This is a genomic window from Lachnobacterium bovis, from assembly GCF_900111325.1.
In the GTDB taxonomy this organism is placed as follows: Bacteria; Bacillota; Clostridia; order Lachnospirales; family Lachnospiraceae; genus Roseburia; species Roseburia bovis_A.
In genome coordinates, this window is record NZ_FOGW01000005.1 from 230,687 (window position 1) to 288,357 (window position 57,671).

Consider the following 57,671-nt stretch of genomic DNA (forward strand, 5'->3'; position numbering starts at 1 on the left):
ATTTGTTTCTTCAACTTTATTATTTTCTTGCTCGCCTTCAACATTTGTATTGAATTTATCTGCTAATTCTTTTAACTCTACTAATTTTTCAATTACAGACTTATCAACAAACGTTCTAGCATACATACTCATTGAATCATACATTTTATACACATCATTTATGGTATTTTTATATGATGGAGTAAGATTTTCCTTTGATGGGAGCGAAGCAACTTTCTGAGTTAATGCATCTGCTAAACATGTTGCCTCATAATATGTTGAATCAATTACTTCTTTCACCTTGTCTATTTCATAAAGCTTATTTTCAACAGATACATATGCTTTTCCATCAATGTATTTAACGTAATCAACTACACCTTCTACAAGCTTGCCTAAATCTTCATCTTCCACATCAACAATCTTTCCTACTAAAGAATTAGCCATGTTTGTTGTCGTTGTATCTTGCATTGATAGCATCGCCTCTAACTGTGAGAACGTAGCTAATTGAGCAACATATTCTGTATTACTTGTAGGCTCTAATGGGTCTTGATATTGCATTTCAGCACACAAAAGCTTCAAAAAAGCATCATAACCTAATTTATTTTGTGTTACTTCTTTTGACTTAGATGATGTAATTTTGCTTTCAGGTCCATTTTTACTATTTACAACTACACCATTTTTAATCTCTGCTGTTGGCATTCCATCACTCCTTATCCTTTTAGATAGTATTCAATTTTGAACTTAAAAAGTACTATAAAATCTATGCTGTCAAATCAACTGAATTACCGTTATCTTTCATAATCTGTGCAACTAATTGTTCTTCCTCTGTCATAATCCCTGCTAAAGAATCAAGACTATCTAGTTTTATATTTCTTCTAAGAACCTTTAGATTTCCTTGTAATATATTTGCATTTTCTTCATCTCGTTTATTATTTTGCTCTAAATTTTGTTCAAAATTATGTGACGCAACAGTAACATCAATTGCTTCTACTTTTACTCCAGAACTCTTTAAATTTTCTTCTAAAGCGACTATCTGATTAGCAAGAATATTCTTTATTGCTTCATTTTGAGCTGATATTTGTGCATGTACTGCACCATCTTTTGCTGTTACCTGAAGATATAGTTTACCTAGATTTTCTGGTTCAAGTTGCATTTCCATTGTTGTTGCATGCTCTTGTATAACAACTTTAATATTATTTGTTATTTTCTCAATCAAAACTAAAGTTTTATCACCTTGCATATACGAAACAACATTCATTTGAGGTGAATTTGATGCTTCAACTTTGTTTGGATTAAAATTAGCATTTACACCAACATTTTCATGTGGCCTATTTAAAATATTATTTTTTGTTTTTTCAAAAGTATTGTCTTTTTCTTTATCAGCTTTTTCATCTTCTGGCTCTATTACCTGATTCTTGTTTAAATTTTTATCTAAATCTGAATCCTTGTAATTATCATCTTCTTTTATGACTTCAATATTTAGCCCATTTTCATCAATACTATTATTTAGCCCATTATCATTAACAACACTTTCTTTATTATTTCCCTTTTCATCTGTAATTTTGGTTCCTTCACTCGAAAGAGTAGAAACAGCTTTTCCCATAACATTTTCACTCTGTTTTAGAATTTCTTGACTATCCTCTAGATTTTCCTGCGTAAATTCTTTTGGTATAATTTCAACTTCTTTTGCACTTTCATCTGATAATACTTCTGAAGCAATTTGATTAACTTCGTCTGATGTAATTCCAATTATCTCTTGCATCTGTTTTGAGATATCTTTTATTACACCTAAAATGTCTCTAAAATCTTGCCCTAACAATAAATTTGTAACATCTGCCTCATTTGAAATATTTGCAACAAAATCAGCTAAATTTTTAGGATCTAATAGATTTAATACATTAAAACCTAAATTTGAAAGTGCCTCATCAATTTCTTCATCAGATACATCAAACTGTTCTTTTACTATGTCTTTTAATATGCCCTCAATGTTATTTAAAATATCTTTTGTAGAATTTAATTTCATCTTGTCTTCTAGACTATTAATCTTGCCCTCTTTTATTGTCGGCACACGTTTGTTATTAATTCCTAAGTTCTTTTCACTTTTGATAGATAATACATCATTTGCTACATCTTTCTTTTTACTAGAAAAGCTTTGGTGCATATACTTCTTAAATTGTTCAGATACACCAAAGCTTTTTTTTGTCTCACTTATATTTGCGGTAGATTGTGCTATAATTGCATCTACGCCAAGCCCTTTTGATGCAGCTGTAACTTTTGCATCTGCCAATAGGTCAGCCTCCCTTCTATCACAATACTACTCAACAGCGAGATAACTTCACATTATTTAGATTTTGGTTCCATAATCTCCGTCAATGCTGCAGCGTTCTTTGAATTCATCTTTCCTAAGATATCTGCCCTAGATTGTGCATCCATATTATTTAATATTTCTGCAACTAAATCATAGTCATTTGTCATTGTATCAAAAATTGCTGCGGCTTCTTTTGGTTTCATAGATGAGTATGTCTTTGCATACTCTTTAACCTTTTCACTAGCCTGAAGTTGTTCTACAACCTGCTTATACAAGTTCTCTGCATTCTCTGCGTCGATACTTTCGTAGTATTTTTTATATTCCTCTATATCGGGCGCATTATCAGTATAAACAACCTCTTTATAAAAATTTTCCTTTTCTTTAGCAAATTGATCCTGTTGATCTTTATACTTTTTTAATTCATTTATTTGTGATTGTAAATTTGCTATTGTTTCATCTTTTTTCTTTATTTGTTCCGCTTTTTCATCATCAGCTTTTTCTAATTCTCTGATTCTTTGAACAGCAGCGTCTAACGATTCAAATTGATGTGCTGTATCAACCTGAGTACCTTTATTAACCTGTTCTGGCAAAATTTTTTCTGCATAAGGTAAATCTTTGATAAGTGGCCTTAAAATCTGTGATCCAAAACCACCTACATCAGCCTTTATTAGTATTCCTATAATTCCTAACCAAATAGTAATAATTAGAATAGTAATAAAAAAGATTAAAATTTTACTCGAAAATTTTTCTTCGCCTTCTTCTTCATCACCCTCATTATTTTTTGCTTTTTTCTCTTCTTTCTTTTTTGCCTTTTCTTCTTTCTTTTTTTCTTTTTCAGTTAATTCTTCATTTTCCATTGCATCTGTATCTGCCATAAAAACCCCCTATCATACATCCTTAATTTTCATTGTTACTAGAATAAGTATAACTTATAAGTCCATCTACTTCTTTTGCTTCTTCCTTCATTAACTCTCTCTTAAATTCTTCAAATGCTTTTTCTTTTAATACCTCATGTGTCTTTCTTTCTTTCATTTTTTCTTGTAAAGCAAAACGATACTCATCACGTATCTTTTTTGCTTTGTTAACTTCTATAATTTGATATTGAATCATTTTTTTTACAACATTTATATTATTTCTATATTTCGATAATTTTTCTAAATCTAGTTTTCCATCTTCATGTAAATAATCTCTAAGAATTCGGTCGTATTCAGCCTTTTTTAAAAACAATTCCTTAAGCTTGTTGTCTTCTTCGACATATTTACTATTAGCTTGTGCAAACGAAATTTTGGCCTGATTTTCAAGTTTTTGTTTAATATTCAAAATATTATCCATAGAATAGACAAATTTTGCCATAGGCTATCACCAACCTTTTATCTTTCATAAATCCTTAAATTTCTTCTTGTATATTTGGCTCGTCAATAAAATCAGATGCTTCAGTAGCATCTATATCATCATCTACATTACTATCTACATTATCATCTACATTATCAATTGAAGCTGTATTCAAATTGTTATTTACCTCATACTCTTCGTCAAAAACACCTGCTAATAAATTTAATTCATTCTCAAACGAAAATTTTTCTGTTGTTTTTTGACAAAGGAACTCATTTACCTCTTTTATTTTTTTTATTGAATAATCTATATCCTTATTTGATCCTTCTTTGTATGCACCAATATTTATTAAATCTTCTGCCTCGTTATATGTGGCCATAACCGTTTTTAGCCTACCAGCCAACTCTTTATGGCGTTCAGATGTTATAGCACCCATTACTCTTGAAATACTTTGTAAAATATCAATTGCAGGATAATGATTCTTGTGACTTAATCTTCTATTTAGCATAATATGACCATCTAAAATACTTCTCGCTGTATCCGTAATAGGTTCATTAAAATCATCACCATCAACTAAAACGGTATATAAGCCTGTTATCGAACCCTTATCCGATGTTCCAGCTCTTTCAAGAATTTTAGGCATTTCTGAATAAACTGAAGGTGGATATCCTCTTGTAACAGGAGGTTCACCAGATGCTAATCCCATCTCACGTTGTGCCATAGAAAATCTTGTCAACGAATCCATCATCAACAACACATCTTTTCCCTGATCTCTAAAATACTCTGCTATCGCAGTTGCCGTCTTTGCTGCTTTATTTCTTATAAGTGCTGGCTTATCTGAGGTTGCGACTACAACAACAGAACGTTTCATACCCTCTTCACCTAAATCTCGTTCTATAAATTCTCTAACTTCACGTCCACGTTCTCCAATAAGTGCCACAACATTTACATCCGCTCTTGTATTACGAGCAAACATTCCTAATAATGTACTTTTTCCAACACCTGAACCTGCAAAAATCCCTATACGTTGTCCTTTCCCAACCGTTATTAAACCATCAACTGCTTTAACTCCTAATGGAAGAACATCATGTATAATTGACCTTCTCATAGGATCTGGTGGAAGTGCGTCAACAGGATACTCCTTTAAATCATCATATTCAACAACATCATCTGTTGGCCTTCCTATTCCATCAACAGTATGTCCTAATAAACTGTCTCCAACCTTTACCATAAGAGGCTTTCCTGTGTTTTTTACAACACACCCTACAGATATACCTTCTGTATTATCAAAAGGCATCAAAATAAGTCGCATATCTCTAAATCCAACAACTTCTGCCATAACATACTCCGCATTATTGCCACTATCGTCTAAATATATACGACAAAGATCATTTAGTTTTGCCTCAGGTCCAACTGATTCAATTGTAAGTCCAACAACTTTTGCAACTTTCCCATAACAGTCATAATATTGTCTGTTTAAAAGCTGTAAATATTTTTTTGTTTCATTTAACATGAATCAACCCCCAAGCCTCTTTTATTTACTTACTTTACGCTAAAGATTTTATGTCCTTAATCAAATTAGATAATTGTGTATCAATTCCACAATCAAATACTCCAGTGTTTGTTTCAATCAAGCATTGTGAATCATTTAAACTTGCATCATTAAGTATTTCAAGATTAACACCATTTCCTACTTTATCTTGAATTTCAGAAAGATGTTCTTCAAAATATGTTCTATATGCAGTTGATACCCTTATTCTAAATTCTTTATCTGGTTCGACATTTAAAATCGTATTTTTTACCAAATAAAGAAGAATATCTTTCTTATCTGAAAATTGTATCCTAAATACTTTTTCAAAAATCTGAGCCACAACATCTACAATTTCCTTTTCCATTCTTTCTTCTTTTTCCATGTATTTTTGTTCTAACTCATTATTTTTTGAAATATATTCTTCTTCTAGTTCTTCTCTTCTTTTTTCAATTTCTTCTTTTAACTCTTTAGCTCCATCTTCATAACCTAGTCTCTTGTTTTCTTGATATATACTTATAGACTCTTCTTTTGCCTTTGCTATTATGATTTTTGATTCGTTCTTAGCATTTTTTACTAAATCTGCAGCTAATTCTTTTGCATCCGAAATAATTGAATCTTTTTCTTCTTTGAGTCGTTCTCTTTGTTCTTTTGAAGAAGAGCTACCACTACTAGCGGTAGCCCTTTCATTCTCTCCAGAAGATACCATTAAATCTCCATATTTTTCTTTTAAATTCTTATCAGAATCTATGACTTTTATGTCACTAGGTTGATTGACGATAAAACCATATTTTACAATATTAGACAACTATATCGTCTCCTCCTCCTCTTGAAATAACAATTTCTCCAGCATCCTCTAGCTTTCTTATAATATTTACTATCTTCTGCTGTGCTTCTTCAACATCCTTCATACGTACAGGACCCATAAATTCAATATCTTCTTTAATCATAGATGCAAGACGTTTAGATAAGTTCTTGAAAATAACATTCTGGACTTCTTCGTTTGAACTCTTAAGTGCAAGTTCAAGATCAGCATTTTCAACATCACGAAGTACTCTTTGAATTGCACGATCATCAAGCAACAAGATATCTTCGAATACGAACATTTTCTTTCTGATTTCGTCTGCTAATTCTGGTTCTTCGATTTCTAATGTTTCCATAATATGCTTCTCTGTAGCACGATCTACTGTGTTCAAGATATTTACTGTAGCATCTACACCACCAACAATTGTGTAATCTTGATTTACCAAAGAAGCTAGTTTCTTTTCTAGCACTTTTTCAACTTCCTTAATTACATCTGGAGATGTTCTATCCATCAAAGCAATACGTCTCGCTACATCTGCTTGTTTCTCAGGTGGCAATGCGCCTAAAACCAGTGCAGCCTGAGATGGCGTCAAATAAGATAAAATCATCGCAATTGTTTGTGGATGCTCGTCCTGTATAAAGTTTAATAACTGACTTGGATCCGTCTTCCTAACAAATTCAAATGGGCGAACTTGCAATGAAGCGGTAAGCTTAGAAATAACATCCTGAGCTTTATCATCTCCAAGTGCTTTTTCAAGGAGTTCTTTAGCGTAACCAATACCACCTTCTGCAATATATTGCTGTGCCAAACATACTTGATAAAATTCGTTTAATACGCTTTCTTTTGTATCAGCTGCGACACTCCTTGTATTTGCTATTTCTAGAGTTAATTCCTCTATTTCCTCTTCTTTTAAATGTTGGAAAATGGCTGCTGATTTTTCTGGACCTAATGCAATTAACAAAATAGCAGCTTTTTGTACTCCTGTTAATGATTCATCCATAATATTCTACTCCCAGTCCTCATTCAACCAATTACGTAGCAACAATGCTACAGCCTCAGGGTTATTATCTACAAACTCTTCAATAAGTACTCTTGTTTCTGATTTTTCTTGATATCCAATATTTTCAAGATTTTCTTTCTCTGCCTCTTCAGTTTGTTGTAACAAATTCTCAACAGATACTTCAGGTTCAACTTCTTCTGCTTCTTTTGCTTTTCTAGTGCTTCTAAATACAACGTAGCCTAATAATGCGAAAATTAATACCGCTAAAACAATCTGTAAAATATCAGTGACACTAATACTTGAATCATCATAAACAAATTCAGGTTGTTGTAAAACTTGAATTTCGATATTTGCTTCTTCTAAACCAGTCGCTTTTGCAATTAAAGTTTTCATATTGTTGCTTACTTTAACTGTCTTAGGTTTCGAATTTTTTGAAACAAATTCATCAAATGATTGTCCTTTCAATTCTCCAGATGATTTCATTTTTTTCTCATCATACACAATATACTGCGTTGCTTTGATAGATGCAGTAGACTCTGAATACTGTATAGAACCACCTGAGTTCTTTTTGGTTACTATTTGTTCATTATTTTGATAATTTGTTGTTTTATCACTTATCGTTGATGATGTGACATTACCATCTTGTGTTTGATATGTTGTATCATCATTCGATCCTGTTCCCGGCTCTGCTGCTGGTCCTCCTGTTGACTCAGAACTATATTCACTTACCGAACCTACCATACCATTTGTCTGACCTTCAGGTGCGGAGAACGAATGTGTAACTGATTCTGTATTATCAAAATCAACTTTTAACCCCAATGAAACTTCAACATTAGAATATGTTTTTGATTTAACCAGTAAATCTTTTATATCCTTTTTGATTTTTGCTTCTTGCTTCTGTTGATACGATAATTTAGAACTAGCTGCCCCAACTTGATTTTCTGAATCTGTTCCAGCATACAAAACGTTAGCCTTCGTATCAATAATCATGACATTAGAAGTATCCTCATTTCCTAACTCAGTTGCTACAAATTGAGCTATTCCATATGCCTGATCTTCATCAAGATCCTTCGATAAATCTAAAACTATCGATGCATAGCCTTGTTCTTTTTTAGAACTTATAGTTCCATCATCACTAGGTAATTTTAAATCAACCTTTGCATCTTTTACATGTTTAATAGTTTTTAAATGTTCAGCAAACTTTTTTTCCAAATATAATTGGTATTTTTTTTGCTTATCAGCTTCTGTTGTAGAAAAATTTCCACTAGTTACATTTTCAATGCTATATCCATCTGATGGAATTTCATTCTTTCCCAACAAAATTGTAGCATCAGCTTCATCTTCCTTAACAACTTTAAAGGTTAAACCATCCTCTGATACTTTATATTTTATTCCTCCATCTTTATCAAATAATTCTTTAACCTCGCTAGCTTTTTTTGTATCCTCGCAAGTTACTATCGTTACATACGATGGCCTTGATACCACAACTCCTAATATTACCAAAGCAAGGACTATAACCGCTATTATGCTGATAAGAAGAGCTTTTTGTTTGGTTTCAAACTTCTTCCACCATTCAAGAAACCGGTCTATTATTTTTTTTACTTGTTCTGGCATTTACATTACCCCTTTATTAAATTTGCATTTGCATGATATGATTATATGCTTCTAAAATTTTATCCCTTACTTCTACTGTATATTGTAATGCTACAGCTGCCTTTGTTTCTGCAACCATCAAATCGTGTGTATTTTCGGCTTTTCCAAGAGCAAATCTAATTTCTTCAGATTCTGCTCTATTCTGCAAAAGATTAACTTCATTAACATGTTCTAGTGCAGAATCCAATACAGACTGAAATGATTGCGTACCTAATAAGTTATTTTCCTTAGCATACTGAATAATATAATCTGATGTCACACCAGTTATTGCTCCAATATTCATCATTTTTCTTACCCTTTCTATTTATTATTTATTTAATCCTTAAAAATTTTATTATTAATCTAATCCACAAAAATTCTCTTCTAACGTCCTCCAACTTGTAATCCCGCCTGAGCCATTGATTTTGAAGCCTGAAATGCAGTCACATTGGCCTCGTAAGCGCGAGTTGCATCAATAAGATTTGTCATCTCTGTTACCGTATTAACATTAGGATAATAAACATAACCATTTTCATCTGCATCAGGATGAGAAGGATCATATTTAAGCACCAAATCTGTTGTACGATCTTCTTGAACGGATGTAACTTTTACACCATTACCTATTAGTTTATTCCTTGATGTTGAATAGTATTCGCTAAAAGGTGTAACTGATTTTTCCTGGAATGTTACAATCTTTCTTCTATACGGTACATTTTTTTCATTTCGAGTAGTATTTATATTAGCTATATTTTCTGCTATGACATCAGTTCTAAATCTTTGGGCTGTCATACCAGAAGCACTAATATTAAATGACTGAAATAACCCCATACAATACCTCCTTTAAATAGTTTCGGATTTTTTTATATATTCTTAACCAAAATTTTATGATTTACCCATCGCATATCGCAATCTATTAAACTCAGAACTCATACTCTGAGTTAATGTTTGATATTTAATCTGTTCAGATGCTAATTCAACGTTTTCTGTATCAATGTCTACGTTATTACCATCTAATCTATACGAAAACTGTGAACGATCTGTATAAACTACTGGATTTAATTTATATAATCTTGTGTTTTTTATCTTACTATCTAATGATGTATATTTAAAATTTCCTATCTCTCTTTTCAAAACACTCTCGAAATCTAAATCTTTTCTCTTGAAACCCGGAGTACTTACATTCGCTAAATTATTAGAAATAATATCTTTACGTCTGTAACTTGCATCTGCTGCTTTTGACAAAACATTTATATAATTAAATGATGTTGAATCAAACACTCACAATCCCTCCTTTTTTCACTCTACTATAGATACTCTATCGGTAAAAAATATATAAATAATAATATATATTTTTTTATGCTTTTAATAAAAAAATCCTATACCAATCACAAAAATAAGACTTTAATTCTAAAGTTCATAAATTTGTATTAATATAGGATTTATATAATTATTTATATATTAAATTTCAAGTCACAAAAATTAGCTATAAATTTTCTTTTTATCGTCATCGCCTCTGCTTAATTCTTCAAAAATTGCATCATTAATAACTTTAATGTATGTACCTTTCATTCCTGAAGATCTAGATTCGATTACTCCTGCACTTTCGAATTTACGAAGTGCATTAACGATTACTGAACGAGTAATTCCAACTTCATCAGCAATTCTACTTGCTACAAGAATTCCTTCTGTTCCATCTAAAGCCTTGAAAATTTGGACAATAGCTTCTTTTTCAGAGTAAGATAATGTACTCATAGCAGATTTAACAATTTGAACTTTTCTTTCTTCTTCTGCATGTTCTTCATTAACTGAGCGTAACATCTCAAGTCCAACTACAGTTGCACCATACTCTGTTAAAATGATATCATCAATGTCATACTCTCTATCACTACGATATTCAAATAAAGTTCCTAAACGCTCTCCAGCGATATCAATAGGAGTAATTATTGCTTGATATCTCTTGCTTTCTTCTCCAAATCCAAGAGTCTCTAAATTAACGTTTTCCTTTGTTGAAAGAATTCCGAGAAGACGTTCATTCAATGCTGGATCAATATATCCTCCAACTTCATCAACAATTAATTCCTTAATTTCGTCAACACCGTTACATACACTTGATCCCAAGACTTTTCCTTTTTTACTAATTACTAAAATGTCAGACTCCAACACTCCTGTAAGTACATCACAAATGTCATTAAATACAACCTTAGAAGAGCTGTTATTGTGAAGTAATTTGTTAATCTTTCTTGTTTTGTCTAATAATTGAACGCTCATATATCCCGTTCCTTTCTGTATTTCTTATTCTTCTTGTGGTTTTTCCATTATGAAACCGCACTGTGGATCCTGACACGCAATTTTTTTGCCTTTTACGACCATATAACCACCGCAATTTGGGCACTTCTCATTTACAGGTTGTCCCCAACTCATAAAATCGCACTCTGGATTATCAATACAGCCATAATATTTTCTACCTTTTTTTGTTTTTTTGATGACAACGTCCTTTCCACATTTTGGACATGAAACACCAATTTTTTCAAAATACGTCTTCGTGTTCCTACACTCTGGGAAGCCTGGACACGCTAAAAATTTACCATGTGGTCCATATTTAACAACCATATTTCGTCCACACTCTTCACATATTACATCGGTAACTTCATCTTCAATCGTAACCTTTTCGAGTTGTTCTTCTGCTTCATCTACTGCTTTTTTTAAATCTGGATAAAAATTCTCTATAACCGTCTTCCATGCAATTTTACCTACTGCAACATTATCTAACAATGCTTCCATATTTGCTGTAAATCTTTCATCAACAATTGAAGAAAATGATTCCTTCATAATTGCATTTACAACTTCACCGATCTCTGTTACATATAAATTTTTCTGTTCTTTTGTTATATAATGTCTTGCAATAATAGTTGTAATTGTAGGAGAATATGTACTTGGTCTTCCAATACCTAATTCTTCTAGTGTCTTAACTAATGATGCTTCAGTATAATGTGCTGGTGGTTGAGTAAAGTGCTGAGTTGGCTCAAATTCATTCAATGAAAGCTTGGAATTCTCATCAAGTGATTTAAGCATAACATTATTCTTTACTTTTTCTTCATCAGCTTCAACATAAGCTGACATAAATCCGTCAAATGCAACTTTAGATGCAGATACTCTAAATCGATATTCGCCAATGCCTATAGTAACAGTTGTTGTTTCATATTTTGCATTAGCCATTCTGCTAGCTGTATAACGTTTCCAAATTAAATTGTATAAACGAAATTGATCTCTCGATAGAGAGTCCTTAATTTCTGATGGTACTCGACTAATATCTGATGGTCTTATAGCCTCGTGAGCATCTTGTATATTTACTTTTGAAGATTTTTTTATTTCTCCAGCTGACAAATAATTTTCTCCATAGTTTTCTAATATAAATGCTCTTGCAGTTTCTTGTGCTTCCTCAGAAATACGAGTAGAATCTGTTCTTAAATATGTGATAAGACCAACTGTACCCTGACCCTTTACATCAATACCTTCGTACAATTGCTGTGCTATTCTCATAGTCTTTTGAATAGGAAAATTAAGCGCTTTAGACGCTTCTTGTTGCATTGTACTAGTTGTAAATGGGAGTGGAGCTTTTTTAATCCTTTCACCTTTTTTTACATTAAGGATTTCTACCTTCTTCCCTTCCATATCTTTTAATACCTGGTCCATTTCGTCCTTGGAAGAAATATTAATTTTCTCATCATTCTTGCCAAAAAGTTTTGCTACTAAAGGCTTTTTTTCACCTTCAACAGATATATTAGCTTCTAAGTTCCAATATTCTGTTGGGATAAATGCATTTATTTCCTCTTCTCTATCACAAACAATTCTAAGCGCAACAGATTGAACTCTACCTGCACTTAAACCTCTTTTTACCTTTGCCCAAAGAAGAGGTGATATTTTATAACCCACTATACGATCTAAAATTCTTCTTGCTTGCTGTGCATCTACTAAGTCAGTATCAATTTCTCTAGGATTTTTAAATGCCGCTTTAACAGCAGTTTTAGTAATCTCATTAAAACTTATTCTATAAACTTCTTTTCCTTCTAGTTTTAACGCTTGGGTAAGATGCCATGAAATAGCTTCTCCCTCGCGGTCGGGGTCAGTTGCGAGATATATTTTGTCAGCTTTTTTAACCTCTCTACGAAGCTTAGCTAAAATTTCACCCTTTCCACGAATTGTTATATATTTTGGCTCAAAATCATTTTCAACATCAACTCCAAGCTGGCTTTTAGGTAAATCTCTAACATGCCCATTTGATGCCATAACTTCATAATTTTTTCCAAGAAATTTTTTAATTGTCTTAACCTTTGCAGGCGACTCAACTATTACCAGATATTTAGCCATACCCATATACTCCTAACTCATAAATTCAAGTACATCTTAACAAAAAAAAATCAAATACAACGAACAAAATGATTTGACATAATCTCTTTTATATAACCTTTTTGTTTAAGATGTTCTAAAATCTCTAGAATTTCTAAGAGATTCATAGATGATTTTTCAATAATTGTTCCCAAATTAGTTGGGGTAAAATCTAGTAAACTATACACCAACAATTCATCTTTTTCAAGTAATTTTTCATAAAAATTTATTTGAGAGCATAAATTTTCATAAAAACTATTGAATTCATTAAGAAAATCCTCGGGACTTACTATAACACCTGCGCCCTGTTTTATCAAGTAATTACAACCAAAACTTAATTCATCTGTTACCCTTCCAGGAAGTGCATAAACATCTTTTCCTTGTTCCATTGCATAATCGGCTGTTATAAGTGATCCACTTTTTTGTCTTGCTTCAATTACAACTGTACAATCACTGATTCCAGCAATAATCCTGTTTCTTGATGGAAATAACGTTTTTAACGGCTTTGTATCTGGCCAATATTCCGAAATAATTCCACCGCCTTGAGAAATAATTTTATCATAAATGTATTGATTTTGCTTTGGATAACAAATATTTATTCCACAACCTAATATTGCAAAAGTTCTACCGTCTTTTCCGGACGAAAGTGCTCCTAGATGTGCATCTGCATCAATTCCTCTTGCTAATCCACTAATAACGTTAATATCTGAATCTGCTAAAAGTCTCGCTAACCTTGCTGCAACTTGACTTCCATATTGACTTCTTGTCCTTGCTCCAACTATTGCAACCGATTTATTTTCTTCTTGTGGTAAATTTCCTTTATAATAGAGGCTATAAGGAGCATTAATAATATTTCTAAGATTTTTAGGATATTCTTCTTGTTCTACAGATACAAAAGAAATTCCAGACTCAAATAATTGATATAGCTTTGATTCTAAATTCCAATTGTCCTTGCTTGATAATATATTACAAACGTCTTTTTCGGTAATTCCCTTTATTTTTATTAACTCATCTCTTGTAAGATTATATATTGTTTCTGCATTTTTGTAAATTTCTCTTAAAATTTTTATTTTTCCATTAGAAATTCCTTTTATATTTGACAACCATAATGCATACTTCACTACATCGTTCCTCCTTCATAATAATCTTTTGTAAGCCCCTTATAGCACAATGCTTCTAAAATATACTCTGTTTTTATAACTTCTGAATTATCTAAATCAGCAATTGTTCTAATCACTCTTAATAATTTATGAAATGTTCGTGCCGTTAAATTATATTTTTCATAAACATTATTCAAATACTCTAATTGCTCATCATTTAGAGGAACGTATTGTCCTAATTTTCCTGCTGGAATTTGTGAATTATGGAAAAAAGATTCGTTTTTATATCGTTCATATTGTATTTGTTGACAACGAATTACACGCTTTCTAATTTCTGCCGAAGTTTCATTTTTTTGTTTTTTTATCAATTCATTAAATTTAACTTCTGGTGCAAAAACAGTAATATCAATTCTATCTAATAGTGGTTGAGAAAGTTTATTTAAATATCTTTTTAATGTACTTGGTGTACATCTACACTTTTGCATATTAGGATAATATCCACAATTACATGGATTCATTGATGCTAATAATAAAAAATCAGCTGGATATGTAACATTATAATTCATTCTTGTAAGATTTATTTTTTTATCTTCTAGAGGTTGCCTTAAAATTTCAACGGTGGATTTTTGAAATTCTGTAAATTCATCTAAAAATAATACTCCTTGATGTGCTAACGAAATTTCTCCTGGTATCGGTGATATACCCCCACCTGCTAAAGCCGCTTTTGTAATTGTATGATGTGGATTTCTAAATGGTCGTTCTTCTAAAAGTTTCTTTTTATTTTTTAATAATCCACACACACTATAAACTTTAGATACTTCTAATTTTTCTTCATTATTTAACGGTGGCATAATAGTCGACATTCTTTCTGAAATCATTGTCTTTCCTGTTCCAGGAGGGCCTACTATCAGCATATTATGCATCCCACTTGCTGCAATCTCACAAGCTCTTTTTAATATTTTTTGACCATTAATATCACTAAAATCTAGTTTTGATATATTTAAATTTTCTTCATTTTCATTGTCTTTTTTGAGTGTTTTTTCTTCATTTGATAAAAATATAGCCTGACTTTCTTTTGATATAGTTTCCATTTTTTTGTTATTATCAGAATTTTCTTTATTTTTTAAAGTTTCTTTCCTTTTAAACTCCTTCGCAGTTGCAGCATCGACATTAAAATATTGTATAATTTCTATTAAATTATTAAATGATAATATTTTTGCTTCTGGAATCAATTTTGCTTCATTTTCGTTCCCTTTTGGCACAACAAATGTTTTTTGACTATCAAGGGACTCTACAATCATAGGCAATATGCCATTTATTGGCATTAAATCGCCATTTAAACTGAGTTCGCCAACAAATATATGTCTTTCGATTTTTTCTTTGTCTAAAAAGCCCAAAGAGACTAAAAGTGCAACAGCAATCGGCAAATCAAAACTAGTTGACGATTTCTTTATATTAGCTGGTGACAAATTTATTGTAATTCTCTTAGGTGGTAATACCACTTTACAATTGTGAAGTGCTGTTTTTACTCTTTCTTTTGCCTCCTTTACTTCTGAACTCAAATATCCTACCATATCAATCATTGGCATTCCATTTGAAATATCTACTTCTACATAAACTTTCATCGTTTTAATTCCACGTAGCATAGAACTTTCTACTTTACTGTACATAAGATTATTCCTACTCCTTTGTATAAAATTGTTTAAATTTACTATTATTGGGAAATCAAATAAGAATTTATTTGATAAAAGACTGTGATAGTATATCATATTTTTTTTAAAATTATAACCCTAAAATTTTATTTTCGTATTTTATTATATTTTTTCTTTAAAACAGTAACTTATGTTGTTATAATATATATACTTTTTACTCAAAAAAATATACAGAATTATTAAATATACAATTAATTGTTATCTAGGAGGATAATATGCAACGTATTTTAAAATATACAATAACTGAACCATATATTAATTATACAATTGAAAAATTTTTACTTGAACAAGGCTATACTCGAAAAATAATCACTCATTTAAAAAAATACGAAAATAGTATAACTCTAAACGATAAATGGGCTTATGTAAAAAATAAACTTTCCTTAAATGATATTCTTGTTGTCACTTTAACTGAACCCATAGAAAATAATATTGTTCCAGTCAAACTAGATTTTAAAATAATTTATGAAGATGAAGATATACTAATTGTTAATAAACCTGCATTTATGCCTATACATCCGTCTTTAAATAATTACGACAATACGCTAGCTAATGCTTTAACCTACTATTTTCAATCAAAAAAAGAATCTGTTGTATTTAGATGTATAACTCGCTTAGACAGAGATACAACTGGACTATGTATTATTGCCAAAAATAAACTTTCTGCCTCCATTCTTAATGCTCAAACTAAAAATAGACAAATACACAAAACTTATATTGCTATTTGTGAGGGTGAAGTAAACGACTGTGGCGAAATAGAAGCTCCTATTTCTCGTAAAGAAGAATCAGTTATAACTAGATGTGTTGACTTTGAAAAAGGCGATTATTCTAAGACTTTATATAAAAAATTAAGGTACAACAAAAAAGCTGACGTCTCACTCGTTCAGCTTAAATTACTTACAGGAAGAACTCATCAAATACGAGTACACATGAAATATATAAATCACCCTTTAATTGGAGATTTTTTATATAATCCAAATAATACTCTTATGAATAGACAAGCTCTTCACTCATATAAACTATCTTTTATTCATCCTATTTCCCATGAAAAAATGGATTTTATGGCACCAATACCAAATGATATGCAAACACTTTTATAATAAAACTATAATTTAGACTTTAGTTCATCTAAAGTCTTTTTATTATACTCTATCTTACCTGTTAAAATATTATGTTTTATATATTTAAAAGTATATTGTTCGCCTTTTTTATAATTCATATATAACATGAATTCTAACAAACTTGCTGTATCTTCATTTATTAAATAATGTGATTTACCACGTTCATAGTAATCTAACGCACTCTTATCATTATATTTATCTTTTAAATAATTTTTTGATGCAGAAATTCTATCTACGAACATTTCCACTACATATTTAACTGGCATTTTCATTCCTACCATTTTACCTTCTCTTGGATCTTTTGAAACGTTATAGTCAATCCAATATTCTAAATGGTGTTTATTTCGCCCTTTATGATGCAACCAAGCAGATGAATAGCCCTTATCTAATCTTTCAGCATTATTAGGGCTCATATAGCCCTTATAATACTTTGCGCCAACCATAAACTCTGTCAATCCATATTTAGACAAATCATGTAATAATCCTTGTTTTATTAGTCCTAATTTGAAGCACCCCTTCATAACTAGTATTTTATGTTTTGTAATCGTTTTAAAATGTTTTATAATGTTCATTATTATTTTCCTATTAGTATTTTAATAGATTGTGCATTAATCGTAAGCTTTTGTTGATTTTTTAATTTAACAGCTTCTTTTAAAAATGGTTTCTTTTCTAAAGAAGTATCCATTAATAAGTGCCATTGTTTATTCTCTGGTAACGATGGTAACGCAAGTGTACTTACACCAGAAAAGAAATTATATGCTACGTAAATGCTTTCTTTGGTATTATTGCTATCATATTCACCATAATACATCTCTCCTAATGCCATCATCTGTTTATCAATTCCGGCAACCCATGCTGATTCACCATGAAATGACACATCTGGCATTCCTTTTGTTAAACAATCATTAAAATAATATGGATTAGTATTAGAAATCATAGGATGATCATTTCTAAATTTTATAATATTTTTTACAAATTCAATATCACTATCCTGTGATTTTCCTTTTTTCCAGTTAACCCAACCAATTTTATTATCCTGACAATATGCATTATTGTTACCTTTTTGTGAATTTTGAATTTCATCTCCAGATAAAATTAACGGAACACCTTGAGCCATAAACAACATAACTAAAGCATTACGCCACTGTTTTTGACGCATAAATTTAATATATTTTTTCTGCGAAAATCCCTCGAAACCACAGTTATTGCTAAAATTCCAAGCGTTTCCATCTGAATTATTTTCTCCATTTGCTTCATTATGTCTATCATTAAACATAAATACATCAGCCAAAGTAAAACCGTTATTACTAGCCACATAATTAACAAAACCATATTTGGAATTTTGCTTTTTCTGCTGATTAATAAATTCACTCATATCACCATTTATATGATTTAAAATTTTTCTTGCTTGATATAGATATTCATCTTTATACAAATATAAATGCTTATATGTTTTTTGATTATCTAGAACATCTCCTGGAATATCATCATAGAAAATTTTTGTTCTACTTAACATTACATTTTGCGCAATAGCTGTTATCGGTAAATTATTTCCTAAAAGGTGAAAACCATCAACATGAAATTCTCTAACCCAATATCTTAAAGAATCTAAAATCAAATTATGATTTAAATTGCCTCCAAAAAACATTTCCATTACACATTCCATATTATTTTTATGTAATTCATGAACTAATTCTTTAAATTCTATTGAAGCCCTATCTTTTTTATACGCATATGATGTTTTAACCGCAAAATAATTACCAGGAACATATCCCCAATAATTAACTCCAACTGTCTTTTTTTCTTTCTTTGGAGCAACAATTACATCATCTGATTTATTAGTCCATTTAACGTAATCTGGCAATTTAGCAAGATTAGTTCCTTTAATTTTCATTTCTTCAAATTCATAAATTGGCATTAATTCAATTGTCGTAATTCCTAAACTTTTTAAAAATGGAATTTTATCTTTAATAGCAGAGAATGTACCTGCATCTTCCTTTTTAGTATCCATTGAAAAACCACGAACATGCAATTTATACATAATCATTTTATCTTTAGGAATTTCTGGTTGTTTATCATTCTTCCAATTAAAATCATGTTTATCAGTTGACGAATAAATTTCATATGAATTGTTTTTACGAGATAAATTATTCCATTTTTCTCTTCCAACAATCTTTCTAGAATATGGATCAATTCGTTTTTGTCCATTTATTTCAAAATAATAATCATATTCATTTATATTAATATTATCAATTTCAATAGAACGTAATGAACCTAACACATATTCATCTGGAACTTCAATTATTTCTTTCTCTTTGGTTTGATGATTTAAAAGTACAACCTTACACTGTTCTTCTTTTTCACCTTCAAAAGTTATATATACTTTATTTTCTTCCTGAATAACGCCCATTATAGCGTAATTTCCTTCTTTTACAGTTAACAAATTATTTCACCTGCTTATATTTTTTTATAACCTATTTAATCTTATTATTAGCATGGAATTATTCGATACTCTTGTATAGAACAATTTATTTAATATTCTATAAGGTCACACGATTTTATTATAGCTTTTTTTAAAAATATTGTACACCCTTTTTGATATTTATATATTACTATTTTAATTATTTTCGGTCTAGGAGGAAGAACTATGAATATCATACCTGTATCAAATCTAGAATTAAATATGATAGTTGCCGATGATGTTTTTTCAAAAACTCATCAATTACTTGTTCCTAAAGGTTCAATTGTAACAAAACAAATCATATCGCAACTACGTTTCTATAATATTGATTCTATTAGAATTATCGAAGGTGATTTGCCTCAATCTGTAAAAGATGCCATTATGCATAAAGAGCATATTGAAAATACACATATTGAAAAATTAATTAATTCTAAGGAATTTCAAGTATTTCAGGCAAAATATTCTGATGCTATTGATGTTGTAAAAACAGAGTTGAATGATATAATTTTAAAAAATGGTCCAGTAAACCAAGAATTATTGTTAAATGAAGTTGTAACTTTATTTAATCTTAACCAAACAGCATACGATTTACTTGGCACATTACATTCTACACATAAAATCGATGATTCAACCTATGCGCATAGTTTAAATGTTGCTATGATTTCTAGACTTCTTGGATCTTGGCTAGGCATTAAAGAAAACGATTTAAATATTTTAACTTTAGCTGGACTATTACACGATATTGGAAAATGTAAAATTCCATCTGGAATTTTATTAAAGCCTGGTAAACTAACGGATAATGAATTTGAAATAATTAAACAACATCCTATTTTTGGATATGAGGCTTTATCTACTAAAAAATTAGATTCTAGAATTGTTAATGCCGCTCTAATGCATCACGAACGTTATGATGGTTCAGGATATCCTTCTAAACTAAAAGGAAAGGAAATAGACGAATTTGCCTCCATTATCTCAATTGCTGACGTATATGATGCAATGACACAAAATCGTGTATATCGAAGCGGTATGTGCCCATTTGAAGTAATAGCGAATTTTGAAGAACATGGACTTCAAAAATATAATACTAAATTTATTCTAGTATTCTTAGAACGAATTGCCAATTCATATATTAACTGTGAAGTTTTATTAAGTAACAATGAAATTGGTCGCATTATTTACTTAAATCAGAATTTAACAAGACCTATTATACAGCTAACAGACGGTTCTATTTTAAATCTTGAGGACCATTTAGATCTATATATTCATGCTATTGTATAATTTATCTAGATTTTTAATGATTTTTTTGATACAATAATAAACATTACAATATACGAAAGATGAGGAATATATATGTCAGAAAATGAAAAAGTAACACCAGTAACTGAAGACGAAATCGATAATATTCGTGTAACAATCGGAACCGACGATGGTGATATCGAATGTAAAATTTTAACAATATTTGAAATGGGAAAGCAAGATTACATTGCATTAATCCCACTTGATAAAGATGGTAATGAAAATGCTGAAGGGATTTTCTATATCTATAGATATGCAGAAGATGAAAATGGAATTCCTTCTATTGAAAATGTTGAAACTGACGAAGAATACATGGAAGCATTGAAACATTTAGATTCTCTTGAAGGTGAGATGCTTCTTGGTGATGAATAATTATATAAAAGTATCCTTTTATAACTAAAAATTGTTTTCAAAAGGATATAACAATATTATATTCTCATTTAAAAATTCCCAATACTAGCTTTAAGTCACATTAACTTATCGCTATTATTGGGATTATTTTTCTTTTGAAATATATTTTTTTTTCGTTTCTTTTATAAATCTAGAAATATCATTGTTATTTTTACTAAAACACTTTACAGAACTAAGATATAAATCATATTTTGCTCTTGTCATTCCAACATAAAACATTCTTCGCTCTTCTTCTATTTCCTGAGGTAGAACAGCTTTTTTAAATGGCATAACTCCTTCATTAACATCTATTATAAATACAATATCAAATTCAAGTCCTTTTGATGAATGAAGCGTTGCAAGTGTTATTGCATTTTCAACTTGATTTTTTTTATTAGAAACTTCCTTAATTTGCTTGGTGTATTCTTCTATATACTCATTCCACTCATTATATGTTTCAAACTCTTTTGATGCCTGATGCAACTCTTCTAACGTCTCAAACAAATCATCTTCATTAATTTTTCTGTATTGTGCATATTCTTTAATAAATTCATCATAGCCAATACCGTTTCGAATATAATTTATAGCAGCATATGGTTTCATCATTTGAAGCATTTTTAAATCATATTCTAATTTATCTATTCGTTCAGCAATCCACTCTTTATCATTATAAAAAGCTTTCCATCTTCCAAAATCTATTACTTTACTAAGCACTGAATCACGACTTATATAACGCTTAGGTCTGTTCATTATTTGGAAAAAATCTGCTCTTTCTCTACTTCCATGAGCTAACCTTATGTATGTAAATATATCTCTAGCTATCCAATGGTTATAAAGATTAGGAACGTTATCTTTTGTTCTAAATGGAATATTATATTCCATTAATTTTCCCATTAGCATTCGTGGTTGCGTATTAGTCCTAAATAAAATAGCTATGTCATCATATGATTTTCCCTTTTTAATATAGTCATTTATGATGTTAATTATGTTTTTACTCTCATCCGCTTGGTTCTCATAAATAGCATAATTAACTTTAGTTGTTTCTGCATTATGAGCAAATATTTTCTTTTGAAAACGTTCTTTATTATAGCTTATCAAATTTAAAGATGCATCCACTATTGCCTTTTGACAACGATAATTTGTATCTAAAAGAACTCTTTTTGAATTATTAAATTCTTTAGGAAAATTCAACATTATCTCCGGCTTAGACCCTCTGAATCGATAAATAGATTGATCATCATCTCCCACAATAAACAAATTATTTTCTGGCAAAGCAAGCATTTTTAAAATATCATATTGAATTTGATTTATATCTTGAAATTCATCCACCAAAATATATTGATATTTTGATTGCCACGCCGCTAGAATATCTTTTCTCTGATCTAATAATTCAAAAGTAATTGATAACATATCATCAAAATCAATTTTTTTATTGGTTTGTAATATATTCTGATATGTTGAAAAAATTTCTCTAAAAATTTCTTCTCCACAGATCTTTGAATAATAATGATTTACATCTAATCTAGAGTTTTTGATTTCTCCAATCTCACTATATATATCCTTTATAAATTCATTAATATCGTCATATTCTAGGGAATTATAATTTGAGATTATGCGTTTCATAACATTATACCTTTCCTCTTCCGTTATAATGTTTGACGCTCTATAATGATATGCATACTTTAAAATAGTAAAATAAACTGCATGAAACGTTCCGAAAGTAACATTAGCAACAACATCACCCATTAATTTTTGGAATCTAGCTTTCATTTCTAATGCAGCAGCTTTAGTAAATGTAATAACTAGTATTTTAGATGGATCAATTCCATAATCTGTAACTAATTTTTTAGTTCTTTGTGTTATAACTGTTGTCTTGCCTGAACCAGGTCCAGCAAGAACAAGCATAGGGCCATCCTTATGCAGAATGGCCTTTTGCTGAGAAGCGTTTTCTTTCATGAATAAACCTCTTGTTCTCAAATATTATTTTGAAAGCATTTCAATACCTTTTTTGATTCTTCTGATTGATTCTTCTTTACCAAATACTTCCATAAGTTGTGTAGCACCACCTGGTGTCATCTGTTTACCAGAAACAGCTGTACGGATTGGCCACATTACAAATCCTGTCTTTAATTCGTTATCTTTAGCATATTTAAGTAATACTTCATATAATGCATCATTACTATAATCTTCCTGTGCTTCAAGAACTGGAAGAATATTTTGTAATAATTCTAATGAATTTTCAGAATTTGTTTTCATTTTTTTATGAGTGTACATTGCAACATCATATTCAGGTAATTCTTCAAAGAAATCAATATGATCCTTGATATCTGGGAAAATTTCAATTCTTGTCTGAACCATCTTAGCAATTTTTCTTAAATCATAATCTTTTGTAATAACTTCTTTAATATATGGTAATGCCATCTCATAGAATTTTTCAAAATCAAGCTTTTTAATATACTCACCGTTCATCCATTTTAGCTTTGTATAGTCAAATACAGCTGGCGATTTATTAATATGACGATAGTCAAATTTTTCAACTAATTCTTCTAATGACATAATCTCTTGGTTATCTGAAGGGCTCCATCCTAATAATGCAACAAAGTTAACAACAGCTTCTGTTAAGAATCCCTGATCAATTAAATCTTCAAAAGAAGAGTGTCCAGATCTTTTTGATAATTTATGATGATTTTCATCTGTAATTAATGGACAGTGCACATAAACTGGAACTTCCCAACCAAATGCTTCATATAATCTATTATATTTAGGTGATGAAGATAAGTACTCATTACCTCTAACAACATGTGTGATTCCCATTAAATGATCATCAACAACATTAGCAAAGTTATATGTTGGATATCCGTCTGATTTAATTAAGACCATATCATCTAATTCTGAATTGTCTACTGTGATATCACCATAGATTTCATCTTGGAATGTAGTTGTACCTGTAGTAGGATTATTCTGACGAATAACATATGGAACACCTGCATCTAATTTAGCCTGAACTTCTTCAGGTGTTAAATGTAAACAGTGTTTATCATATACCATAATGTCTTTTCCGGCTACATTTTGCTTTAAGCTTTCAAGACGTTCTTTAGTACAAAAACAATAATACGCCTCACCTTTTTCGATAAGTTTCTTAGCATATTCTAAATAAATACCTTTTTCGTGTCTTTCACTTTGAACGTATGGTCCACAACCACCATCAAGATCAGGACCTTCATCATGAATTAAACCTGTCTTTTTCATTGTTCTATAAATAATGTCGACTGCACCTTCAACATAACGCTCTTGATCAGTATCCTCAATTCTTAAAATATAATCTCCGCCTTCATGTTTACTAATCAAATATGCATAGAGAGCAGTACGAAGGTTACCTACATGCATTCTACCTGTTGGACTAGGTGCAAATCTAGTACGAACTTTACTCATTTTGAAATCTCCTTATCTTTATACTAAAAAGTATTTTTATCTCTTATATACTTGTATTTTATCATTTTCTAAAATACACGCACTTTCTAGTATATACCATGAAAATGAAATTTTCAACACAAATTATCGGGGATTTAATCAGTATTTCTTCTTCGATCTTGTAAATGATGTTCTATTTTTTGACGATACATACGCTCATCAATTTCCATAATAAATTCTTTTTCGCTTTCATGACGAGTTGGTTCATAAATACCATATCCACAGCTTACTGATATTTCAATTTCTCCTTTAATTGACTTGACCCTATCGTGAATTTGAGATACTTTTTTTATTAAAACATCTTTATCCTCAGCATATATTATAATGCAAAATTCATCTCCACCATATCTTCCAATTATTCCTTCATTCTTAATTACAATTCTAAGTATTTTAGCCACTTCCTTTAAGACTCTATCTCCCTCTAAATGACCATAATTATCATTTATGCTCTTAAAGTGATCTATATCAATCATAATTGCAGAAAATTTAATTTTTTTATTCCAATATTGGTTTATCGCTTCTGCTAATTCCATATCAATTCCACGTCTATTTAATACGCCTGTTAAATAATCCATATTAATATCTTTGCCTTGTAAATAAAAGAAAACATTAAGGCATCCAATCGTTATCATAACGTATGTTAAATCTAGATTCATAAAGAAAATTTGTCCAATTGCGCCAAACAATGACAAAACTGGCAACAATAATATAGCTGTTCTATAGAAACTGTTTATTCTTTTCCTATAAATAAAACCGTACAAATCTAATAAGACACAATAAAACATAACAAATGCGCCTCGTACATAAAAAAAATTTCCTCTAAAATATTGTTGATTTTTAAAATAATAAAACCAACGAGTGTTAAAAATTGTTGAAATACTAACTAAAATAATATTTCCGTAAACAAAAACTTCAAAAGCTTTCTTAAATATAATACATCCAATAGTGTCACTTTTTTCCATCCATTTATTAACATAATCAATTGCTACAAGATATTCTAAAGGATCGAGTAAAAATATTATAAAATACCCTATCTTTGTAAGCACAAAAAAACTAGAAGGATACATTTCTCCAATTCTGCCAAGCGTTTCAGACACTAAAAGAACTAATGTAAGTAATGTTAATCTTCCAAACTGCTTAACAGAATCAGTATGTACCATTCCTCCCTGGAATATCAGTAACAAAATCAGCAATAATGCTGTATATAAATTCAATACAATACCTGCATCTACAACCATTTATATAATTATCCCCCTATTACTATAAAAGATTTAGAAATACGACCTGCTGAAAAAATCATGTTCTATCTTATACATTATCGGTTAATCATTATTTTTTGTGTAAATAAAAACAACAAAAAAACACCCTACTAATAATATAGCTTTTAAAATGACATCAAGTGCTACATTGTTAGCAAAAACAAAATTTAAAAATTTAAAATTTGTTCTTAATACACCAAATAAATTAACACACATATGTAAAATAATAGATATTTGTATTCCTTTATCCTTTTCAACTAAACATGCAAATATAATACCAAACACAAATGCATACACAAACTGAACAATATTTCCATGTACTAAGCCAAAAATTAAAGCTGACAAAATTATAGATATATTTTTTTTCATGTATAAATTCAACTTGTTAAAAATTATGCCTCTGTATATTATTTCTTCAGCTAAAGGGGTTAAAATTGCATTTCCGATAATTTCTACAATTAAACCACCTGTGTAAAATATTTTGCTTGTATTTTTATAAGAATATGACAATTTAATTAATGGTGAATACATTAATAAATCATTTAAGCAAAATGCAATAACAATAACTACAAATATTAATACTAGTAGCTTACTAATATCTCTACTATTATTAGTATATTTTTTAGTTGACCACCATATATCCTTAGTATATGTTTTGCACATGACAAAAGCAGTCATTCCTGCTCCTATCATATGACAAATCATGTAGTTTTTATCAATTCCGCCAAATAAAATGAAACCTACTATCGTTACCGTAAAAAAAAATATTCCGTGATAATACAAAAACGGTACAAATGCTTCTCTAAATAAAATTTTGATTTTTTCTTTATTACTTAAGTCCATAATTTTCTTAATACTTCAGGTATTTCCTCTGCATTATCGCAAACTGCAAACACATTTGATGCCTCTAATTCTTTGGTATCTCCAAAACCATATGAGACTGCGATGCATGGAATCCCCTTGTTTTTTGCTCCTTTAACATCGAAAATAGTATCCCCAATTAAACACATATTCTTTCTTGGAGTATCTTTGAATCTTCTAAATACTTCCTCTAAAACTTCCTCTTTAGTGCTAATTCTACCATCAAATGTAGCACCAACTATTTCATCAAAATAATCAAATATATTAAAATATTCTAGAATTTGTCTACAAGAGCTTTCTGGTTTAGAAGATGCAACAGCTATTTTATAGCCATTACGTTTTAATTCTCTAAGACATTTTCCTATATTTTTAAATGTTTTACTTTCAAATAGCCCAACTTTTGAGTATCTTTCTCTAAATATTTTAATTGCTTCTTGTGTTTTATCATCGTCAAAACCATATGCCTTTTTAAAAGTATAATCAAGTGGTGGTCCAATAAAAAATCTTAGATTTTCTAATTTAGTATCCCATATTCCAAAATGATTTAAAGCATATCTTGCACTTTTAGTAATTCCTTCAGATGTATCAATTAAAGTTCCATCTAAATCAAAAAGTACTAATTTAGTTTGACTATTTAATTCTTTTTCTCTATTAACAATCAAATCAACTGAACTAGAAACAAGATTTTTGCTTGTATATAATACATTTTTTGCTTCTGCGATCTTACGTTCAAGTTCATCTTGTTGTTCTTTTTTTCTTTCGCTAACTTCATCATATGATACACCTTCACCATCATAATAAGAAACCTCATCTGAAGTATCTAATTGATGGTTATCACTTATTATTTGTGATGTAGACTCATTGTATACTTGCTCATCTTCTTGATCACCTTCATACTCTGCTGCTTCGGTAACATAATTAAAGTTGTGTGTAGTATCATATGTTGCTTCTTCTAAAGTATCATCATATTGTTGTGGCTCTCCATATGTTGCTTCTTCTGAGTCTTCACAATATTTTTGACCTTGGTCAAATATTTCTTTCTCCGATGGAGTATCAACATGTTCTATCTTCGAATAATTCATATTATCAAATTTTCTTTTAATATTATCTAGCTTTTCTCCGTATAATTCACCAACTGTAACTTTTGAAATAGGATGACGTTTATTAGGATTTAACTCTGATATAGCCTTTAATATATATATTTTGTCCTCCATTCCAGCAAATGGTACTACTATATTTTCATCATCATACACTAAATCGTCAAAGAAAATAATATCAAAATTTACATCAATTTTTGTTTTGACTTTTGCTTGACTCTTAATATAATTCAAATACGAAACTAAAGTATCTAATTCTAAAATTGTATCAAATTCAACTGCTGTATTAAGAATCATACCTTCATATTTTAATAAATTCAAAGTAGATCGCTTAACATTCTTTATTAATTCATGCTCCGAAATCCTATCGATTGAATCTAAGAACTTTTTACGATTTTCAGAAATATCTCCATCGAATTGAGTTTGACAATATATATATACTCTACTCCATTTTCTTGTGATACTTGTTACTACTTTTTCAAATAATATATCTCTCGTCGAATTATTATACTCAACCTCTATTATGTCTTTTTTTACGAGAGGAAAACGAAGTAAAATTTCTTTACTTATTCTGTCTGTTATTGTTTCTAACAAATTAAAATCCGACTTGGCGAATTCACTTATAATTGTATCGCATACCATTTTATAATTTGTCGAATTTTCGATATCATCTTCTGTTGCAACTTTTTTATTATCTTGAAACAATGTTGCATTAACATAATAAAATCTGCCAGAAGATGCAAAAATTTTAAGTTTATTAATATTTATACTATCCATGCTTATCCCTTTCCGCGCAATACATATCGCTGTCAACCTTGCTCCCCACAAAATTTCTAAATACGCTATAAAAATCTCTCTTTTTTATTTTACCACATTTTTTCAAATTATAAACATAAGTATTAATATTTTATTAAAAAAAGACTATTACAGAAAACAAAGCATTTCACGTTTTCTATAATAGACTTTAAAATTTTATTTTTTGACACCTTTAGTATCTCTATTTGCTATATGTAATCGGTTAAGTACAACTTCCTTACCTTTTACATCAACTGTTATTGTATCTGAATCTTCTGAAATAAAGTAAGTTTCTTTTATTATATCATTATCAGCTAAGCGCATTCCTCTGACACCAACGGCACCTTTTTTCTTTTCAGGAATAGTATTGCATTCAAATCGTAAAAACATTTCCTTCTTCGAACGCATAATTATTGTACTATTTTCATCGTAAATAACGATTTTTAATAATTTATCATCATCATTAATTTTTGTTGCAGAAGTAGTTCTTCTTGTAACATTAAATTCACTACCATCAACAACTTTAACCATGGATTTTTCAGTAATAAATAATAACTTTTTATTTGCAATATTTAAAATACTCTCAACAAATAACAATCTTTCTTCTTTACTATCATAATTACTTATATTGTCGATTGGACTTCCTTTGTCTCTAAACTTACCATGTGGCAAATCTAATATCTTAAGCAGATGCATTTGTCCTTCTTCAGTAAACAAGCATAGTTTATCTGTATTTTTTACTGTTAAAACTATTTTGTTTTCTGAATCTGCTGCTTCCTTGTTTCTCTCATATACAGATACATCTACAGTTTTTGCATATCCAAATCTATCCATTAAAAATACTACATCTTTTGTTTTGATTTTTTCTTCAACTACAACAGCTTCTTTTAAATTATCAATTACAGTTCTACGTTCTCTTCCATAATTCTTTTTATAAGAATTTAACTGTTTGATAATAACCTTTGCCATAGATGAACGATTTTCTAAAATATCTTCGTATGTTGCAATGTTATCAAGTGTTTCTTCGTACTCTTTCTTTAACGATTCTAATTCTAGACCTATTAACTTGTATAAACGCATTTCTAAAATCGCACATGCTTGTTTTTCTGTAAAATGCAACTCTCCAGCCTGAAGTTTTGAAATTTCTGATTTAAATTTAATTTTTGAAGTATCTCCATTTATAAGACACGCTTTAGCGTCTTTAATATTTTTACTTCCTCTTAAAATTTCAATAATTAAATCAATTACATCACATGCTTTTATCAAGCCTTCTTGAATTTCTTTCTTTTCTCTTGCCTTCTGCAAAAGATTAGTATACTTTCTTGTTGCTAATTCATATTGAAAATCAACATGATGTTTAATTACAGATACTAGACTAAGAGTTTCTGGTCTACCATTAACAACAGCTAACATGTTAACACCAAAAGTATCTTCTAATTTTGTTTTCTTATATAAAAGATTCTTAAGTGCTTCCACATTTGCACCTTTTTTTAGATCCAATACAATTCTAATACCGTCTTTAGATGATTGATTAGTTATATCAATAATATCATTTGTTTTCTTTGTTTCTACTAACGAATATACATCATTTAAAAATTTTCCAATATTAGCACCAATCATTGTATAAGGTATTTCAGTGATAACTAAACGTTCTTTGTTACCTTTTACCTGTTCAACTTCGATTTTACCACGAATTTTAATTTTACCCGAACCTGTCTCATATATATTTAACAAATCCTTTTTATTGGCAATAATACCTCCTGTTGGAAAATCCGGGCCTGTGATATAATTCATCATCTCTTGATTCGTTATATCTGGATTTTTCATATATGCTATTACGCCATCTAAAACTTCATTTACGTTATGTGGCGGAATATTAGTTGCCATACCAACTGCAATACCTTCTGCACCATTAATCAAAATATTTGGCATTTTAACAGGTAATACTATAGGTTCTTTTTCTGTTTCATCAAAATTAGGGCCAAAATCAACTACATCTTTTTCTATATCTGACAAAAACACTTCTTGTGTTACCTTTTGAAGTCTAGCTTCTGTGTAACGCATCGCAGCGGCGCCATCACCTTCTATAGACCCAAAGTTACCATGTCCGTCAACCAAAGGCATCCCCTTTTTAAAATCCTGTGCCATAACAACTAAGGCATCATATATTGACGAATCACCGTGTGGATGATACTTACCCATAGTATCACCAACTATACGAGCACTCTTTCTGTATGGTTTATCATATTTTAAACCTAGTTCGTACATATCATACAAAGTACGACGTTGTACTGGCTTTAAACCATCTCTAATATCAGGAAGAGCTCTTGCAACAATAACACTCATTGCATAGTCAATATAGGATTTTTGCATTAACTCAGAATATTCTGTTTGTATAATATTTGTTGCATCCATTCTTAATTAACCTCTTTTTTAAATATCTAGTTGAGCATCTCTTGCATGTTCATATATAAAAGCCTTTCTAGGGGGCACATCTGTTCCCATCAACATTGCTGTTACTTCCGATGCTAATTTACCATCTTCTATTTCTACTCGTTTTAACATTCTTGTTTCAGGATCTAATGTTGTTTCCCATAATTGTTGTGCATCCATTTCACCAAGACCTTTATATCTTTGTAAAGTAAAGTTACCCTTATGAGTTTTTCTGTATTTAGCTAGAGCCTCATCATCATATAAATATTGTTCTTCTCCACGAGAAGGAATAACCTTATACAATGGTGGCATAGCCACATATACATGACCTTCAAAAATTAATTCCGGCATAAAACGATAAAATAGTGTTAATAACAGTGTTGCGATGTGTGCTCCATCAACGTCGGCATCGGCCATTATTATAATTTTATCATATCTTAATTTTGTTATATCAAAATCGTTACCATATCCTTCTGAAAAACCACATCCAAAAGCGTTTATCATTGTTTTGATTTCAGCATTAGCTAAAACTTTATCTATACTAGCTTTTTCAACATTTAATATTTTACCTCTAATTGGCATAATAGCTTGATACAATCTATTTCTTGCCATTTTTGCAGAGCCACCGGCTGAATCTCCCTCTACAATAAAAATTTCACTTTTCTTAGCATCTCGACTTTCACAATTTGCTAATTTACCATTTGAATCAAAAGAAAATTTTTGTTTTGTCAAAAGATTTGTTTTTGTTTTTTCTTCTGCTTTTCTAATTTTTGCAGCTCTTTCAGCACATGAAATAACTGTTTTTAAAGTATCTAAATTTCTATCAAAAAACAATTGAATTTCATCATTAGTAACTTTGCTAGTTGCTTTTGATGCATCCTGATTATCTAATTTTGTCTTAGTTTGTCCTTCAAATCTAGGTGCTGGATGTTTAACTGATACAACTGCTGTCATACCATTTCTAACATCAACTCCAGTAAAATTAGGATCCTTATCTTTTAAAATTCCAAGTTCACGCGCATAATTATTAATTACAGTAGTAAACATACTCTTAAATCCAGTAATATGAGTACCACCCTCTGCATTATAAATATTGTTACAAAATCCCAAAATATTTTCATGGAATTCATTCGTGTATTGAAATGCAACTTCAACCATAATTCCATCACTTTCGCCTTTGTAATAGATTATGTCATGCAATTTTTCATCATTTTTATTTAATTCTTTAACAAATCCAACAATACCTTCTGGTTCGTGAAATTCTATATGTTCAACTTCATCTTTTCTTCTATCTTCAAATATGATTTTAAGATTAGGATTTAGATATGCTGTTTCATGCATTCTATTTTTTACATCATCAGCTTTAAATTTTGTCTTTTCAAATATTGTTCCATCTGGTAAAAAATTGATTTTTGTACCTGTTTCTTTTGTTTTACCAACAACTGGTAATAAACCATTGTCTAATTCAACAACAGGATGTCCTTTTTCATATCCATCATGATGAATTGAACCTTCTCGTTTAATCCAAACATCCATGTGTGTCGATAATGCATTAACAACTGAAGAACCTACACCATGTAAACCTCCAGATGTTTTATATGCATTATTATCAAATTTACCACCGGCATGTAATGTAGAAAATACTACCCTTGCTGCAGATACACCTTTTGCATGCATTCCAACCGGAATACCTCTACCGTTATCCTCTACAGTACATGAACCGTCTTTTTCTAAGGTAACTTTTATCGTATCACATGCACCAGCTAAATGTTCATCGACAGAATTATCAACAATCTCATATATCAAGTGATTTAATCCTTTTCGTGAAACACTACCTATGTACATTCCCGGGCGCTTACGAACAGCTTCAAGACCTTCTAAGACTGATATACTACTTGCATCGTATGCTTGTTTTCTTGCCATACTTTACATTAACTCCTTTTTTGATCTTTCATATGTGCTATAACCATTACAGCTATTCTAAATGTCATAGCATCATCAAATTTTCTAATATCAAGCCCTATTGCTTTCTCAATTCGTTCAAGTCTATAAACTAATGTATTTCTATGAACATATAATTGTCTAGCAGTTTCTGAAATATTAAGATTATTAGAGAAAAAGTTCATAATAGTTGACATTGATTCCTCGTCATCTAATATTTCTGGAATTTCATCTCCAAAAACTTCTTTAATGAACATATCACATAAACTCATTGGTAACTGATGTATCAATCTTCCAATTCCTAATCTTCCATAAGAAATAGTTGGTTCTTTAAAGAAAAATACTCTTCCTACTTCAAGCGCCATTTTTGCTTCTTGGTAAGAATCAGTAATTTCTGGAATTTGATTAATCACATTACCATAACCAACACGAACATCAATCATTGCTTCCATTTGCAATGTATCAACTAAAAGATTTGCGATATTTTTTAGTTCACTTTCTAATTTACTTTCTTTAAATTCTGAAACATCTTTAACTAATACAATATTATGTTCATCTACACTTGTCACAAAATCCTTTGTTTTAACATTAGATAAATTTTTAACTAATTCCATTGCATCGTCAATACCTTTGTCTTTCGTGTCTATAACAAAAACTACTCTAGGAACTTGATCAATATGAAGTTTTCTTGCCTTACTAAAGATGTCAACTATTAACATATTTCCTAATAAGACATTTTGAATGAAATTATTTCTATCATACTGACCTGCAGCACTTACAACAAGATTTCTAATTTGGCAAACAGCAAGACGACCTACCATATATGTATCTTCTCCACCGCCTGTCATAATTAAAATGTAATCTATTTCACCTTCAACTATTACTTTGAAAAAATGATACTCTTTAGCAGTTTGACTTTCAGCCATAGAACGAGAAAATTCATTAACCATCTGTTCTACTTCATCTGAAAATTTAGTAGTATGCGCAATCAATTTTCCTTTTGGTGAATACAATGCCACATCTTTTTTAGTAATTTCTTTAATTTCATCTAATGTATTTTGTAATTTTTGATTTGTAAACATATAAAAACTCCTTTGTATCCGAATACCTTTGAACATCTCTTTACGAAATGAACTTCTTGGGAAAGGGCTTCAAACGAAGCCTATTATTAGCTATACTTGCTATAAAAGAAAACTGGGTGTAAATATCACACCCAGTCTAATAATTTACAACTATTTAATTTTACATAACTAGTTAGTAATTGTCAATTCAGAATCTTTATCAAAAATATGAACTTTTTCTGGATTAATTGCTAACTGAATCTTGCTACCCATACGAGCTTTTGTATCAGAACCTACTCTAGCTGACATATTTGCTCCTGATAATGAGAAGTATAATAATACTTCAGCACCTAATAATTCATAGCCAGAAACTTCAACTGAGAATTTGCTATCTGCATATTTTTCAAGTGACTCTTGATCTTCATAAATATCTTCTGGTCTGATACCAAGAATAACATTCTTTCCAGCATAGCCTCCAGCGATAACTTTTTTAGCTTTTTCTTTTGGTAATTCAAACTGGCAATCACCTGTTGAAACTGTAACGCTTTCTCCTTTTACAGAAACAGCTGCTTCAACGAAATTCATCTGTGGAGAGCCAATAAATCCAGCAACGAATAAGTTTTTAGGCTCGTTGTATAATTTTTGAGGTGAATCAACCTGTTGAACAACACCATCTTTTAATACAACAATTCTTGTTCCTAATGTCATAGCCTCTGTCTGATCATGTGTAACGTAGATAATTGTTGCACCTAATCTATTATGTAATGATGCAATTTCTGATCTCATCTGTACACGAAGCTTAGCATCTAAGTTTGAAAGTGGCTCATCCATTAAGAATACTTTTGGATTACGAACAATTGCACGACCCATTGCAACACGCTGTCTCTGACCACCTGATAAAGCTTTTGGTTTACGATCTAATAATTTTTCAAGATCAAGAATTCTAGCTGCATCTTCTACTTTCTTTCTAATTTCATCTTTTGGAACTTTTCTTAATTTAAGACCAAATGCCATGTTGTCAAATACTGTCATATGTGGATATAACGCATAGTTCTGGAATACCATTGCAATATCTCTATCTTTTGGTTCAACATCATTAACAACTTTTCCGTCGATTTTTAATTCGCCTGAAGAAATATCTTCAAGACCTGCGATCATTCTTAATGTTGTAGATTTACCACAACCTGATGGTCCAACGAAAATGATAAATTCTTTATCTTCAACCTCTAAGTTAAAATCCTTAACTGCTTCAAATCCATTTGGATATACCTTGTAAATATTTTTTAGTGATAAACTTGCCATTCCTTAAATCCTCCCTAAACCTTTTCTTAATTTTCTCTTTTGCAACTTTTGTTGCCATTTCCTTTACAAGTATTATGATAAACATTTATCTCTTTATTTTCCATAGGCAAATAAACAAATATTATTAATTTTCTTTGTCAATGTGACGAAATAGATATATTGATAGTCAATTTAACCTAATTTGTCTTATTTTTTTGTAAATTTATCCATTGAATTTAATTTTTTAATAATCTATTTTTCTTTAATATTTGTTTTATTTTCTTATAATTTGTTTTTTTGCAAAAAAAGTTCTTATCATTGGCATACACCAACAATAAGAACTTTTATTTATATAAATATATGTATATAGATAATATAGAAAAAGGCTATTTTGCAAGTGATTTAGTCTTAATTGTTAAAACGTTACTCTCTTTGTATGGTCTTACTAATAAGTAAATAAAGTAAGCAACTAATACGATTGAAACAATTGTACCAAATCCAAAGCTAACATTACCTGTAAACAATCCACCAATTTGGTAAATAACTAATGATACTGCATAAGCTAATCCACACTGATATCCAATTGCAAACAAGAACCATTTTGTATTATTCATTTCTCGTTTAATTGCACCCATTGCAGCGAAACATGGTGCACATAACAAGTTAAATACTAAGTAAGCATATCCTGCAATAGCTGGGATTGAAATAGCTAACTGATGCCAATAATCTGCTCCAGCTTCATCTTTTAATTCAGCTATACCGTATGTCATACCAATTGTTGCAATAACGTTTTCTTTAGCAATTAATCCTGTAATAGCAGCAACTGCCATTCTCCAATTTCCAAATCCGAGTGGTTTGAAGATAAATGCAAACACACCACCAATTTTAGCTAAAATAGAACCATCAATCTGATCTGCTTCTAACATACCCCAATTGCCTTTTGAATCCCATCCAAATGTTTGTAAAAACCAAATAGCAATTGTTGAAAGTAAAATAATTGTTCCAGCTTTTTTAATGAAAGACCATCCTCTTTCACCCATTGATCTAAACACATTTGATAATGTTGGCATATGATAAGCTGGTAATTCCATTACAAACGGTGCAGGATCACCTGCGAACATTTTAGTTTTCTTAAGAATAATACCAGAGCATACGATTGCTGCAATTCCTATAAAATATGCACTTACTGAAACTAATGCGCTGTTATGGAAAAAAGCACCAGCGATTAATGCAATGATAGGCAACTTAGCACTACATGGAATAAAAGTTGTAGTCATAATTGTCATTCTACGATCTCTTTCGTTCTCAATTGTTCTAGAAGCCATAACACCAGGAACACCACAACCTGAACCAATTAACATAGGAATAAATGATTTACCTGATAAACCAAATTTTCTAAAGATTCTATCCATGATGAATGCCACCCTTGACATATATCCACATGATTCAAGTAAAGCCAAGAAGAAGAATAATAACATAATCTGTGGAACGAATCCTAATACAGCACAAACACCGGCTATAATACCGTCATTAATAAGTCCAGATAACCATGAAGCACATTTAACTGATTCTAATAAATCACCAACAAACGCATGAACACCAGGTATATGAGGACCAAAATGTAATAAATTCCATCCATCATCACCTAATAAGTTGTCATTTGTCCAGTCAGTAAGAGGTGAACCAACTTTTGTTACCGAAATACCATATACAATAAACATTATCAAAGCGAAAATCGGTAACGCTAAAAATCTATTTGTTACAATTCTATCTATCTTATCAGAAACTGTGTCTTTGCCTTTTTTGCCTTTTTTTACACAGCTGTCAATGATAGATGAGATGTACTCATATCTTTCATTAGTAATAATACTTTCTGTATCATCATCAAATTTTTCTTCTAGATTTTTAATTTCCTGTTCAACATTTGGAATTTCTGATAATAAATCTTCAATCTTACTATCACGTTCAATTAATTTAATCGCAAAGAACTTCTTTTGTTCTGTAGGCATAGAAGAAGGAAGTTTATTAACTACGCTTTCAATTTCTTTTTCAACATCATCTGCAAATCTGTGCTGTAAAGTATTTAGTTTATGACTTTGAGCAACTTTAACTGCTAAATCTGCTGCTGCTGAAATTCCTTTATTCTTCAAAGCTGAAATAGTAACAACTTCGCATCCAAGATTCTTAGATAAATTATTTACATTAATTTTATCTCCGTTCTTTTCAACGACATCCATCATATTAATAGCCATAATTACTGGAATTCCTAATTCAATCAACTGAGTTGATAAATATAGGTTACGTTCTATATTAGAGCCATCAATTATATTTATGATTGCATCTGGTTTTTCATTTACCAAATAATTTCTTGCTACAACTTCTTCAAGAGTATATGGTGATAAAGAATAAATACCTGGTAAATCTACGATTTTTACATCTTTATGTCCCTTTAATTTTCCTTCTTTTTTTTCTACTGTAACACCTGGCCAATTACCAACATATTGGTTTGAACCAGTTAGTGAATTAAATAATGTTGTTTTACCACAGTTAGGATTACCTGCTAATGCTATTTTTAAAGCCATCCTACTAATCTCCTTACTTTATTTTTTAGTCTTCTACTTGAACCATTTCAGCATCATTTTTTCTAACTGAAAGTTCGTACCCTCTTATCGTTATTTCAATTGGGTCACCTAATGGTGCAACTTTTCTAACGAAAATACCTGTGCCTTTTGTTAATCCCATATCCATAATTCTTCTTTTTACAGCGCCTTCGCCTGTAATTTTCTTAACTTTGACATTCTCACCAATGCCTACATCTTTTAAAGTTCTCATTTATAAGCTCCTTTTTTATTATTTAAACTAAAATTTTATTAGCCATATCTTTTCCAATCGCAACTCTTGAATCTTTAACGTTAACGATCAAATTCCCATCTATTTTCGAAACAATAGAAACTTTTCCACCTTGTACAAATCCAAGATTATTTAAAAACTTTCTTGTTTCTTCTTTTCCACCGATTCTGACAATCTTATGTTCCGAACCAATATCAACCATTGTTAAAGGCATAGACATCCCTCTTTTCTTTATTCTAATCATTATTAATGTATCTTACTAAGTGTTAGTATAGTCTAATCATTGTGACATGTCAAGTATTTTCGGAAATAATTAATAGAAATATAAGAATATCGGTTATATTTTCCTTTTACTTATATATATTTTACTACAATTTTAAATGTTTAATATATGTTATTATTGTCGATTATTGTTATAAACGTCTATTAGTAGTTATAAATTTTCACCTTTTCTTAGGTGTATTTATTCAAAATTAAAAACTTTATAAAATCTATAATTTATTATGCTTCTTTATTTTTTCCATATATTCTTCATGATTTTTTTCTAGACTATATATAAGTCTTACTAATTTTTTTGTTGCATGTGTAACCGCCACTGTATACGACTTTCCTTCTTCTCTTTTTTTTGCTAAATATTCTCTAAAAATCGGATCCCACAGACAAACATATTTAGTTGCATTAAAAAGCGCATATCTTAAATATTTTGATCCTCTTTTTTCCATATGTGCATAGGAGGTTTGTTCAATCTGACCCGACTGATATATGGTTGGTGACATACCAGCATATGCTAAAATTTTATCTGGGGAACTAAACCTTGAAAAATCCCCTATTTCTGCTAAAATCATTGCTCCCATTCTATAATTAATTCCCGGTATTGTTGTAATTGGTGAATCAATTTCATCCATTATAATTTTGATTTTTTCTTCTATTTCATTTATTTGTTCTTCTATTTCATTTAATAATATGATTGTATGTTGTAGTTCTAACGACATCACGGGCATATTAATTCCTATTGACTTTCTTGCAGCCTCCCTTATTTGGATCGCTGTATTTTTCTCGTAATGACCCTTTGATTTTGTTAAAAGAATATTAGTTATCTTTGTAAGATGTGCTCTTGAAATCTGTTCTGCATCAGGATATTTTAAAAGTAACGCATAAATCGAAGGACTATGAACAGTTGAAACCATTTTTTCTAATTCTGGAAAAAGAATACAAATCAATTTTGAAACCGTACTCCGAAACTTTGCTCTATCTTTTACTTTTTCATATCTGTAACGAGTTAACGATCTTAACTCATCCGTTATAAAATTTAAATCTGTATATGCTTTCAAATTTAAATTTGCCATCAACATAGAAACAATTGTACAACTATCTATTTTATCTGTCTTTGTCAATCTTAGACTCATGCTCTTTCTATATAAATTTGTATGAAGTGGATTAATTACATAGACTTTTATATTATGTTTCAATAAATACGCAATCAAGTTATAGCCATAATGCCCCGTTGCTTCTAAACCGACTTTAATTTCCTCGCTTTCTGTATTGAATTTTAAAATATTAGTATAAAGTATTTCAAATCCTTCTATATTGTTTGATACTGTAAATGTATCTATATATTCACCATTTGTTTTTTTTATAAAACAATCATGTTTATCTTTTGCTATATCAATTCCAACATATATCATATATCTTACCTCAATAAAAAAAATGCTGTGGTTGTAACCTTATTTTAACCATCAACGTGGTAGGAGGAATTCAACAATCCACAGCATCAACTAATAGCCACAACTAGAATGTTGAGAACGGCTATTATTTGTAATTTTAATTAATTTTTAAAGCTTTTTTCAAATCTTCTTCAGGTGTACTTATTGGCGTAATATTATAATTATTTACTAAAATATCTAATACATTTTTTGAAATAAATGCCGGAATAGTAGGTCCTAAGAAAATATTTTTTATTCCAAGATAAAGTAAACTTAACAATATGCCAACAGCTTTTTGCTCATACCATGAAATATTTAAGGTCAATGGTAATTCATTCACTTCACAATTAAATGCTTTTGCTAGTTCATTTACAACTTTAATTGCACTATATGCATCATTACATTGCCCCATATCCATAATTCTAGGAAGTCCTGCAATTTCCCCTAAATTTAAATCATTAAATCTATATTTTCCGCATGCAAGAGTAAGAATAACAGTATCTTTTGGTGTTGCCTTAACAAAATCTGTATAATAATTTCGTCCAACTCTCGCTCCATCACAGCCACCAACTAAAAAGAAATGCTTAATTACTCCATCATTAACAGCTTTAATAACTTCGTCTGCTACAGATAAGACAGTATCATGACCAAATCCTGTCATAACTTCATGCCCTCCATTAATTCCGGAGAATTCCATTCTTTTTTCATATCCCCCTAATTCAATTGCTTTATTTATAACCGGTGTAAAATCTTTATCTTCATTAATATGAACGACTTGTGGATAAGAAACAACTTCCGTTGTAAACACTCTATCTGAATAACTATCTTTTACAGGCATTAAGCAATTTGTCGTAAATAAAAGTGCTCCTGGAATATTTGCAAATTCTTTTTGTTGATTTTGCCATGCTGTACCAAAATTTCCTTTTAAATGTGGATATTTTTTTAATTCTGGATATCCATGAGCTGGAAGCATCTCACCATGTGTATAAATATTAATTCCTTTGTCTTTTGTCTGTTCTAAAAGCAATTTTAAATCATATAAATCGTGACCTGTTACAACAATAAATGGACCTTCTTCTACCGTTAAAGAAACCTTAGCTGGTTGAGGTTTACCAAATTCTGTTGTATTTGCTTTATCTAACAATTCCATACATTTTAAATTAATTTCACCAGTTTTTAGCACTGTTTGCATAAGATTTTCAACAGTTTCATCTTTACTCAACTCACATAATGCTTCCACCAAAAAAAGATCAACTTCATGATTTTTATAATTCATGACTCTAGCATGATAAGCATAAGCCGCTATACCTTTTAGGCCAAACAAAATAAGAGATTTAAGCGATCTTATATCTTCATCTGCCTGCCATATTTTATTCATATCATAATCTGGTACTTCCTTTAGACCGCAAAACTTTATCATGTTATTTTTTTGATTTTTTATATTTTGAATCATTTCTACTAATTTTTTATCATTAAAATTAACATTTGTAATTGTTGTAAAGAGTCCATCTAAAATCATTTTAGTAATTCTATCAGAACATTCTGTTTTACACGAAAATAATTTTTCTTTCGTAATTAATGCTAAAGAAATCAAACTTCCTATTAATTCATCCTGTAATTTTGATGTGTTTGCTGTTTTACCGCAGACTCCAACACTACCTGTACATCCTGTACAACCTGCAGTCTGTTCACATTGATAACAAAACATATTATTTGCCATTATTTTTCTCCTTTATGTAGATTTAATACTTAATAACTTGATTTATTACATAAAAGAGTGTAATATTTTTTTACGAACAATTCTGTTGTATAAACAACATAAATGTAATATATTTAGCAATAATATCGTATTATATATCGATTAAAAAATTTTTTTTAAAAGGAGATTTTAATGGAAAAACACTCAGAACAATTAAACCCACATATAAAAGATAAATATTTAATGCTTTTAAAGAACACTACTTTATTTTCCGGAATTTCTATTGATGAAATAGATAAAATGCTTAATTGTCTTTCTTCTCAGATTAATACATATTCTAAAAACGAATTTATTTTTCGTTCTGGAGAAAGCATTCAACATGTTGGATTAGTTTTAAGTGGAAATGCAATGATTATACGAGAAGATTATTGGGGAAATCGCACAATTTTAAGCGAATTAAAACCTGGTACAATCTTTGGAGAAGCATATGCTGTTTTATCCTTTGTTCCAGCCGAATCGAGTGTAATCGCAACAACAGACTGCAGTATAATGCTTCTTGATATGAAAAAGATAACTAATATTTGTTCTTCAACATGTACCTATCACTCAAAACTTATCCAAAACATGCTTATGACCTTAGCTAAAAAGAATGTAAATTTAACACAAAAAATAGATTTTATGTCCAAGAAAACAATACGTGATAAGTTACTTGCGTACTTATCCTTTGAATCAAACAAAGTAAATAATCCTTCTTTTACAATACCTTTTAATCGTCAACAACTAGCCGACTATCTTTCAGTTGATCGAAGTGCCTTATCAAACGAAATAAGCAAGTTGCAAAATGAAGGAGTATTAATTTCTAATAAAAATCAATTTACTCTATTTCTTACTAACTAAAATTTTAATGCTGCTATGCTCTAATTTTATACGAACATTCCTTGTATACTTTTATAGCCTTTAGCAGCTTCTTTGTTTTTAGGATCATTTAAATCTAACCCATTTAAAACCATTAATTTAGCTATAGACAAAAATCTGCTACGAATTATCGGTGAATTCTTTTTTTGTTTTGCTAAATTAATCACATGACAAAAAATATTATCTTCTACAATTTGTTCATTCATTTCTAAATATTCCAATGTATCAATATCAACATTTTCATTTTTTACAATTCGTTTACATACAACATTTGGATTAGCCCCATGATCAATTAAAATTTTAACAGCATTAACATTTCCTGCCATTGCCGCAATACATAAAGGAGTACAACCATTTATATCCTGTTTTTCCATATTTACCCCTTCTCTAAGCATTACCCTGATGCCTATTAAATTGTCTTTTTTTACCAAAATATGTAATGCTGTTTGCCTATTTTCATTATCATTTTTATCTAAATCTACTCCAGATTCTTTTAATTTTTTTATTTTCTCAATTAATTCTAATTCCCTATAAAGATCTCCCATTTCATTACTCCTTCCTTATTTTTTTACATAATATAATTTCGTTTACTTTTACAAAATTATAAAGATTCTACAAAACTATTTTAAAAAAATTGATTTTGTACTACACCTCACAATAATCACCTTGAAGTTTATCAATACGTATTACGTATTTCAATCAAGCCAGAAGCCTTTCCCATAAAAAACAAACACAGAAAAACACACAACAAAAAAGCCTGTAAACATTACATTTACAGGCTTACAATATTTGGAAAATCTTAGCTACAATTTGTTTTCTTTATATCGTCAATTTATAATTTTATTTATAATTTAAAGTGTTTGTAGGTATTAAGTTATATTTTTATCATTTGTATTATCGCATAGTTTTTGTAAAAAAATCAAAAAATTCGTCATTCATAGGAGTTGGCTTACCAAATAGATATCCCTGTGCTCTATCACAGCCAACAGTTCTCAAAAATTCAAATTGTTCTTGAGTTTCAACACCTTCGGCAACAGTACTGATACCGATGGTTTTTGCCATTTCAACAATTGCAGCTAATATTTTTTTGGCTTTTTTATTTTTTTCAAAATCCTTCATAAATAACATATCAATCTTTAACATATCAAAATCGAAATCTTTTAATACGTTAAATGAAGAATAACCGCTTCCAAAGTCATCCATCCAAACTTCAAATCCTCGATTTTGGAACTTTTCAATTTGGAATTTTAAATCATTCGGATTTTCCATTAATACTGTTTCTGTTATTTCTACATGTACTAATGATTTATCTATATTGTATTTTTCTACACATTTGTCTAAATATGTAACCATATCTCCTAGTTCAAAATCAATTCTAGATAAGTTCACTGATACAGGAACAGCTTTAAATCCTTCATCAAGCATAAATCTTATATCTCTACAAATTGATTTAATCATAAATTGATCTAATTTATGAATTAATCTGTACTCTTCTAATGTCACTATATAATCTGCTGGCGATAAGAAACCATATGTTGGATCTTTCCAACGAGACAACGCCTCAAAACCACATAAAGTTCCAGTTTTAGTACAAAACACAGGTTGATAATATACTCTTAAATCTTTTCTTTTTATTGCATTATCTATATTGTCTACAATATATTTTTGCTTTGTCACAATATTAACTAGCTCTTCATCAAAGAATCTATACACTTCTGTATATTTGTTTTTTATACTATCTGCTGCTATTTTAGCTCTATCACTAGCAACAAATGCGTCTAATTCTTCATCTTTTGTCTCAAAAATTCCAGCTTTAACTTCAATATATTCAAGCTTCGAAAAATCTGCTATACAATTATGAATGTCTTCTATCTTAGAAATAATGTCATTTTCACTAGTTACGACCATAAAATGATCTTGTGATAAATGCGACACTAAACATTCACTAAAAACATTACTTAAAACTTCTCCCATAAATTTAAGTAATTTATCTCCACTATTAGCACCATATTTTTCGTTAAAAGCTTTAAAATTTTCAATATCAAAATGTACAAAGGAGGTTTTCTTCCCCTTTTTTATATTCTTTTTTAAAATTTCAGGTGCTACTGAACGGAAAAATAATCTATTAGGTAGTCCAGTTAATGAATCAATTTCACTTTCAATTGCTGTATCCTTAATTGTTTCTTGTTTTTTAATATAATCACTCATATCAAAAACGAAAATATAAGCATAAATACAACCATCATCCTTAGAATCTAATAATAAATAATCACAATGCACCCATCTAAAAACAGTATTAAATAAACAAATAAATTCGATTTCGTCGTTAATTTGACCCTGACAAAATCTGTGCATTAAAATTCTTCTATCAAAAAAGAGACTAATCTCTTCTTTTTCAGATAATAAATCAAGATTATTCATTATTTTGTATAATAAATTCTCATATGAACTATATCCTGAATTAATTATATTTTTAAAATTTTCCATATGACCAATGTGAACAACGTCAACCATGTCATTTGTCAAATTCACTTTAAACATCGCTAAATGTTCCAATAAATGCTTGTCCGAATAAAAACTAATTATTTCCTGAAACCTTGGATTTTCAATCCAATTTAGCATAACTTTTTGCATTTTCTGCGCTCGTTGCCTTACTTTTGTCATAATACTACACACTTCCTATTATTGCTTCTTGATACCATATACATTCCTGATGACCCTAATAAACTGTCGATGACCCTATATAGAAAAAACACTATCTTTCAATAGTGTCTTTTCTGTCATTCAAAACATCTGTCCATAAAAAGTCATATATAAGTCACAACCTTCTTGTAACTTAGTGTATGTAGTATAAAGCCTATAGCACAGATATGTCAATATTATTATATAAAAGTTTATACTTTTTTAATACTTTAGTTTTCACAAATCATCTTCTTTTGCTCTGCAATTTAAGTTAGTTTTTTAACTAACGAGATTCTTTTCTATACTGCATTGGTGTCATATTAAACATTTTTTTAAACAAACGATTAAAATGTTCAACATTCGGATACCCCACAGTATCAGCGATGTTTTCAATATTCATGTTACCATTTTTTAGTAGTGTCTTTGCCTTTTTCATACGAATACTTGCTAAATGTTCCCCAAAATTTTTTCTAGACTTATCCTTTATATATTTTGAGATATATGGCTCCGATAAATGAAATTGTTCTGCAAGAGTTTCCAAAGTTACGGTTTTATAATTTGATTGCATGTAATTTAAAATATCAAGTAATCTTTCATCTTTTTCGTTGGTGTTTGTTCCTATTGCTGGCAATTTATTAGCTGCAACAGTCAATGCATGAATAGATGCTTTTATAATATCTTCATTTATTCCTGCTCCCCAATATTTTTTACCATCACAAGTAATTGCCACATAAGCCATAGCTTTAGAAGACGATCCACTTGATAATGCATGTTCTTGATACTCTGATAACTCATAACTAACATCAAAAAATTCTTTAATTGTGTTACTAACAGCATCTAAACGACCATTGCCCATTGCATCAATTATTTTCTTTTTTCCTAAATATGATATAGTCGCCTCAGCCATAATACCGTCATCTTGTTTAAAATGACATTCTGTAATCTCAAAATAAGGCGTATAGGTTATATAATCTTTTTCAAAAATTTCATACACCCACTGTGGAGATAATTCTTTATGAGCTTCATCTGAAACCTGTTTTACCGCATATCCTACTTCTTCTTTCATATTATCAGGTAAAATAAAGCTGAAATTCTGTTTTAGTATGTAGCTTACCCCACCCTTTCCAGATTGACTATTTATTCTAATTACGTCTGCATCGTAATTTCTTCCGACATCAATGGGATCAATGGGAAGGTAAGGAACTGTCCAATATTTTTCATTTCTTTCTTCTCTATAATTCATTCCTTTTGCAATTGCATCTTGATGCGAGCCCGAAAAAGCTGAAAAAACAAGATTTCCTGCATAAGGTTGTCTGTCACCAACACTCATTCTAGTTAATCTCTCATATATTTCTCTAATTTTTGGCATATTAGTAAAATCTAGTCCTGGTTCAACACCATGAGAATACATATTCATAGCAAGTGTGATTATATCAACATTACCTGTTCTTTCTCCATTTCCAAATAAAGTACCCTCTATTCTATCTGCTCCCGCTAAAACTCCTAATTCTGCATCAGCGACTCCAGTTCCTCTATCATTATGAGGATGTAAACTTAATGTGACATTATCTCTAAATTTTAAATTTTTGCTCACATACTCAATTTGAGTTGCAAATACATGAGGCATAGCTGTTTCTACAGTAGCTGGTATATTTATAATTGCTTTGTTATCTTCTGTTGGTTTCCATACATCTAATACAGCATTACATACTTCTACTGCATAATCTACCTCTGTTCCATGAAAACTCTCTGGACTATATTCAAATGAAAAATTACCTTCTGTTTTCTCTGCTAAATCTTTTAATAATTTAGCACCATCAACTGCTAATTTCTTGATTTGTTCTTTATCTTTTCTAAAAACTTGTTCCCTTTGTGCAACAGAAGTCGAATTATACAAATGAATTATTGCATGTGGTGCACCTTTTACCGCATCAAATGTTTTTTTAATAATATGCTCTCTTGCTTGAGTTAAGACCTGAACAGTTACATCATCCGGAATCATATCCCTTTCAATTAATTCTCTCATAAAAATATATTCTGTTTCAGAAGCCGCAGGAAACCCTACCTCTATCTCTTTAAATCCAATTTTAACTAATAATTGAAAAAATTCTATTTTTTCTTCTAAACTCATTGGCTCAATTAAAGCTTGATTTCCATCTCTTAAATCCACTGAACACCAAATTGGTGGCTTAGTAATACTGTCTTTTTTTGCCCAATCATACTCACACACAGGTGGCATAAAATATTGTTTTTTATACTTATTTGCTTCTTTCATAATCATAACCTCCATATATATTAAACCTAATATTTTTTATTATACATCAATATTAATTAATTTTACAAAATTTATTTGTAAATAAATAATATCACAAGCATTGATATATTTTAATGATAATATTTAATCAATTTTCTTGATATATTTTAATACATCGTTCTTATGTCATTTATCGGATAAAAAATAAAAGACAAATACTACCTGATGTAATATTTGCCTTTTAAAAATCGAACTAATTACTTTAATCTTTTAAATTAATTATCTTTGCCTTATTTACTATCTCAACATTAAAATCACAACGATACCAAGCAATACTCTGTACCATCCGAAAATTGTAAAATCATGTTTTTTGATATAACTCATTAAAAACTTAATGATAATAATTGATACAACAAATGCAGTTACGCATCCTACGCCAAGAATTACGGCCTCATTTTGAGACATATTAACTCCTGCTTTAACGAATTTTACAACTTTTAATAAACTAGCACCAAACATAACTGGAACTGCTAAAAAGAAAGTAAATTCTGCTGCAATTTCTCTTGAAACACCAATTAAAATTGCTCCAATAATTGTTGCTCCTGAACGAGAAGTTCCTGGGAATACAGCTGCAACTGTTTGGAATAATCCAATAATAATTGCTGTTGTATATGTTATTTCTGCAATACTTGTGATAGTTGGTTCATTTTGTCCTTTTGTATGTTCAACGATAATAAATAACAAACCAACAATAATAAGTGCAAGTGCTACTGGAATTGGATGATAGAATAATTCATCAATTTTATCATCGAATGCAACACCTATAACTGCTGCAGGTACACATGCAATGATAATTTTGACCCACATCGCAAATGCTCCCTTTTTCCATCCAAAATGATTTGCAGAATCACTTCCATCAATAGAAGTTGTTTTAGAAAATGTAAATGGCCACAATTTATTCCAAAATATAACTAAAACTGCAAGAATTGCGCCTAATTGAATTACAACTTCAAACATCTTCCAAAAATCACTTGAAACATTCAATTTAACAAAATGATCAAGTAAAATCATATGTCCAGTACTACTTACAGGTAACCATTCTGTAATACCTTCAACAATACCAAACAAAATTGCTTTTAAGATTTCCATTTTTCAATTCTCCTAAACCTATTTATTTACATCTTATCGTCTACACTTCGATGCTAAATACTTCATTATTATATCATAATTTTCGTGTTTGTGTGGAAAAACACAGTTTGTACACACTTTTATTTTTTTCCCCTCTTTTTCAATATAAGTTGGATGTCCCAAACATTCATCTAAAAAATACATAGGACAATAACAAAATAGGCAATTTAAATTTTTAATATTCTTGTGACAAGGATAATATTTACAGGCATAATTTGTAAAAAATGAGCTAGAACTTTTATCTTCAAAAGGCTCTAAATCTTTTACAATTACAGTTGTTAAGTAACCTTCTAATTTATCCAAATTTTCTACTCCCATAACAACTTTTTGATTATCTAACCCACAATTTGAAACACCATATATCACTGTTTTCCTATATCTTTTTTCATCTTTTAACATTTCTTGCAACTTCAACAATTTAGAACCTGATTTCATATAAACTCTTGTTCCTCGTAAATTCTTAGTTGTCTCTATTTCATACGAAGCAGGTATAATATGAATCTGTTCTGATTTATCAGCTAACGGAATCCCTAATTCTGCTGCAACCGCACAAAAAGAAGGAATTCCATTTATAAGTTTGACTGGGATATTGTCACTATCGCATTTTGCAGAAATATAATTAAAAGTTGAGTAAATACAAACATCACCTATTGTTACAAAAGCCACTTTTTTATTCATATTGTAAGCATCTTTTATTACCTTATAACAATAATTATGTGCCTTTTCTAAAATTTCTTTATTTTTAGTCATTGGAAAGTCTATAGCAACAAAAATATCTTTATCAATTTTAGGAAATTCTTTTTTAATTATATTGTAAGCATAACTGGATTCTAGTTCCTTTGTCGGAATAATGATTCTATCTGCGTCTCTTATCACTTCTTTTGCTTCCGATGTAAGTTTATTTATGTTTCCAGGTCCTACTCCTATACCATAAACATAATTTGATTTTGTAGAATGATTATTTTTTTTATAATTTATCATTTTTTCTACAAAATTATCTACAAAACTTACAATCTGAGGATAATACAAATGAGGAAAGCCAGCCCAAATATTATCAGTCACATAACATCCATTCCATTTTTTATCATTTGAAACCTTTTTTACAGAACATGAACAATCCTCTCTTAAGCTTTCAAAATAATGAAATTCATGTGCTTTTGCTGTTTTATTTGACAAAAAACTAGATGTATTTTCTTTTACTTCTACATATCCAAAATTAACCAATTTATTACGATACACACATTTGCCACTAAGTATTCCCAACATTTCATATGAATTCTCGTACTCAACAAAATCATGTAAATACATGTATCCACCACATTCCGCAACAAGCGGTATATTATTTTGCACTTTCTCTTTTATATCTTTTTTTATGGCATAATTTTTACTTAGCTGTTCTAAATATAATTCAGGATAACCACCACCTAGCAATATTCCATCTATATTATCCGGTAATTTTTTATCCCTTATTGGAGAAAATTCAACCAATTGAACACCCCTATTTTTTAGCATTTCTAAATTTTCTTCATAATAAAAGCAAAACGCTTCATCTCTAGCAACTGCAAGTCTACAAATTTCTTTTTCATTTTCTAATTCTACATTATTTTTTTTATTTACTTTATTGTAATCTTGATTGTAGTTTTGCTTATCAAAATTTGATAATTTTAATAAAGAATCTATATCAACAGTTTTTTCTATCTCAACAGCTAACTTAGAAATTTTTTTATTTAAGTCATCAATTTCATTCGGCATAACAAGTCCTAAATGACGACTTTCAAAACTTAATGAAATATCTTTTTTTAAAGTTCCATAGACTTTTATGTCTAATTCTTCTTCTATCATCTTTTTTAAAGTTTTGCCATATGTTTCAGAAACTCTGTTAAGAATTACACCTTTTATAAGCTTATTTATATCGTATTTTAAAAAACCATAAATAAGTGGCAAGATACTTCGTCCCATGCCACCAACATCTATCACTAAAATTATAGGACAATTTAATATCTTAGCCACATGATACGAAGAACCCTGTTCTTGCTGTCCTCCAACTCCATCATATAATCCCATCACGCCTTCAATTATCGATTCATCATATACATTACTTGTTTCTTGAAATAATGTTTTTAATTGATTTTCTTCAAGGAAAAATGTATCAACATTTCTACTTGGAACACCTATAATTTTCCTATGAAACATAGGATCTATATAATCCGGACCACATTTATAGCTAACAACATTAATTTCTCTATTTTTTAATGCTTTAAGTAATCCGCATGTAATCATTGTTTTTCCACTGCCACTTTTAATTGCAGCAATCATTAATTTTCCCAATTTTGCACTCTCCTGCTGTTATTTATTTTTAGGCTTAAAGTTGAAAACAAAAATCATAATTGGATTTTGTGCTTTAAACATATTATAATTGCCAACTTTATTTATATTACTATATGAAACTTGAGAGATATCGACATCAGTGATAATACCCTTATTCACACCATTCTCAATTGTATTTATAGTATTATTTATACTTTCTAAAGTCACTGCTGTTACGCAAACTCTCATAGTATTATTTAAATCAAATAAATAATCGATCATTTTTTCTAAACGACCTCTTGTGCCACCAATAAATGCACTCTTTACAATATCTTTATGATTTTCTATATAATTCTTGTATTTATTTGTTTCACCTGTATTATTTAGAACCTCTGGAAAATAACCTTCAACTATTTGAATATTTTTTCTTCCAAAATGATCAACATTCTTTTTTATAAGTTCAACCGCATATTTATTATTTTCAAATGTAAAGACCTTAATATTTCTATCAAGCATAGCAGTTTCTATGCTAATTGAACCTGAACCTCCTCCGATATCCAAAAAGATAGAGTCATCTTCTACTTGCAGTTTATTAATTACAAGATGTCTGATATTTTCTTTTGTCATTGGCACCTTATCCCTAACAAACTCTGAATCCTTTATCAATGAAGAATTCTTATGTTTTAAATATTTTTTGTTTTCAATAAAAACAACATATAATCCATCTTTATCTATTTCTTTACATTCTTCTACTGTAATCTTTTTTATAATTTCATCTGAATACGATAAATTAAATCCAACTGTGATTTCTATGCTATTTTTATCAATATATTTGCCATCAGCTTCTACTATAAGTTGCCCTATCTTATTGATATCTTTATATCCCGAAACTATCATAAATATTTTTTTATTATATTTTATACTTTCTAGGATTTCATTGTCTCCAAAAAACTCATCATATCTACCATGAATACTCATAATTTTAGCATCATTCCACATAGTAGAACATTTTGCTGCCATATAAATTATTGATGATATTCCTGGTAAAATATTAAGCTCGTATGTTGTGCTTTTTAATTCATTTTTTAAAGCCTCTTTTAAAAGATAACACCCACTGTAAAATCCAACATCCCCCGAAAATAGAACAACTATATTATATTTATCTTTTTCGTGGAAAGGGAAATTTTTCAAATACGATATTATATCTTTTGACATATAATATGGCTTCTTTTCTATTTTAGGCGTGACATTCTCTATCATTCTTTTAGCCCCTAAAACAACATCTGCTTTATTTATTTTTTCCTTTAGTTCATTTATGTAAAAGTTTTCTGTTCCTAGGCCTATTCCAGCTAAAGTGATATCAAATGAAATATTGGGTTTTATTATTTCTATATTTTCTTCAAAAAATAAATTCACTACCTCTGAAAAACTCATTCCAGACTCTTTTGGTCTTTTTATTACAAATACTTCAATATCAGCATCCACTGCAGCCTTTATTTTTTCATCAAATCCACCGGCTTTGCCACTTTCCTTCGAAACTAATACTCTAATATCATAATTTTTTATAAAAAAACTATTCATCTCGTACGAAAAAGGACCTTGTATAGCAATAATTTTATTTTTACTAATCCCAAGCTCATCACATATTTCTATACTTTCTTTTCCTGGAAGTACACGTACAATAAGTCTATTTTTTATACTGTCATCTTGACAAAATTTATGTAATTCTTTGCTTCCTGTCGTTAGCAAAATATTGCCATCAACTTTTGAAAGGTTTTGCACGCACTCTTCAATTGAATCAACAAAATGAATATTTTTTTGATTTTTATATTTTTGAGCCACAAAATCTTCATCTCTTTTCAAGCGAACATATTTTATTTTAGCAACTGCTGCTGCATCTTTAATGTTTTGCGTTACAATTTTAGCATAAGGATGTGTTGAATCTACAACAACGTCTATATTATTATTTTTAAAAAGATTAATCATTTGATTTTTATCTAATCTTTCGTTTAAAATTTCAACATATTCGTTATCGTCCATAACCATCTTTCCATACTCAGTAGCAACACATACTATATGTTTAACTTTATGCTCTGCTAAAACTTCTGACAGATTTCTTCCTTCTGTTGTTCCCGAAAAAATAACTATTCTTTTTTCTTTATTCATTTTTTTTATATCCTCTTGGTGTTATTAGTTTATTGTCGATTATTTTAGTACATGAATTTCCTATGAAAACAGTTGTAAACATATCTACTTTTTCATTTTTTAATTCTTCAAAAGAACATACCTTTATTTCTGTTCCTTCACGTCCTATATTCTTAACATAACCACATGGACGAGTATTTTCTATATATTCACTCATTATTATACAAGCTTTTTCTAAATAATGACTTCTTTTTTTACTAGAAGGATTATATAAAGCGATAGCAAAATCTGCATACGCTGCTGCCTTTAAACGCTTTTCTATTTTCTCCCAAGGCGTCAATAAATCACTTAAACTAATAACACAAAAATCATGATTAAGCGGTGCACCTATTTCCGCTGCACCACTAATTGCTGCAGTAATTCCAGGTACTACTCTTAATTTTATTTTCTTATTTGGATTTGAATACTCTTGTAAAAGTTCATACATTAAAGATGCCATTCCATATATACCAGCATCACCACTGCATACCATGGCCACTTTTTTACCTTCTAATGCTTTCTCATAGCATATTCTACATCTTTCGACTTCTTTTTTCATTGGTGTTGAAATTAATTCTTTATCTGAATATTCTTCACCTAACAAATCTAAATAAACCTGATAACCAATAATCGTGTCCATTTCTTTGAGGATAGCTCGAGCCTCAATTGTCATTTTTGTTCCTTTTCCAGGACCCATTCCAACAATATAAATACAATTAGTCATCTATATTAATCCTCCAGTCTCTTTGAATTATTGCAACAGTAACTCCATTATTTGCAACCTTGTGACAGATAATTTCACTATTATTTTTTTCTCCGAAAAATTCACTATTAACATATGCAAGTGCCGATGTTTCACACACATTGCCCACTCCAATAGTTTCTTTTACAAACTCTGATTCTTCAAAATCACCTTTTTGTTTTCTTAACGTTTCCACATCATATGTTTTAAATGGTATATTATACTTTTCAGAAAATTCTATTATCCCTTCTTCATCCTTTTTTATATCAACAGAAGTTATTGCTATACAATCTTCTATATCAATTTTTTCCTGTTCTAAAACTTTAATGATATGCTGTTCTATTTCATGCGCTTTTTTACCCTTTTTACATCCTATTCCGATAACATATTTTTTAGGGTAAAGATATAAACTCGCATTGATTTGATTATTCAAAAGGAACGGATTTCTCGAATCCGCAATAATTACATCAACTGTTTCCGTTGGCGGAAATTTTTTTAATTGAATTATTGTATTTTTTATAGAAATTTCATGTTCATCTATAAAAAAAGAATGTCCCTTCTCAATACTCATGGTAATAGGTTGACCATCTAGCACTTTAGCCGAAACTTGGGCTATTCCATATTTATTACCTATGAATAAATTGTTCTTTTTAGCAAAAATATCTATTGCAAATTTATCAGATACATCAGTCGCTGTTGTTATTACAGGAATTGCTCTTATTTTTGCTGCAATAAATACGGCTAATTCATTTGCGCCTCCATAATGTCCAGACAAAAGTGGAATTACAAACTCTCCATTTTCATCAATATTAATAACAGCACTGTCAACTAATTTGTTTTTTAAAGATGGTGCTATCACTCTTACAGCAATTCCGCACGCTCCAATGAAAATAATTGCATGATGCTTCTTAAATTCTTTTCTTACCCACTCCGTCAAAGAGTCTCCCACGTAATATATCCCTTCATATGCTTTTTTCTTTGAAAAACACTTCACTTCATAATTGTCTAATCTGTTAAAAAGAATCTTAGACAGTTTAGCTCCTTTTGTTGTAAAGCTAATTATGCTAATGTTCACAATCTCACCCCTCTTATTACTCCTTTGCTTTTCTATACTCTGTCGAAAAATCTGGAGCATATAATCTTGATTTTTGATATTCAAAATGTTCCAAAACATCCCCAACTATCACTAAAGCTGTTTTTGTTATATTATTTTCTCTAGCCACTTCGTCTAGTGTTTCTACTGTACACTTAAATATTTTTTCATCTGGCCACGTAACTTTATATGCAATTGCAGCAGGTGTCGAAGGTGAATATCCACCTTGAATCAATCTTTTGCTAAGTTCCTTTACCATTCCAATTGATAAATAAATCGCCATTGTTGCATTATGACTTGCAAATGATTGAATACTTTCTTTTTCTGGTACTTTTGTTTTTCCTTCCATTCGTGTAATAATAAGTGACTGGGATACATTTGGCAATGTATACTCAACATTCATACTTGCAGCAGCTCCAAAACATGCGCTAACTCCTGGACAACTATCATACAATATTCCTCTTTTATCAAGTTCATCCATTTGTTCTCTTACTGCACCATATATACATGGATCACCTGTATGCACTCTTGCTACATCTTTTTTTTCTTTTTCTGCCAATTCCATTACTTCTATGACCTCATCTAATGTCATAGTCGCACTATTATAAACAATACAATCCTCTTTTTTATATTGCAATAATTCTTTATTCACTAATGATCCAGCATATATTATAATATCAGCTTTCTTTAAAATATTCATACCTCTTACAGTTATCAAATCTACTGCTCCTGTGCCAGCACCAACAAAATGAATCATATTTCCTCCTAAATTTTGATATTAGTGTTCATACTTTTTAAATCCTTAATATAATCATCGGCTAATTTAGATTTTCCTAATTCTCCATAATTACTTGAAAAAACAATTACTTCAACTTCAATTTCTCCATTGTGTCTATTATTAAGATAAAAGTATATTTTTTCAATAATTATATCCATTATTCTTTTTAAAAGAGAACCTTCTTTAATGTTATATTTCTCATCATCAGCAACTTTATTATTATCTTTTATTTTTTGATTCTTATCCGCCTCAATTATAATTGACAATGCATCTTCTGTTGAAATTGTATCTAATACCTTTCTTGCTAGAAATACATCATCTGTTGCTCTTATAGTTGCAGCTGCAAGAATTTCCATTCTACAATCTGCTTCTTTAGAATGAGTATTCATTATACCACCAGCGACTTTAACCAATTTTCCTATATGTCCGCTTAATAAAACTTTTTTAAAACCAAGTTCCTTTGCAATATCAAGTGTTTCCCCTATAAAATTACTACATTTTACACTCTTTTCTAAGTCATAATCATATGTCTCTTTCATAAAATTCAAGCCATAGTTTCCTGGTGAAATTGCAAGTATATCATAGCCTAAAGCTTTTTTTTGATTAATTTCAACTCTAATAGTATCAACAAGCGCTTTTTTACTCATAGGTTCAACAATCCCACTTGTTCCTAAAATCGAAATTCCACCTACTATGCCTAACCTTGGATTAAATGTTTTTTTTGCAATCTCAATACCGTTTGGAACACTAATTTCTACTTTTACAGTATCTGAAAAATCAAAAAACTTACAAACCTCTTCTACTTCTTCTTTTATCATTTTTCTCGGAACAGAATTTATTGCTGCATTGCCTACAGGCTGATCTAATCCTGGTTTTGTAATTCTTCCGACCCCTTTTCCTCCATCAATTATAATTTCAAGTTCATGTGTACTATTCTTTTCTATCGATACCTTTGAAAAGATATATGCTTTATCTGTTGCATCAACATCATCTCCACCATCTTTTTGCACAGCACACATCACAAAATTTTCTTCCATTGTGATTTTTTCAATTTTAGGACTATACTCTATTTGCTTTGGTGTAATTATAGTAATTGTTTCTTTCTTTTTTCCTGAAAGTAACATATAAATTGCCGCCTTTGAAGCCGCAGCTGCACAACTTCCTGTTGTAAAACCATATCTCATAGCATCTACCTTTTCTATTAATTATCACATTTTTGTTGTTTTATTGTATCCTTTAGTTTTTAAGATTTAATTCATCTCTAACTTGATATAAAATTGCGTTACATATTGCAGCAGCAACATTACTGCCACCCTTTCTTCCTTTATTTACAATATATGGAACATCTGAATTTAAAATCAACTCTTTTGACGCTTCCACATTAACAAATCCAACAGGAACACCAATAATAAACGCTGGTTTATATCCCTCCTGCATCAATTTATATAATTCAATTAATGCCGTAGGTGCATTTCCTATCGCAAAAATAACTGGACCATCTAACTCTGACGCAAACTTCATACTCATAGTAGCTCTTGTGACATTATTTTCTTTTGCAAGTTTAGCAATTTTTTCATCTGCCATAAAACACTTTGCTTCAATGTCAAGAGTCTTTAATACCTTTTTATTAATTCCAGCAAGCCCCATGTTCGTATCAGTAACAATAGTTGCATGGTTTTTCACTAAATTTTTTACTATATCCACGGCATTTTCAGAATATTTTAATGTATCTGCATATTCAAAATCTGCACTAGTATGAATAACCCTTCTTGTTATTTTATCTTCTTTTTCTGGTAAAACAATTCCTTTTTGGGAAAGTTCTTCCTGGATTATTTCAAAACTTCTTTTCTCTATTTCCGTTGGAAGAACATATTCTATATTTTTCAATAAATCCGGCATTATTTTTTATTCCTCTCTCTACTCATATATTCATGAATTTTATTATATAATTTTCAATTTTATATTTTTTATGTGATATTTTAAAGACAAAAAATGCTACGCTAACATTAAAGCACTTAATAAAATAT

At 29.9% G+C, this 57,671-nt stretch carries 47 protein-coding genes (2 of these 47 running past the window's edge); 4 read left to right on the forward strand and 43 right to left on the reverse strand.

The window, feature by feature from the left end; genetic code table 11:
- The 15 genes from BMY79_RS02305 to BMY79_RS02375 form a co-directional block, all read right to left on the reverse strand.
- Positions 1-678, reverse strand: the 5' portion of a protein-coding gene (locus BMY79_RS02305; protein WP_051604866.1) for a flagellar hook capping FlgD N-terminal domain-containing protein. The gene continues 69 nt to the left of window position 1, outside the view; only the first 678 of its 747 coding nucleotides appear in the window; the start codon lies at positions 676-678; the stop codon falls past the left edge of the window.
- A 61-nt stretch (positions 679-739) separates the two neighbouring features.
- Positions 740-2,266 (reverse strand): flagellar hook-length control protein FliK, encoded by a 1,527-nt coding sequence (locus tag BMY79_RS02310; RefSeq protein ID WP_074730362.1) that lies wholly within the window; start codon positions 2,264-2,266, stop codon positions 740-742.
- A 53-nt stretch (positions 2,267-2,319) separates the two neighbouring features.
- Complete coding sequence (locus BMY79_RS02315) at positions 2,320-3,162, reverse strand: MotE family protein (protein ID WP_022747940.1); 843 nt, start codon at positions 3,160-3,162, stop codon at positions 2,320-2,322.
- Positions 3,163-3,184: 22 nt separating this feature from the next.
- A complete protein-coding gene (gene fliJ / locus BMY79_RS02320; protein WP_022747941.1) occupies positions 3,185-3,640 on the reverse strand; it encodes a flagellar export protein FliJ in 456 nt (151 codons plus the stop codon).
- Positions 3,641-3,674: 34 nt separating this feature from the next.
- Positions 3,675-5,132 carry a flagellar protein export ATPase FliI gene (gene fliI, locus BMY79_RS02325; protein ID WP_022747943.1) on the reverse strand — a complete coding sequence of 486 codons (1,458 nt, stop codon included), beginning with the start codon at positions 5,130-5,132 and terminating at the stop codon, positions 3,675-3,677.
- A gap of 34 nt (positions 5,133-5,166) precedes the next feature.
- The gene (locus BMY79_RS11840) at positions 5,167-5,955 is read right to left on the reverse strand and encodes a FliH/SctL family protein (protein WP_022747944.1); all 789 of its coding nucleotides are present in this window, start codon (positions 5,953-5,955) and stop codon (positions 5,167-5,169) included.
- Positions 5,948-6,952, reverse strand: coding sequence for a flagellar motor switch protein FliG (gene fliG, locus BMY79_RS02335; RefSeq protein WP_022747945.1), 1,005 nt, complete (start codon positions 6,950-6,952; stop codon positions 5,948-5,950). The genes BMY79_RS11840 and fliG overlap by 8 nt, the downstream gene beginning before the upstream one ends.
- Positions 6,953-6,958: 6 nt before the next feature.
- Complete coding sequence (locus tag BMY79_RS02340; protein WP_022747947.1) at positions 6,959-8,566, reverse strand: flagellar M-ring protein FliF C-terminal domain-containing protein; 1,608 nt, start codon at positions 8,564-8,566, stop codon at positions 6,959-6,961.
- Between the two features lie 16 nt (positions 8,567-8,582).
- Positions 8,583-8,891 carry a flagellar hook-basal body complex protein FliE gene (gene fliE, locus BMY79_RS02345; protein WP_022747948.1) on the reverse strand — a complete coding sequence of 103 codons (309 nt, stop codon included), beginning with the start codon at positions 8,889-8,891 and terminating at the stop codon, positions 8,583-8,585.
- A 77-nt stretch (positions 8,892-8,968) separates the two neighbouring features.
- Entirely contained in the window at positions 8,969-9,412 is a 444-nt protein-coding gene (flgC, locus tag BMY79_RS02350; RefSeq protein WP_022747949.1) for a flagellar basal body rod protein FlgC, read from the reverse strand.
- A gap of 54 nt (positions 9,413-9,466) precedes the next feature.
- Entirely contained in the window at positions 9,467-9,862 is a 396-nt protein-coding gene (gene flgB, locus BMY79_RS02355; RefSeq protein WP_022747950.1) for a flagellar basal body rod protein FlgB, read from the reverse strand.
- 201 nt (positions 9,863-10,063) lie between these two features.
- Positions 10,064-10,852 carry a GTP-sensing pleiotropic transcriptional regulator CodY gene (gene codY / locus BMY79_RS02360; RefSeq protein ID WP_022747952.1) on the reverse strand — a complete coding sequence of 263 codons (789 nt, stop codon included), beginning with the start codon at positions 10,850-10,852 and terminating at the stop codon, positions 10,064-10,066.
- Positions 10,853-10,876: 24 nt separating this feature from the next.
- Positions 10,877-12,952: a type I DNA topoisomerase gene (topA, locus tag BMY79_RS02365; protein ID WP_022747953.1), complete on the reverse strand. Its 2,076-nt coding sequence runs from the start codon at positions 12,950-12,952 to the stop codon at positions 10,877-10,879.
- Positions 12,953-13,002: 50 nt separating this feature from the next.
- Entirely contained in the window at positions 13,003-14,091 is a 1,089-nt protein-coding gene (gene dprA / locus BMY79_RS02370; protein WP_022747954.1) for a DNA-processing protein DprA, read from the reverse strand.
- A complete protein-coding gene (locus BMY79_RS02375; RefSeq protein WP_074730363.1) occupies positions 14,091-15,740 on the reverse strand; it encodes a YifB family Mg chelatase-like AAA ATPase in 1,650 nt (549 codons plus the stop codon). Before BMY79_RS02375 ends, dprA begins: the two co-directional genes overlap by 1 nt.
- A gap of 257 nt (positions 15,741-15,997) precedes the next feature.
- Between BMY79_RS02375 and BMY79_RS02380 the strand changes: the two genes are divergently transcribed.
- The gene (locus BMY79_RS02380) at positions 15,998-16,882 is read left to right on the forward strand and encodes an RluA family pseudouridine synthase (RefSeq protein WP_027421739.1); all 885 of its coding nucleotides are present in this window, start codon (positions 15,998-16,000) and stop codon (positions 16,880-16,882) included.
- 5 nt (positions 16,883-16,887) lie between these two features.
- Here BMY79_RS02380 and BMY79_RS02385 read toward each other — a convergent pair whose 3' ends face one another.
- Together BMY79_RS02385 and BMY79_RS02390 are read right to left on the reverse strand one after the other, a co-directional pair.
- Positions 16,888-17,475 (reverse strand): DUF5662 family protein, encoded by a 588-nt coding sequence (locus BMY79_RS02385; RefSeq protein WP_027421738.1) that lies wholly within the window; start codon positions 17,473-17,475, stop codon positions 16,888-16,890.
- Between the two features lie 2 nt (positions 17,476-17,477).
- Positions 17,478-19,346 (reverse strand): alpha-amylase family glycosyl hydrolase, encoded by a 1,869-nt coding sequence (locus BMY79_RS02390; protein ID WP_242941477.1) that lies wholly within the window; start codon positions 19,344-19,346, stop codon positions 17,478-17,480.
- 204 nt (positions 19,347-19,550) lie between these two features.
- Between BMY79_RS02390 and BMY79_RS02395 the strand changes: the two genes are divergently transcribed.
- On the forward strand, positions 19,551-20,642 hold the full coding sequence (locus BMY79_RS02395; RefSeq protein ID WP_022749205.1) for an HD-GYP domain-containing protein: 1,092 nt from the start codon (positions 19,551-19,553) through the stop codon (positions 20,640-20,642).
- A gap of 72 nt (positions 20,643-20,714) precedes the next feature.
- Positions 20,715-21,032, forward strand: a complete 318-nt coding sequence (locus tag BMY79_RS02400) for a DUF1292 domain-containing protein (RefSeq protein WP_027421736.1) — start codon at positions 20,715-20,717, stop codon at positions 21,030-21,032.
- Positions 21,033-21,155: 123 nt separating this feature from the next.
- Here BMY79_RS02400 and BMY79_RS02405 read toward each other — a convergent pair whose 3' ends face one another.
- From BMY79_RS02405 to hcp, 14 genes are all read right to left on the reverse strand, one after another.
- Positions 21,156-23,006, reverse strand: a complete 1,851-nt coding sequence (locus BMY79_RS02405) for an ATP-dependent helicase (protein WP_022749204.1) — start codon at positions 23,004-23,006, stop codon at positions 21,156-21,158.
- A gap of 24 nt (positions 23,007-23,030) precedes the next feature.
- On the reverse strand, positions 23,031-24,482 hold the full coding sequence (gene gltX / locus BMY79_RS02410; RefSeq protein ID WP_022749202.1) for a glutamate--tRNA ligase: 1,452 nt from the start codon (positions 24,480-24,482) through the stop codon (positions 23,031-23,033).
- A 134-nt stretch (positions 24,483-24,616) separates the two neighbouring features.
- Complete coding sequence (locus tag BMY79_RS02415; protein ID WP_074730365.1) at positions 24,617-25,759, reverse strand: GGDEF domain-containing protein; 1,143 nt, start codon at positions 25,757-25,759, stop codon at positions 24,617-24,619.
- An 84-nt stretch (positions 25,760-25,843) separates the two neighbouring features.
- Entirely contained in the window at positions 25,844-26,623 is a 780-nt protein-coding gene (locus BMY79_RS02420; RefSeq protein WP_074730366.1) for a CPBP family intramembrane glutamic endopeptidase, read from the reverse strand.
- Positions 26,614-28,515, reverse strand: a complete 1,902-nt coding sequence (locus BMY79_RS11845) for an HAD hydrolase-like protein (protein WP_083383439.1) — start codon at positions 28,513-28,515, stop codon at positions 26,614-26,616. Before BMY79_RS11845 ends, BMY79_RS02420 begins: the two co-directional genes overlap by 10 nt.
- A gap of 195 nt (positions 28,516-28,710) precedes the next feature.
- On the reverse strand, positions 28,711-30,948 hold the full coding sequence (locus BMY79_RS02435) for a DNA gyrase/topoisomerase IV subunit A (RefSeq protein WP_022749197.1): 2,238 nt from the start codon (positions 30,946-30,948) through the stop codon (positions 28,711-28,713).
- Positions 30,949-30,966: 18 nt separating this feature from the next.
- The gene (locus tag BMY79_RS02440; RefSeq protein WP_022749195.1) at positions 30,967-32,889 is read right to left on the reverse strand and encodes a DNA gyrase/topoisomerase IV subunit B; all 1,923 of its coding nucleotides are present in this window, start codon (positions 32,887-32,889) and stop codon (positions 30,967-30,969) included.
- An 8-nt stretch (positions 32,890-32,897) separates the two neighbouring features.
- Positions 32,898-33,989, reverse strand: coding sequence for a PucR family transcriptional regulator (locus BMY79_RS02445; protein ID WP_022749194.1), 1,092 nt, complete (start codon positions 33,987-33,989; stop codon positions 32,898-32,900).
- A gap of 168 nt (positions 33,990-34,157) precedes the next feature.
- Positions 34,158-35,270, reverse strand: coding sequence for an ABC transporter ATP-binding protein (locus tag BMY79_RS02450; protein WP_022749192.1), 1,113 nt, complete (start codon positions 35,268-35,270; stop codon positions 34,158-34,160).
- Between the two features lie 365 nt (positions 35,271-35,635).
- A complete protein-coding gene (gene feoB, locus BMY79_RS02455) occupies positions 35,636-37,831 on the reverse strand; it encodes a ferrous iron transport protein B (protein ID WP_022749191.1) in 2,196 nt (731 codons plus the stop codon).
- A 25-nt stretch (positions 37,832-37,856) separates the two neighbouring features.
- Entirely contained in the window at positions 37,857-38,081 is a 225-nt protein-coding gene (locus tag BMY79_RS02460; RefSeq protein WP_022749189.1) for a FeoA family protein, read from the reverse strand.
- 22 nt (positions 38,082-38,103) lie between these two features.
- On the reverse strand, positions 38,104-38,313 hold the full coding sequence (locus tag BMY79_RS02465) for a FeoA family protein (protein WP_022749188.1): 210 nt from the start codon (positions 38,311-38,313) through the stop codon (positions 38,104-38,106).
- Between the two features lie 277 nt (positions 38,314-38,590).
- Positions 38,591-39,784, reverse strand: a complete 1,194-nt coding sequence (locus BMY79_RS02470) for an IS110 family RNA-guided transposase (protein WP_022749187.1) — start codon at positions 39,782-39,784, stop codon at positions 38,591-38,593.
- Between the two features lie 136 nt (positions 39,785-39,920).
- Positions 39,921-41,522, reverse strand: a complete 1,602-nt coding sequence (gene hcp / locus BMY79_RS02475) for a hydroxylamine reductase (protein ID WP_022749185.1) — start codon at positions 41,520-41,522, stop codon at positions 39,921-39,923.
- 171 nt (positions 41,523-41,693) lie between these two features.
- Between hcp and BMY79_RS02480 the strand changes: the two genes are divergently transcribed.
- The gene (locus tag BMY79_RS02480; protein ID WP_022749184.1) at positions 41,694-42,398 is read left to right on the forward strand and encodes a Crp/Fnr family transcriptional regulator; all 705 of its coding nucleotides are present in this window, start codon (positions 41,694-41,696) and stop codon (positions 42,396-42,398) included.
- Positions 42,399-42,424: 26 nt separating this feature from the next.
- Here the strand turns inward: BMY79_RS02480 and BMY79_RS02485 are convergent, their stop codons facing one another.
- The 12 genes from BMY79_RS02485 to BMY79_RS02540 all read right to left on the reverse strand — a co-directional run.
- Positions 42,425-42,961 (reverse strand): ankyrin repeat domain-containing protein, encoded by a 537-nt coding sequence (locus BMY79_RS02485; protein ID WP_022749183.1) that lies wholly within the window; start codon positions 42,959-42,961, stop codon positions 42,425-42,427.
- Positions 42,962-43,310: 349 nt separating this feature from the next.
- Positions 43,311-45,080: a bifunctional diguanylate cyclase/phosphodiesterase gene (locus tag BMY79_RS02490; protein WP_022749181.1), complete on the reverse strand. Its 1,770-nt coding sequence runs from the start codon at positions 45,078-45,080 to the stop codon at positions 43,311-43,313.
- Positions 45,081-45,381: 301 nt separating this feature from the next.
- Complete coding sequence (locus BMY79_RS02495) at positions 45,382-47,373, reverse strand: 2-isopropylmalate synthase (RefSeq protein ID WP_022749180.1); 1,992 nt, start codon at positions 47,371-47,373, stop codon at positions 45,382-45,384.
- A 276-nt stretch (positions 47,374-47,649) separates the two neighbouring features.
- The gene (locus BMY79_RS02500; RefSeq protein WP_022749178.1) at positions 47,650-48,501 is read right to left on the reverse strand and encodes an undecaprenyl-diphosphate phosphatase; all 852 of its coding nucleotides are present in this window, start codon (positions 48,499-48,501) and stop codon (positions 47,650-47,652) included.
- 33 nt (positions 48,502-48,534) lie between these two features.
- Positions 48,535-50,868, reverse strand: coding sequence for a cobyrinic acid a,c-diamide synthase CobB (locus BMY79_RS02505; protein WP_074730367.1), 2,334 nt, complete (start codon positions 50,866-50,868; stop codon positions 48,535-48,537).
- 18 nt (positions 50,869-50,886) lie between these two features.
- Positions 50,887-53,013 carry a bifunctional cobalt-precorrin-7 (C(5))-methyltransferase/cobalt-precorrin-6B (C(15))-methyltransferase gene (locus tag BMY79_RS02510; RefSeq protein WP_074730368.1) on the reverse strand — a complete coding sequence of 709 codons (2,127 nt, stop codon included), beginning with the start codon at positions 53,011-53,013 and terminating at the stop codon, positions 50,887-50,889.
- Positions 53,006-53,755, reverse strand: coding sequence for a precorrin-3B C(17)-methyltransferase (cobJ, locus tag BMY79_RS02515; protein WP_022749174.1), 750 nt, complete (start codon positions 53,753-53,755; stop codon positions 53,006-53,008). Before cobJ ends, BMY79_RS02510 begins: the two co-directional genes overlap by 8 nt.
- Positions 53,748-54,848, reverse strand: a complete 1,101-nt coding sequence (locus BMY79_RS02520) for a cobalt-precorrin 5A hydrolase (protein ID WP_022749173.1) — start codon at positions 54,846-54,848, stop codon at positions 53,748-53,750. The genes cobJ and BMY79_RS02520 overlap by 8 nt, the downstream gene beginning before the upstream one ends.
- Positions 54,849-54,864: 16 nt before the next feature.
- Complete coding sequence (gene cobM, locus BMY79_RS02525) at positions 54,865-55,623, reverse strand: precorrin-4 C(11)-methyltransferase (RefSeq protein ID WP_022749172.1); 759 nt, start codon at positions 55,621-55,623, stop codon at positions 54,865-54,867.
- An 8-nt stretch (positions 55,624-55,631) separates the two neighbouring features.
- Positions 55,632-56,828 (reverse strand): cobalt-precorrin-5B (C(1))-methyltransferase CbiD, encoded by a 1,197-nt coding sequence (cbiD, locus tag BMY79_RS02530; protein WP_027421728.1) that lies wholly within the window; start codon positions 56,826-56,828, stop codon positions 55,632-55,634.
- A 52-nt stretch (positions 56,829-56,880) separates the two neighbouring features.
- The gene (locus BMY79_RS02535; RefSeq protein ID WP_033421309.1) at positions 56,881-57,543 is read right to left on the reverse strand and encodes a precorrin-8X methylmutase; all 663 of its coding nucleotides are present in this window, start codon (positions 57,541-57,543) and stop codon (positions 56,881-56,883) included.
- A gap of 96 nt (positions 57,544-57,639) precedes the next feature.
- Positions 57,640-57,671, reverse strand: the 3' portion of a protein-coding gene (locus BMY79_RS02540) for a pyridoxal phosphate-dependent aminotransferase (RefSeq protein ID WP_033421308.1). 1,021 nt of this gene lie beyond the right edge of the window; 32 of the gene's 1,053 nt are visible here — the last part of the coding sequence; its start codon lies beyond the right edge, outside the window; it ends in the stop codon at positions 57,640-57,642.

Excerpts from the sequence above, each read along its gene's own strand:
- BMY79_RS02485 (WP_022749183.1), bottom strand. The coding sequence starts at position 42,961 with ATGGGAGATCTTTATAGGGAATTAGAATTAATTGAGAAAATAAAAAAA.
- BMY79_RS02535 (WP_033421309.1), bottom strand. The coding sequence starts at position 57,543 with ATGCCGGATTTATTGAAAAATATAGAATATGTTCTTCCAACGGAAATA.
- fliI (WP_022747943.1), bottom strand. The coding sequence starts at position 5,132 with ATGTTAAATGAAACAAAAAAATATTTACAGCTTTTAAACAGACAATAT.
- BMY79_RS02405 (WP_022749204.1), bottom strand. The coding sequence starts at position 23,006 with ATGAAAGAAAACGCTTCTCAGCAAAAGGCCATTCTGCATAAGGATGGC.
- BMY79_RS02470 (WP_022749187.1), bottom strand. The coding sequence starts at position 39,784 with ATGATATATGTTGGAATTGATATAGCAAAAGATAAACATGATTGTTTT.
- BMY79_RS02385 (WP_027421738.1), bottom strand. The coding sequence starts at position 17,475 with ATGAACATTATAAAACATTTTAAAACGATTACAAAACATAAAATACTA.
- BMY79_RS02450 (WP_022749192.1), bottom strand. The coding sequence starts at position 35,270 with ATGGCAAGTTTATCACTAAAAAATATTTACAAGGTATATCCAAATGGA.
- BMY79_RS02500 (WP_022749178.1), bottom strand. The coding sequence starts at position 48,501 with ATGGAAATCTTAAAAGCAATTTTGTTTGGTATTGTTGAAGGTATTACA.
- BMY79_RS02510 (WP_074730368.1), bottom strand. The coding sequence starts at position 53,013 with ATGAATAAAGAAAAAAGAATAGTTATTTTTTCGGGAACAACAGAAGGA.
- BMY79_RS02375 (WP_074730363.1), bottom strand. The coding sequence starts at position 15,740 with ATGTACAGTAAAGTAGAAAGTTCTATGCTACGTGGAATTAAAACGATG.
- cbiD (WP_027421728.1), bottom strand. The coding sequence starts at position 56,828 with ATGAGATATGGTTTTACAACAGGAAGTTGTGCAGCTGCGGCTTCAAAG.
- fliG (WP_022747945.1), bottom strand. The coding sequence starts at position 6,952 with ATGGATGAATCATTAACAGGAGTACAAAAAGCTGCTATTTTGTTAATT.
- fliE (WP_022747948.1), bottom strand. The coding sequence starts at position 8,891 with ATGATGAATATTGGAGCAATAACTGGTGTGACATCAGATTATATTATT.
- BMY79_RS02435 (WP_022749197.1), bottom strand. The coding sequence starts at position 30,948 with ATGGATGCAACAAATATTATACAAACAGAATATTCTGAGTTAATGCAA.
- BMY79_RS02420 (WP_074730366.1), bottom strand. The coding sequence starts at position 26,623 with ATGGACTTAAGTAATAAAGAAAAAATCAAAATTTTATTTAGAGAAGCA.
- cobM (WP_022749172.1), bottom strand. The coding sequence starts at position 55,623 with ATGATTCATTTTGTTGGTGCTGGCACAGGAGCAGTAGATTTGATAACT.
- BMY79_RS02495 (WP_022749180.1), bottom strand. The coding sequence starts at position 47,373 with ATGAAAGAAGCAAATAAGTATAAAAAACAATATTTTATGCCACCTGTG.
- topA (WP_022747953.1), bottom strand. The coding sequence starts at position 12,952 with ATGGCTAAATATCTGGTAATAGTTGAGTCGCCTGCAAAGGTTAAGACA.
- BMY79_RS02340 (WP_022747947.1), bottom strand. The coding sequence starts at position 8,566 with ATGCCAGAACAAGTAAAAAAAATAATAGACCGGTTTCTTGAATGGTGG.
- BMY79_RS11845 (WP_083383439.1), bottom strand. The coding sequence starts at position 28,515 with ATGGATAGTATAAATATTAATAAACTTAAAATTTTTGCATCTTCTGGC.
- BMY79_RS02440 (WP_022749195.1), bottom strand. The coding sequence starts at position 32,889 with ATGGCAAGAAAACAAGCATACGATGCAAGTAGTATATCAGTCTTAGAA.
- BMY79_RS02480 (WP_022749184.1), top strand. The coding sequence starts at position 41,694 with ATGGAAAAACACTCAGAACAATTAAACCCACATATAAAAGATAAATAT.
- BMY79_RS02465 (WP_022749188.1), bottom strand. The coding sequence starts at position 38,313 with ATGCCTTTAACAATGGTTGATATTGGTTCGGAACATAAGATTGTCAGA.
- BMY79_RS02415 (WP_074730365.1), bottom strand. The coding sequence starts at position 25,759 with ATGGTTGTAGATGCAGGTATTGTATTGAATTTATATACAGCATTATTG.
- codY (WP_022747952.1), bottom strand. The coding sequence starts at position 10,852 with ATGAGCGTTCAATTATTAGACAAAACAAGAAAGATTAACAAATTACTT.
- BMY79_RS02395 (WP_022749205.1), top strand. The coding sequence starts at position 19,551 with ATGAATATCATACCTGTATCAAATCTAGAATTAAATATGATAGTTGCC.
- BMY79_RS02400 (WP_027421736.1), top strand. The coding sequence starts at position 20,715 with ATGTCAGAAAATGAAAAAGTAACACCAGTAACTGAAGACGAAATCGAT.
- cobJ (WP_022749174.1), bottom strand. The coding sequence starts at position 53,755 with ATGACTAATTGTATTTATATTGTTGGAATGGGTCCTGGAAAAGGAACA.
- BMY79_RS02315 (WP_022747940.1), bottom strand. The coding sequence starts at position 3,162 with ATGGCAGATACAGATGCAATGGAAAATGAAGAATTAACTGAAAAAGAA.
- BMY79_RS02380 (WP_027421739.1), top strand. The coding sequence starts at position 15,998 with ATGCAACGTATTTTAAAATATACAATAACTGAACCATATATTAATTAT.
- flgC (WP_022747949.1), bottom strand. The coding sequence starts at position 9,412 with ATGGGGTTATTTCAGTCATTTAATATTAGTGCTTCTGGTATGACAGCC.
- gltX (WP_022749202.1), bottom strand. The coding sequence starts at position 24,482 with ATGAGTAAAGTTCGTACTAGATTTGCACCTAGTCCAACAGGTAGAATG.
- BMY79_RS02490 (WP_022749181.1), bottom strand. The coding sequence starts at position 45,080 with ATGACAAAAGTAAGGCAACGAGCGCAGAAAATGCAAAAAGTTATGCTA.
- BMY79_RS02460 (WP_022749189.1), bottom strand. The coding sequence starts at position 38,081 with ATGAGAACTTTAAAAGATGTAGGCATTGGTGAGAATGTCAAAGTTAAG.
- feoB (WP_022749191.1), bottom strand. The coding sequence starts at position 37,831 with ATGGCTTTAAAAATAGCATTAGCAGGTAATCCTAACTGTGGTAAAACA.
- fliJ (WP_022747941.1), bottom strand. The coding sequence starts at position 3,640 with ATGGCAAAATTTGTCTATTCTATGGATAATATTTTGAATATTAAACAA.
- BMY79_RS02445 (WP_022749194.1), bottom strand. The coding sequence starts at position 33,989 with ATGTTTACAAATCAAAAATTACAAAATACATTAGATGAAATTAAAGAA.
- hcp (WP_022749185.1), bottom strand. The coding sequence starts at position 41,522 with ATGGCAAATAATATGTTTTGTTATCAATGTGAACAGACTGCAGGTTGT.